Origin of the sequence: Micromonospora sp. NPDC047465 (assembly GCF_040643125.1) — a bacterium.
Taxonomy (GTDB): domain Bacteria; phylum Actinomycetota; class Actinomycetes; order Mycobacteriales; family Micromonosporaceae; genus Micromonospora.
In genome coordinates this window covers 1-50,512 of record NZ_JBEYTP010000045.1, presented here as the reverse complement: position 1 = coordinate 50,512, position 50,512 = coordinate 1, and the positions used below count along the sequence as shown (strand labels likewise).

At 70.2% G+C, this 50,512-nt stretch carries 52 protein-coding genes and 1 pseudogene; 33 read left to right on the top strand and 20 right to left on the bottom strand.

Annotated features, from left to right (window positions below; genetic code table 11):
- Positions 1-425: 425 nt before the first annotated feature.
- Positions 426-845, bottom strand: coding sequence for a hypothetical protein (locus ABZ793_RS29105; protein ID WP_357462704.1), 420 nt, complete (start codon positions 843-845; stop codon positions 426-428).
- 488 nt (positions 846-1,333) lie between these two features.
- Positions 1,334-3,085 carry a murein biosynthesis integral membrane protein MurJ gene (gene murJ, locus ABZ793_RS29100; protein ID WP_357462701.1) on the bottom strand — a complete coding sequence of 584 codons (1,752 nt, stop codon included), beginning with the start codon at positions 3,083-3,085 and terminating at the stop codon, positions 1,334-1,336.
- A gap of 275 nt (positions 3,086-3,360) precedes the next feature.
- Between murJ and ABZ793_RS29095 the strand changes: the two genes are divergently transcribed.
- Positions 3,361-3,858, top strand: coding sequence for a hypothetical protein (locus ABZ793_RS29095; RefSeq protein WP_357462698.1), 498 nt, complete (start codon positions 3,361-3,363; stop codon positions 3,856-3,858).
- Positions 3,859-3,923: 65 nt separating this feature from the next.
- Here ABZ793_RS29095 and ABZ793_RS29090 read toward each other — a convergent pair whose 3' ends face one another.
- The 5 genes from ABZ793_RS29090 to ABZ793_RS29070 all read right to left on the bottom strand — a co-directional run bounded on the left by ABZ793_RS29090 (position 3,924) and on the right by ABZ793_RS29070 (position 6,997).
- Positions 3,924-4,124, bottom strand: a complete 201-nt coding sequence (locus ABZ793_RS29090) for a hypothetical protein (protein ID WP_357462695.1) — start codon at positions 4,122-4,124, stop codon at positions 3,924-3,926.
- Positions 4,125-4,167: 43 nt separating this feature from the next.
- Positions 4,168-5,373, bottom strand: a complete 1,206-nt coding sequence (locus ABZ793_RS29085) for a sigma-70 family RNA polymerase sigma factor (RefSeq protein WP_357462692.1) — start codon at positions 5,371-5,373, stop codon at positions 4,168-4,170.
- A 256-nt stretch (positions 5,374-5,629) separates the two neighbouring features.
- Positions 5,630-5,944, bottom strand: coding sequence for a hypothetical protein (locus tag ABZ793_RS29080; RefSeq protein ID WP_357462689.1), 315 nt, complete (start codon positions 5,942-5,944; stop codon positions 5,630-5,632).
- Positions 5,941-6,225 carry a hypothetical protein gene (locus tag ABZ793_RS29075; protein WP_357462686.1) on the bottom strand — a complete coding sequence of 95 codons (285 nt, stop codon included), beginning with the start codon at positions 6,223-6,225 and terminating at the stop codon, positions 5,941-5,943. The genes ABZ793_RS29080 and ABZ793_RS29075 overlap by 4 nt, the downstream gene beginning before the upstream one ends.
- Before the next feature lie 277 nt (positions 6,226-6,502).
- Positions 6,503-6,997 carry a recombinase family protein gene (locus ABZ793_RS29070; protein WP_357462683.1) on the bottom strand — a complete coding sequence of 165 codons (495 nt, stop codon included), beginning with the start codon at positions 6,995-6,997 and terminating at the stop codon, positions 6,503-6,505.
- A 267-nt stretch (positions 6,998-7,264) separates the two neighbouring features.
- Here ABZ793_RS29070 and ABZ793_RS29065 point away from each other — a divergent pair, with 267 nt between their 5' ends.
- Positions 7,265-7,813, top strand: coding sequence for a sigma-70 family RNA polymerase sigma factor (locus ABZ793_RS29065; protein WP_357462680.1), 549 nt, complete (start codon positions 7,265-7,267; stop codon positions 7,811-7,813).
- A 1-nt stretch (position 7,814) separates the two neighbouring features.
- A complete protein-coding gene (locus tag ABZ793_RS29060; protein WP_357462677.1) occupies positions 7,815-8,846 on the top strand; it encodes a CU044_5270 family protein in 1,032 nt (343 codons plus the stop codon).
- Here ABZ793_RS29060 and ABZ793_RS29055 read toward each other — a convergent pair.
- The 3 genes from ABZ793_RS29055 to ABZ793_RS29045 form a co-directional block, all read right to left on the bottom strand.
- Positions 8,800-9,096, bottom strand: coding sequence for a hypothetical protein (locus ABZ793_RS29055; protein ID WP_357462674.1), 297 nt, complete (start codon positions 9,094-9,096; stop codon positions 8,800-8,802). The two genes, ABZ793_RS29060 and ABZ793_RS29055, sit on opposite strands and share 47 nt — an antisense overlap.
- A 215-nt stretch (positions 9,097-9,311) precedes the next feature.
- Positions 9,312-10,091 carry a hypothetical protein gene (locus tag ABZ793_RS29050; RefSeq protein WP_357462671.1) on the bottom strand — a complete coding sequence of 260 codons (780 nt, stop codon included), beginning with the start codon at positions 10,089-10,091 and terminating at the stop codon, positions 9,312-9,314.
- A complete protein-coding gene (locus ABZ793_RS29045) occupies positions 10,084-10,824 on the bottom strand; it encodes a hypothetical protein (RefSeq protein ID WP_357462668.1) in 741 nt (246 codons plus the stop codon). The genes ABZ793_RS29050 and ABZ793_RS29045 overlap by 8 nt, the downstream gene beginning before the upstream one ends.
- A gap of 394 nt (positions 10,825-11,218) precedes the next feature.
- Here ABZ793_RS29045 and ABZ793_RS29040 point away from each other — a divergent pair, with 394 nt between their 5' ends.
- On the top strand, positions 11,219-11,410 hold the full coding sequence (locus ABZ793_RS29040; RefSeq protein WP_357462665.1) for a hypothetical protein: 192 nt from the start codon (positions 11,219-11,221) through the stop codon (positions 11,408-11,410).
- A gap of 5 nt (positions 11,411-11,415) precedes the next feature.
- Here ABZ793_RS29040 and ABZ793_RS29035 read toward each other — a convergent pair whose 3' ends face one another.
- From ABZ793_RS29035 to ABZ793_RS29020, 4 genes are all read right to left on the bottom strand, one after another.
- The gene (locus ABZ793_RS29035) at positions 11,416-17,331 is read right to left on the bottom strand and encodes a helicase-related protein (RefSeq protein ID WP_357462662.1); all 5,916 of its coding nucleotides are present in this window, start codon (positions 17,329-17,331) and stop codon (positions 11,416-11,418) included.
- Positions 17,268-18,914 carry a hypothetical protein gene (locus ABZ793_RS29030; protein ID WP_357462659.1) on the bottom strand — a complete coding sequence of 549 codons (1,647 nt, stop codon included), beginning with the start codon at positions 18,912-18,914 and terminating at the stop codon, positions 17,268-17,270. The genes ABZ793_RS29035 and ABZ793_RS29030 overlap by 64 nt, the downstream gene beginning before the upstream one ends.
- Positions 18,914-19,090: a hypothetical protein gene (locus ABZ793_RS29025; protein ID WP_357462656.1), complete on the bottom strand. Its 177-nt coding sequence runs from the start codon at positions 19,088-19,090 to the stop codon at positions 18,914-18,916. Before ABZ793_RS29025 ends, ABZ793_RS29030 begins: the two co-directional genes overlap by 1 nt.
- Before the next feature lie 425 nt (positions 19,091-19,515).
- Positions 19,516-19,776 (bottom strand): recombinase family protein, encoded by a 261-nt coding sequence (locus ABZ793_RS29020; RefSeq protein WP_357462653.1) that lies wholly within the window; start codon positions 19,774-19,776, stop codon positions 19,516-19,518.
- Positions 19,777-19,933: 157 nt separating this feature from the next.
- Between ABZ793_RS29020 and ABZ793_RS29015 the strand changes: the two genes are divergently transcribed.
- From ABZ793_RS29015 to ABZ793_RS29000, 4 genes are all read left to right on the top strand, one after another.
- Positions 19,934-20,368 (top strand): hypothetical protein, encoded by a 435-nt coding sequence (locus tag ABZ793_RS29015; RefSeq protein ID WP_357462650.1) that lies wholly within the window; start codon positions 19,934-19,936, stop codon positions 20,366-20,368.
- 77 nt (positions 20,369-20,445) lie between these two features.
- Complete coding sequence (locus ABZ793_RS29010; RefSeq protein WP_357462647.1) at positions 20,446-21,279, top strand: hypothetical protein; 834 nt, start codon at positions 20,446-20,448, stop codon at positions 21,277-21,279.
- 76 nt (positions 21,280-21,355) lie between these two features.
- Positions 21,356-21,853 (top strand): hypothetical protein, encoded by a 498-nt coding sequence (locus tag ABZ793_RS29005; protein ID WP_357462644.1) that lies wholly within the window; start codon positions 21,356-21,358, stop codon positions 21,851-21,853.
- A 320-nt stretch (positions 21,854-22,173) separates the two neighbouring features.
- Entirely contained in the window at positions 22,174-22,656 is a 483-nt protein-coding gene (locus tag ABZ793_RS29000) for a DUF5956 family protein (RefSeq protein WP_357462641.1), read from the top strand.
- 180 nt (positions 22,657-22,836) lie between these two features.
- On the opposite strand, the gene ABZ793_RS28995 is transcribed toward ABZ793_RS29000, so the two are convergent.
- Both ABZ793_RS28995 and ABZ793_RS28990 read right to left on the bottom strand, forming a co-directional pair.
- A complete protein-coding gene (locus ABZ793_RS28995; protein WP_357462638.1) occupies positions 22,837-23,631 on the bottom strand; it encodes a protein phosphatase 2C domain-containing protein in 795 nt (264 codons plus the stop codon).
- Positions 23,632-23,639: 8 nt separating this feature from the next.
- A complete protein-coding gene (locus ABZ793_RS28990) occupies positions 23,640-24,410 on the bottom strand; it encodes a GntR family transcriptional regulator (protein WP_357462635.1) in 771 nt (256 codons plus the stop codon).
- A 260-nt stretch (positions 24,411-24,670) separates the two neighbouring features.
- Here ABZ793_RS28990 and ABZ793_RS28985 point away from each other — a divergent pair, with 260 nt between their 5' ends.
- The 19 genes from ABZ793_RS28985 to ABZ793_RS28895 all read left to right on the top strand — a co-directional run bounded on the left by ABZ793_RS28985 (position 24,671) and on the right by ABZ793_RS28895 (position 41,490).
- Positions 24,671-25,231: a sigma-70 family RNA polymerase sigma factor gene (locus ABZ793_RS28985; RefSeq protein ID WP_357462632.1), complete on the top strand. Its 561-nt coding sequence runs from the start codon at positions 24,671-24,673 to the stop codon at positions 25,229-25,231.
- A gap of 80 nt (positions 25,232-25,311) precedes the next feature.
- On the top strand, positions 25,312-25,806 hold the full coding sequence (locus ABZ793_RS28980; RefSeq protein WP_357462629.1) for a histone-like nucleoid-structuring protein Lsr2: 495 nt from the start codon (positions 25,312-25,314) through the stop codon (positions 25,804-25,806).
- On the top strand, positions 25,803-26,483 hold the full coding sequence (locus tag ABZ793_RS28975; protein WP_357462626.1) for a GGDEF domain-containing protein: 681 nt from the start codon (positions 25,803-25,805) through the stop codon (positions 26,481-26,483). Before ABZ793_RS28980 ends, ABZ793_RS28975 begins: the two co-directional genes overlap by 4 nt.
- Positions 26,480-26,971 carry a hypothetical protein gene (locus tag ABZ793_RS28970; RefSeq protein ID WP_357462623.1) on the top strand — a complete coding sequence of 164 codons (492 nt, stop codon included), beginning with the start codon at positions 26,480-26,482 and terminating at the stop codon, positions 26,969-26,971. The genes ABZ793_RS28975 and ABZ793_RS28970 overlap by 4 nt, the downstream gene beginning before the upstream one ends.
- On the top strand, positions 26,971-27,462 hold the full coding sequence (locus ABZ793_RS28965; protein ID WP_357462620.1) for a hypothetical protein: 492 nt from the start codon (positions 26,971-26,973) through the stop codon (positions 27,460-27,462). The genes ABZ793_RS28970 and ABZ793_RS28965 overlap by 1 nt, the downstream gene beginning before the upstream one ends.
- Positions 27,459-27,836, top strand: coding sequence for an RRQRL motif-containing zinc-binding protein (locus ABZ793_RS28960; RefSeq protein WP_357462617.1), 378 nt, complete (start codon positions 27,459-27,461; stop codon positions 27,834-27,836). The genes ABZ793_RS28965 and ABZ793_RS28960 overlap by 4 nt, the downstream gene beginning before the upstream one ends.
- Positions 27,833-29,194: a hypothetical protein gene (locus ABZ793_RS28955; RefSeq protein ID WP_357462614.1), complete on the top strand. Its 1,362-nt coding sequence runs from the start codon at positions 27,833-27,835 to the stop codon at positions 29,192-29,194. Before ABZ793_RS28960 ends, ABZ793_RS28955 begins: the two co-directional genes overlap by 4 nt.
- A gap of 106 nt (positions 29,195-29,300) precedes the next feature.
- On the top strand, positions 29,301-30,929 hold the full coding sequence (locus ABZ793_RS28950) for a hypothetical protein (RefSeq protein ID WP_357462611.1): 1,629 nt from the start codon (positions 29,301-29,303) through the stop codon (positions 30,927-30,929).
- Between the two features lie 96 nt (positions 30,930-31,025).
- Positions 31,026-33,248 carry a hypothetical protein gene (locus ABZ793_RS28945; RefSeq protein ID WP_357462608.1) on the top strand — a complete coding sequence of 741 codons (2,223 nt, stop codon included), beginning with the start codon at positions 31,026-31,028 and terminating at the stop codon, positions 33,246-33,248.
- Between the two features lie 120 nt (positions 33,249-33,368).
- Positions 33,369-34,025: a hypothetical protein gene (locus ABZ793_RS28940; RefSeq protein ID WP_357462605.1), complete on the top strand. Its 657-nt coding sequence runs from the start codon at positions 33,369-33,371 to the stop codon at positions 34,023-34,025.
- A complete protein-coding gene (locus ABZ793_RS28935) occupies positions 34,025-34,363 on the top strand; it encodes a hypothetical protein (RefSeq protein WP_357462602.1) in 339 nt (112 codons plus the stop codon). Before ABZ793_RS28940 ends, ABZ793_RS28935 begins: the two co-directional genes overlap by 1 nt.
- 85 nt (positions 34,364-34,448) lie before the next feature.
- Positions 34,449-34,880 (top strand): hypothetical protein, encoded by a 432-nt coding sequence (locus ABZ793_RS28930; RefSeq protein ID WP_357462599.1) that lies wholly within the window; start codon positions 34,449-34,451, stop codon positions 34,878-34,880.
- A gap of 88 nt (positions 34,881-34,968) precedes the next feature.
- Entirely contained in the window at positions 34,969-35,709 is a 741-nt protein-coding gene (locus ABZ793_RS28925; protein ID WP_357462596.1) for a Pycsar system effector family protein, read from the top strand.
- Positions 35,710-35,714: 5 nt separating this feature from the next.
- Positions 35,715-35,969 carry a hypothetical protein gene (locus ABZ793_RS28920; RefSeq protein WP_357462593.1) on the top strand — a complete coding sequence of 85 codons (255 nt, stop codon included), beginning with the start codon at positions 35,715-35,717 and terminating at the stop codon, positions 35,967-35,969.
- 457 nt (positions 35,970-36,426) lie between these two features.
- Entirely contained in the window at positions 36,427-38,430 is a 2,004-nt protein-coding gene (locus ABZ793_RS28915; RefSeq protein ID WP_357462591.1) for a hypothetical protein, read from the top strand.
- Positions 38,431-38,611: 181 nt separating this feature from the next.
- Complete coding sequence (locus ABZ793_RS28910) at positions 38,612-39,865, top strand: hypothetical protein (RefSeq protein WP_357462588.1); 1,254 nt, start codon at positions 38,612-38,614, stop codon at positions 39,863-39,865.
- A 124-nt stretch (positions 39,866-39,989) separates the two neighbouring features.
- Positions 39,990-40,289: a hypothetical protein gene (locus tag ABZ793_RS28905; protein ID WP_357462585.1), complete on the top strand. Its 300-nt coding sequence runs from the start codon at positions 39,990-39,992 to the stop codon at positions 40,287-40,289.
- Entirely contained in the window at positions 40,286-40,690 is a 405-nt protein-coding gene (locus ABZ793_RS28900) for a hypothetical protein (protein ID WP_357462583.1), read from the top strand. The genes ABZ793_RS28905 and ABZ793_RS28900 overlap by 4 nt, the downstream gene beginning before the upstream one ends.
- A gap of 128 nt (positions 40,691-40,818) precedes the next feature.
- Entirely contained in the window at positions 40,819-41,490 is a 672-nt protein-coding gene (locus ABZ793_RS28895; RefSeq protein ID WP_357462580.1) for a hypothetical protein, read from the top strand.
- A 207-nt stretch (positions 41,491-41,697) separates the two neighbouring features.
- On the opposite strand, the gene ABZ793_RS28890 is transcribed toward ABZ793_RS28895, so the two are convergent.
- Positions 41,698-42,609 carry a ParB/RepB/Spo0J family partition protein gene (locus ABZ793_RS28890; protein WP_357462577.1) on the bottom strand — a complete coding sequence of 304 codons (912 nt, stop codon included), beginning with the start codon at positions 42,607-42,609 and terminating at the stop codon, positions 41,698-41,700.
- Position 42,610: 1 nt separating this feature from the next.
- The gene (locus ABZ793_RS28885) at positions 42,611-43,354 is read right to left on the bottom strand and encodes a ParA family protein (protein ID WP_357462574.1); all 744 of its coding nucleotides are present in this window, start codon (positions 43,352-43,354) and stop codon (positions 42,611-42,613) included.
- 373 nt (positions 43,355-43,727) lie between these two features.
- Here ABZ793_RS28885 and ABZ793_RS28880 point away from each other — a divergent pair, with 373 nt between their 5' ends.
- The gene (locus tag ABZ793_RS28880) at positions 43,728-44,039 is read left to right on the top strand and encodes a hypothetical protein (RefSeq protein WP_357462571.1); all 312 of its coding nucleotides are present in this window, start codon (positions 43,728-43,730) and stop codon (positions 44,037-44,039) included.
- A 153-nt stretch (positions 44,040-44,192) separates the two neighbouring features.
- On the opposite strand, the gene ABZ793_RS28875 is transcribed toward ABZ793_RS28880, so the two are convergent.
- Positions 44,193-44,768 (bottom strand): hypothetical protein, encoded by a 576-nt coding sequence (locus ABZ793_RS28875; RefSeq protein ID WP_357462569.1) that lies wholly within the window; start codon positions 44,766-44,768, stop codon positions 44,193-44,195.
- 72 nt (positions 44,769-44,840) lie between these two features.
- Positions 44,841-45,647 carry a hypothetical protein gene (locus tag ABZ793_RS28870; RefSeq protein WP_357462566.1) on the bottom strand — a complete coding sequence of 269 codons (807 nt, stop codon included), beginning with the start codon at positions 45,645-45,647 and terminating at the stop codon, positions 44,841-44,843.
- A gap of 298 nt (positions 45,648-45,945) precedes the next feature.
- Here ABZ793_RS28870 and ABZ793_RS28865 point away from each other — a divergent pair, with 298 nt between their 5' ends.
- The 5 genes and pseudogenes from ABZ793_RS28865 to ABZ793_RS28845 all read left to right on the top strand — a co-directional run.
- Positions 45,946-47,148 carry a hypothetical protein gene (locus ABZ793_RS28865; protein WP_357462563.1) on the top strand — a complete coding sequence of 401 codons (1,203 nt, stop codon included), beginning with the start codon at positions 45,946-45,948 and terminating at the stop codon, positions 47,146-47,148.
- Between the two features lie 369 nt (positions 47,149-47,517).
- Positions 47,518-47,679, top strand: coding sequence for a hypothetical protein (locus ABZ793_RS28860; protein WP_357462560.1), 162 nt, complete (start codon positions 47,518-47,520; stop codon positions 47,677-47,679).
- Positions 47,680-47,684: 5 nt separating this feature from the next.
- On the top strand, positions 47,685-47,822 hold the full coding sequence (locus tag ABZ793_RS28855) for a hypothetical protein (RefSeq protein ID WP_357462557.1): 138 nt from the start codon (positions 47,685-47,687) through the stop codon (positions 47,820-47,822).
- 784 nt (positions 47,823-48,606) lie between these two features.
- A complete protein-coding gene (locus ABZ793_RS28850) occupies positions 48,607-50,202 on the top strand; it encodes a hypothetical protein (protein ID WP_357462554.1) in 1,596 nt (531 codons plus the stop codon).
- A gap of 69 nt (positions 50,203-50,271) precedes the next feature.
- Positions 50,272-50,361: pseudogene (locus ABZ793_RS28845) on the top strand (IS5/IS1182 family transposase); the annotation flags it as partial.
- Positions 50,362-50,512: the final 151 nt, after the last annotated feature.

The following is a 50,512-nucleotide window of genomic DNA, read 5'->3' as shown; positions in this document are numbered from 1 at the left end:
CAGGATGGGTGACCGGCGACGAGGTCTACGGCGCCGACCCCGGCCTACGCGATGACCTCGAGCTGCGCGGGATCGGCTACGTCCTGGCCGTCGGCCCAGGCATTCCCGCAGTCGACCGCCTCCGCTGTCACCGATGCCCTGTCGGCGGGCCGGCGGGCCGAGGCTGAGCAGGGGCCGGCGCGGTTCTCCTCACCGGGTGTTTCCGCTGAGGTGTCGGGCCGGTAGAAGCCATGTCAAAGCGGTCAGGAGCAGGCGCACACCGAACCGACACTCCACGAGATAACGGCGGCCGACCGGAACCGGTCAACCGCCGTTTAACACCAGCTATCTAGTGGCGTTTTGCCCTGAACACCTGTCGTGGTTGCCGGTCGAGAATTGCTCTGCAACAGCGGGGTGTCCTGGAACGCGACGCCACCAGGGCAGCCCTATTGCTCAAGACGGCCTTTAGCGCCGCAGAGGCCCGAAAGGTACAGGCGGTAGCGTCCGTACAACCCGTAAACTCTTTCGTTGTCCCAGAAAGACATGTAGCCTGACCTGATGGTAACGCCGGTGTCGATATCATAAAAGCGATAATAAACAGGGTTGGTCGTACACGTTGTGCCGGTGGGCCCTACGTAATAGTACAAGCTGTGGTCTGACGGATTGGCGTAGATGGCAACGGTTTGGCATTCATTTTCGAAGGGGTAATCAATCGTGCACGAAACCAGGGCCTGTGTTGATATATCCTGAGCGGCCGGGGGTGGGTCGGCGCTGGCAGGAGTAGCGCTGGCGGGGGCGGCAGGAGCCACCAGTGCCGTCGAGAGCGCCAATGCGGCGACGGCGCGACGGGCGAACGGCATTCTCATTTACTTTCCCTTCACCTCACCCGAGGGACTGTGGCATTCCTCGGCGAACAGGGAAAATCTATGTATGGATCTTGTAGCGCGTCAATGCATCAAGGTGAAGGTGGCCGCCTGCGGCCACCCCTTTATCGGCCTTAAGAGATCATTGCGTGTATCGAGGCTGGATGATACGCTGCTAACTTATCGCCCAGACTGGGTTAACTGTATTCGATTACGCACGGGGGTGCAGAGTGCGCCTGGCGGCAGACTACGCGCCGGATGAACTGTCAATTCGTTTACTGCGCGCCCTAATCCATGGAAAGAGCTATCGGGATATAGCCCTCATGGAGCATATGAGCGATAGGACTGTTCGTAGAATCATTCATGGTATGAAGCAGGAAGCGGGAGCGCCTTCGCTCGCGGCGTTAGGGTTTATCGCCGGATCAAAGGGATGGATTGGTTAATTTAAGTGGCGCAGTTGTGGCTGCAGAGTCATAGGGAGAGGCACTAACCTATTTACTAGCCTGGCCGAGGCGGCGGCGAACCATGTCGAGGACCTCGGTGATCTCCCGGATCCGTAACACCGCGGCCAGCCCGAGGTAGATCACGCCGATTGCCGCCCCGCCGATTACCAACTGGACGATCGCCTCCAGCCGGCTCGGCGTGTCGTCGCCGGGCAGGCGGCTAACTACGAGCATGCCGACCAGCGTGGCCCCGAGCGCGGCGATCGCCACCTTGGCCAGGGTGCGGGTGATTGTACCGAAACCGATCCGTCCGACCTTGGGACGCAGCAGCCAGGCCGAGACGATTGCGGCGGCCAGGTACGACACCGCATTGCCGATCATCATGCCGGCGGCGGCGAAGCTCGCCGAGAACGCCGCGAACAGCCAGACTTGCACGCCGATCCGCAGCACCACCACCGGGATGTTCACCAGCGCTGGAGTGCGGGTGTCCGGCAGCGCGTAGAAGGCGAACGTGAAGAGCTGGCTCACCGCGAACGGCACTAGCGCGATCGCGGCGACCAGGAGCACCAGCGAGGTGGCGGTGGCGTTCTCCTCGCTGAACGCGCCGTACCGGAACAGGGTTACCGCGAGCGGGTTGGCCAACACGGCGTAGCAGACGGCGATCGGGGCGAGCACGGCGCTGACCGTTCGGGTGCCCCGGGACAGGTCGGCGGCGAGGTCGGCGTACCGGCCGTCGGCGGCGGCGGCGCTCATCCGGGGCATCAGCGCCGTGATGATCGAAACGGCGATGATGCCGTGCGCCATCATCAGCAGCAGGAAGACGTTGTTGTAGATCAGCGGACCGGCCGCGTTCTCCTTACCGGCCCGGTTGAGCAGGTTGAACAGGACGATTAGGCCAATCTGGCTGACCGCCACGTAGCAGAACATCCACGCGCCGATCCGGCCCAGCTCGCGCAGGCCCAGCTTCCGGAAGTCGAAGCGGAACCTCCAGCGGAAGCCGACCTTGCGCAGCGCCGGCAGCAGGCCGGCGGCCTGGATGGCCACGCCGAGCAGGGTGCCGCCGCCGATCAGCAGAATTCGGCCAACGGTCATTTCCTTCGGCTCGAGAATCTCCGCTCCGAATATTACGATGTATGCCAGCGAGGTGCCGATCACCACGATGTTGTTGAGGATCGGTGCCCACATCGGGGCGGCGAAATGCCCCCGAGTGTTTAGCACCGCGCTGATCAGCGCACTAAGGCCGGTGAAGAAGATCATCGGTAGCATCAGGTACGACAGCCTGGTGACCAGCGCCTTGTAGGCGTCACTGGACTGGTCGCTGGAGTAGAGCCAGGTGAGCCACCGCGCACCGATCAGCGCCAGCAGCACGGCAACGGCAAGCGCGAGCACCGCCAGGGTGAGCAGCCGTTGCGCGTACGCCTGACCACCGTCGGCATCGGACTTTCGCCGCCGGACCAGCACCGGGATCAGGACACTGGTGAGGATGCCGCCAAGCAGGAACTCGTACACCATGCCGGGGAGGATCTGCGCGGTGGTGTACGCGTCACCGACCAGCGCGCCGCCTAGCGCGGCGGTCAACGCCAGGGTACGCAGGAAACCCGTACCCCGGCTGACCAGACTGCCAATCGCCATCACCGCGCTATTGGTCGCGGCGCTGGTTTCGGCAGCCTGTTCCTGCGGGGGGGCGATCGACTCTATGGCGGGCTGGTTTAACGGTTCGGCCGAGATGTAGGTTGCGCCGTCCGATCGGCGGTCGTCTCCCCACCCGGCGTTCGCGCTGCGGTAGAGCCCGCCGCTCATCGAGCCTCCCAAAGGATACGAGATGGCCGGGCCCGGGCCCGCATCAGGATGACCTTAGTCATTCCACCCTCAAGGGCCCATGGCGGACCCAATTCCCAGGGCCGACCGGCGCGGACCTGGATGGACGGTGGGCTACCAGCAGACCACGGTGGCGTCCGGCGGCACCCTCGGCTGATGCACGTCTTCTACGCCGTCGGCGGCTTCCTCACAACTACGGATGACGCCTGGTCGATGCCGGCCGTTTGCGTTCGGCAGCTGGTGTTTCCGGCTTACGTGTGGACGCCGACCTAGCGGAGCGGGTCATCGAGTCGGCGGCGTGGCCGGCGCTGGCGTACAAGCTCGACCAGTTGCAGCGCGCTGGGCACGATGTGTGGCTGCGGCAGGTGCCCTGCTTCGTCGACCGGGCCCGCACCCCCGCCGCGTACGCGTTCCGGGTGGTCGACGACTACGCCACGGACCAGAGCGCCGCCGCGGCGCGAGCCGACGCCCACGGCGGCGAGGACCGCCGCGCCGTCACCCTCGACGGTGAGTGGCGAGAGGCCGGCCGCGCCACCGAGGAAGGCACTCGCGACGGGCGCCCAGATGCCGACCAGACTTCGACCGGGTCGGGTGAACGTGATGTGCGGGGGGCTCGGCTCGCGGCCCAGGCGTTCCCCCAGTCGACCGAAGCCGCTGTCACCGAAGCCGCGACGGCGAGCCGGCCGACCGAGGCCACGCAGGCGCCGGCGCGGTACCCCTCGCCCGGTGCTACCGCTGAGGTGCCGGGCCGGTAGAAGCGCGGTGGAGCAAGTCGTCGAGCTAGGTCTTCGGGGACCAGATCGAGGGTTGGTTCCCTGCCTCACTGCGGCTCGCCGGTAGTGAACTGGACGGCAGTGAGGATGAGCAGAACAGTGCTGGCGAAGCCACCACCGCCGGTCAGTACGGCGGTGGGTGGGTTGAGGCCGCCAGCCCAAGCGAGCAGGCCAGCGGCGGTGCCGACGAGGCCGGCGGTTAGAGCGGCGATCGCGAGCCAGAGGCCGCGGACGGTCACGCTGGTCAACACAGAGCCTTTCGACGGTCGAGCTTGCTGGGCGGCCGTGAAGTCAGTTGAAGAAGCGAGCGGCCTGCTGCCGGATCTTGTCCAGGCGCTTCGAGACGGCGCTGTGGTTGCGGTACCCCATCAGGGCCGCGACCTCGGTCAGCTTGGTTACGCCGCTATTGAGCAGCACGACTACCGTGCGATCGCGCTCGTCGAGCAGCGCTAGAAAGTCGCCGCAGAGCATCTGACCCACGACCTCCGTCTCCGGCCCGTGCACCGGGATGGTGTCGGTCAGCTCAACGAACCGGACCTTGACCTTCGAGCGCTTGTTGTGCAGCTTCCGCTCGAAGTCCTCGCGGGCACCTGTCCACCGAGAGGAAAAGTCGTCTTCACAGCGATGCGAGCGCACAGCATCGAGAATGCCGCGCAGCCGGCCGTGAGCATCAGCAGCCTCGACCGTCTGGCGTACCACTTCCGCAGCCTCCTGCTCACCCTGCCAAATGGTCCCGCCTTTTCGCGGGTTCGCCGTCACGACCCCCTCCAGTAGAGAGCCGTCCTCTAACCGCACGGGCTGGGATGTGATCCCGTTGGGCACCTCTGGGAACCCACGGAGGACATCCTGGATCGCCGCGGTGACCGGCGGGATCCAGAAGTCAAGGTTTTGGGCGAGCACCCGGATCGGGTCGTTCTGGGTAAATCCGCTGATCGGAGACTGGTACTGCGGCATGAGGTGACGCCAAACGGTGCCGGCCCAGGCTCGCGACAGTCGCTCCTCGAAGTTGGTCGGGAGGTACGCGTCGGTATCAGCTAGCTGAGCCGAGAACGGCCAGATTCCGTGGCTCAGCAACGGAAGGCCATGCCGGGCAAGAGCGGCTCGTGGGAGCAGGTGGAACAGCGGAGCGTACTCGTAGTACCGCGAGCGGGTGCGCGGGACGAAGACGACGTTCAGGTCGCCACGGTCGGCCACCTTGTACAGGGGCGCCGGGAGGTCCTCCTCGCCGAAATACCGCCGGCGGAACTGCGCGGACTCCCACAGAAGGTTCCACTGAGTTACCGCGACACCGGGCCGTGGGTCTCCCGTCAAGCCGACGGAGAGCGGAACGGTCACGTACTCCGGCGGTGCCGGGTTCTGCGCCCGCATGACCGCGCGGTACATGAAGCCGGCCGAGATGTTTCCGATCCGTGGGTACATGTCCGGCTCCGCACGCTCGTCCGTCGGGTCGAGCAAGATGCCAAGTGGATCGTCGTGCTGGTCGAAGTCGTCGGTCATGGTCTCGTTCGTCGTTACGGTGCTGCTTGTCATGCCCCCCTCACGACAACCAGCCGTGATTCTGTTCCATGACGCCGCGTCGAAATTTTTACCTCTGCCTGTGCGGCCGGCGGCAGCCCATCAGTCGATGCGGCGGCGCCGGCGGACGGAGCCAGCGCCTCACTGAGCGGCATCCAGAGGTAGGCGCACTGGCGGACGTGGAGGAGGCATCTGCCTGCTGCATCGTGAGACCGTACGGTCAGCGGCCGACATCGCCCTACGCGGCGGCGGGACGCTCCCGCCGGGCAACCTGGGCTAGCGCGCGGACGACGTCGGCGGGCCGTACGGTGATCGGCTCGTCGCCGGCGGCGTCGAGCGTGGCGTAGTGCGCCTCCACGATCTCCCGCAGGATCGCCCCCGGCTTCACGCCCCGCGCCTCCGCGTCCTCCATCACCCGGCGAGCGATGTCGCTCGGGTACCGGGCGGACATGCTCACCTTCGTCGTCGGCGGGGTGTCGTCGACCACCGCGTCGGACCAGTCCTGGCTTTCCAGCGACTCCTGTGCCGCCCTGATGTCCTCTGCTCGGCTCATCGCCCGCCCCTTTCCATCAACTTGCGCAGCGGCTGCGCCTCGTCTTCATCGAGCCACCGCGCCCCGACCACCATGTACTCGTCGTCGGTCTCCTCGATGAGCGCCACCGCCAGCAGCCGCCCGTCCGGCACCGCGCCGACGACGTGCATCACCGCGCCGATGTGGCGCACGATCCGCGGCCGGGCCGCGGTGAGCACGTGCAGGGCCGCCTGCCAGCCGACGCCAGCGCGGTCGAGCGCCTCGTAGCTGGTGTACGAGAACCGGTACGGGTCTACCGACATGGGGAAAGTATACAAACGCATACGCCGTGCGGGGCGGCTTCCGACCGGGGCAGTCCCAGGTGGCCGGCCGACCGGGCACCGGGTGATCACGAAAATCTGCGTGCCCGTTCGCCTCTACCCGCTGACCGCACCAGGACCGCTACGGAACGTTGCGCAGTTCTGGTGCGGTCAGCGGGCACACGGTGTCCAAGATCGGCAACGAGACAACCCGCGCGGGAGCCGTCACTGTTGCACCTGGCGCTGCTGCTCGGCAGGCCGGAGAGGGGCCTCCTGTCCGTCATCGACCGTAGGAAGTTGGACGGCGGACGGGGAGCCCATACCGATCGGAGAATGACACATGCTTGGCCTCGATGACCAGCACGGGTGGGTCGCTGCCGTCCTGCTGGTCACCCTTCCCAATGTGCTGGTGTCGCTCGGCGTCGTCCTGGTGGCGGTCCTGGCACTGGCCGCCCGCCACCCGCGGACGCCCGCGCAGATCCCCGACGGTGGCGATGAGGTCTTGAAGCGAGCGGGAGAGCCGGTCCAGGGACGGCACGACCAGGGTGTCGCCGGGGTGCATGAAGTCCAGGCATGCGACGAGCTCGGGTCGGTCGGTGTCGCGGCCGGACTGCTTCTCGGCGAAGATGCGCCGGCAGCCGGCGGCGGTGAGCGCGTCGAGCTGGCGTTCGAGCTTCTGTCCGCCGGTGGAGACGCGGGCGTAGCCGATGCGGATGTTGGTGAGTACCGCCGGTTCGGCGGCGAGGAGTTCGGTGGGTTTCAGCGCACCCGTCATGACCGTGATTTCTCAGAAAACGGTCCTTGGGCTGTTGTTGAACGCGCTGGTTTTTGAAGGAGTTTTTGAAGGCAGATCAGGCGGTTTCGAGGCCGATCGGATGATCTTCAAGAAACGATGATTTGTTGACGATGTGAGACGAGGCGGCGGGTGGCGGCCGGCGGTCACCCAGGTCATCAGTCGGAGCATTTGATGCTCTTGGGTGATTTCTAGTTGCTGGTCGTGATGTCGCGGCTGATGCCGGACATAAGCACAGTAGGAGGTGCCATGGACGGCAGCGAAGACCGTTTCACCGAGTTGTACGAGCGTCACCACGGTGACGTGTGGCGGTATGTGGCTCGTCGGGTCGTCGAGTCTGACGTAGGTGATGTGGTTGCCGAGGTCTTCCTCGTCGCGTGGCGCCGCCTGCGTGATGTTCCTGCGGAGTCCGCCCTGCCATGGTTGTACGGGGTGGCGCGACTGGTGCTGGCCAACGAGGCCAGGGGCCGTCGACGGTGGCGGGAGTTGACGCTGCGCGTAGCGGCGGAGCCGAATCAGTCGGTGGTGATGGATCACGCGGACGAGGTGATCAGCCAGCGTGACGCCGCGGTCGCGTTTGATCAGGTCCCGGCGGCCGATCGGGAAGTCCTTCGGCTGGTCGCCTGGGAGCGCCTGACCGCCGCCGAGGCGGCGGTCGTTCTCGGGTGCTCGCGGGCGACGTTCGCGATGCGGCTGATGCGCGCCCGCCGCCGGCTTCGGGCGCAGCTGAATGTGGTCGGTGTCGAGGCGGGGCAGCCGCCGCGGACGGCGCCGTCGATGTCGAATTGGGGGCGATGAGATGAACGCTGTCGATGAAGTGCGTCAACTGTTGGGCGGCTTGGATCCCGCACGGGACAGCCGGCCCGACGACGAGGAGCGTCGCGCGCGCGACCTGGCGCGCATTCTCGCCTCCGACCGCACCGGCCGCCCGGCCAGACGGGCGGTGCCGCGACGTCGTCTCGTGCTGGCGGCCGGCGCAGTGGTCCTGGCGGTGGCTGCTGGTGGGGTAGCGCTCGAGACGGCCCGGGAGCCGCAGCCGGCGTACGCGGCCACCCCCGCGACCCTCACCTACGGTCCGCCGGCGAGTGCGGAAACGGCCCGAGCCCGGCTGCGGCGCCTGGCGGAGGTGGCGGCGGGGCAGCCGGCACCGCAGCGGCCGGCCGGCACGGTCGAGTACCTGGAGTCGGCGAACTGGTTCCTGAACTCCTCGATCACTGGCGGGCGAACGACGTCCGCTGTCGTACCGGAGCAGTGGCGCTCCTGGCGGACCGACGACGACGCCGGCCGGATGCTCAGGAAGGCACTGCCCCCGACGTTCCGCTCCGACGCGGAGCGCCGGGAGTGGAAGAGGCGCGGCGGCCGGACCGACTCGTCGGAGGAGACACGCGACTACGCGGCCGGCGAATTTCACAGCCGCTGGCGGGGCGAGGTTCCCACGGACGCCAACGCGCTCCGCGAGTGGCTCACCGCGGGCGCGTCCGCGCCGGAGGCCCCGGTGCAGTACCTGGAGGCTGTCGCCGAGCTCGCCGGCGTGCGGCTGCTGAACCCGGCGCAACGCGCGGCGGCACTCAGGCTTCTCGCCGACCTGCCGGGTATCACGGTGACCGGCACTGTCACCGACCGCGCCGGCCGGTCCGGGGAGGCGTTCTCGATCACCTCCGACGCTCACGGCCTACCCGCCCAGTACACCGTGATCGTCGACCCTGGGTCCGGCGTGTTGCTCGGCTACGAGGAGGTGTTGACCGAGAGGGCGGGCATGTTGAACGTAACAATCCCCGCAGTAATCACCTATCGGTCATATCTGGTCGCCGAGTACGCCGTGCGCCGCTGATGCGAGTTCGGTGGGTGGCGTCTCCCAGGACGCCACCCACCCACCCAACGATAGAGATGTCGGCTGGTCGCACCGTGATCGGCTCGTCGCTGGCGGCATCGAGCGTGGCGTAGTGCGCCTCCACGATCTTCCGCAGGATCACCCCGGGCTTCACGCCCCGCGCCTCCGCGTCGTCGATCACCCGCCAGGCGATGTCGCTCGGGTACCGGGCGGACATGCTCACCTTCGTCGTCGGCGGGGTGTCGACCACCCGCGTCGGACCAATCCTGGCTGTTCAACCGCGCCCACCGACTGACGACCCGGCAGGGGCTCGCGCCGGTGCGCGCAGGTCGGGACGTCACCGTGACTGAACGCGGGCAGCGACCACGGCACCCGGGAGCGCCAGGAGGTCATCCACGCCAGGGTCTCCGCTGAGCGGTGCCCTTGAGTGGCGCTGCCGGTGCAGGCGCCAGAGTGCCCGGCCCTCTACTCGCCTCCGAGGTGGGACGGAAGGTCTGCGGTGACCGGCGACTCATAGGTTCTGTGGTGAAGGACGGTGCGGAAGGACCATTCCGCCGAGGTGAAGCTGACGTCGAGATGGCGGCCAGGTTCTCTGCTTACCCACTTGCGCAGGCCGACGAGAACCGTCTTGACGGTGGAGGGAGAGACGGGAAGGAGCAGCACAAGTCTGGGCTGCTCGTCGGGTCCAGGGTGGTAGGGCGAATCTTTGGTTGTGATTGGCGCAGCGTCGACCTGCCGATGCAGTGCCAGGTACAGCATTAGCAGCTCATGCTGCCAGCGGGGATCGTCGTTGGGGAACCGGTCATTGGACGCCGCGAGAGTGAGTGTGGCCATCCCATCTCGATCTTCGTCGGGAATGTCGAAGAGTTGCTCCTGCTGAGGGCTGTCACCCTGTGAGCGCCGGCGCTTCCGAGGTTCGCGCAGTGCGGCCAGCGTTGTCATGCTCGCCGCGAAGTTGGCCATCGCGGCACCCTCACCGGCTGGAAAGGCGTCGTGCAGCAGATGGTCCGCCTGCCCGTGATAACCGAGGTCGGTCAGGTACTCGATCAACTCGATCGCCGCTGCTGTGCCGTCCTTCGGCGAAGAGGGGTGCACCATCCGGTTGCGCAGTTGGTAGATCCGACGCACCGCCTCGACATGGGCAGCAGGGGTCCGCTGGCGAAGCCGGCGGGCGCCGGGGGTGCCGAGAGAAGAACGCTGCAAGAGCTGCTCGAAGCGGTCCAGGTCGCCGTCGTGCTCAGTCACGGGACCCACCTCCCTGATGCGCTGTCTTCTCCTTCTTGCGCCACCGGTGCAGCACGCCCTCGATCGCTCGGACGGAGGTCTCGCCCAGCAGCTCGACCATCTCCTCCTGGCTGTAGCCGTCCAGGGTGAGTGCCACAACCGCGCGGGTCCGGGCGTCGGCTCTGGTGAGGTCGTCGCGGACCCGCTGATTTCCGACGGTGATGACCGCCGGGTCGTCGACGTTGCTCTCCACGGGCGTGATGAGCCTCGGGTCGCCACGGTCCTGCAGGTGCCACCGCCTGCGCTGTGCCCGGCGCGTACGCATCTGGTTGGGGAATTCGTACAGGCAGGCACCCATGAAGTAGGTGGCGAGGCTGGCGCCGCCCTCGAACCGCCAGCCGCCGCCCACGAGGGCGTTCTTGCGGAACCGGGGCAGTGCCAGTGCGACGGTCATGATGGCCAGCTCCTCCCGGGCGTCGGAGTCGCGGAACAGTTCCTCCAGCTCGGCCTCGCTGGGGTTGAGTGAGAACCCTCGCGTTGCGGTCAGGGTGAAGACGTAGCCGGAGTGCATCCAGCCGCGGAGCACTGCCATGCCGTAGGCGGCGAGCTCGTCCTCGAAGCGCCGGTACCGGGGGCCGGTGAAGTCCCCGGCGGCGAGGTCTGCCAGGAGGAGCCGGTCGGCCTCCCGGCGCTGCAAGTTCTCCTGCAACCGCCGGGTGTCGTCGGCGAAGAGCTTGTTCATGTTGGCGAGCACGTCCGGCAACGGAACGGGCTGCCCTAGGTTGAAATCGGCCCGGTCGGAAGGTTGTAGCGCAGCCGCGCGCGCCTCGCCCGCGGGCACCTCGCCCGCCGCGCCGCCGCCGCCAACCACCACATCGCCCTTTCGGTCGTCTCGCTTGTGCCGACCCCGGTGACGCATGGGGTCGGCTCCATCGCCGCCCGCGCCTGTGCACTCGCAGGCTCCCGCCCAGTCGCGACCGACGATGAAGACGACCCCTTGTAGGTGCGCCCGCGGGGGTCACCCCACGGACTTTCTCAAACTTTTTCTGTGAACCTTTTCCGCAGCTCACATGCCCTCAGAGCGTGGGGTGTCCCCCCGATGTGGACCTACAGCCGGGCGTCCTTCACCACCTGAATCGGAGGTTTCCGTGACACCGTCGCCCCCCGGTCCGCTGCTGACTGTCCGCGCCGCCGTCGTGCTGCTCCTCGCGCTCGTCGTCGGCGTGCTCGCCGGCAGCCTGTCGTACCTGACCGACCATTCTGTCCCATCGGCTGTGCTCTGGGGCGGCGGTGCTGCTGGGGGTGCGCTGATGCTGTTCCACACCATCGTCGGGCGGTGAATCCCTCAGCGGGCGTGGTCGTGGTCGGCGCCGCGGTGGGCGGTGACCGGGGCGGGCGAGATGGGCGCGGTGGCCGAGACGTTTGTCGACGCTGCGCGGGGTGCGGGGAGAAACGCCTTGGCGGCGACCGAGGCTGAGTCGACCGTTGCAGTGGGCACAGCTTGGCGCTCGGCTCGAAGGGGCGGCGTGAGCTTTTCCCAGACCAGGTTGGTCAGGCCAGTGCGGAACGCCTCATCGCCATGCAGCTCGGCAAGCCGCACCACGGCGTCGGGGTTGTCGACCTCACTGATCGCCGTGGTCATCGCGGAGGCGTACGCGGTGGCGAACGCGACCTGGTCGTGGGCGTGGATGGCCGCTTGGACGTCGTCGACGCGGAACGCCTGCTTGCTACAGGCATCCAGCAGCGCCCGGTCTTCCGGGGTGGTGGCGGCGACGATCTCGGCAGGTGTCAGTGGGTCGGCTGGCTGGTGCTGCTCGGCTGCGGCCGTGGGCGTCACGGTCGGCGCCGCTGACGGTGACGGTGGAGGCGGTGCGTCACGGACTGCCTGGTGAACGGCCTGCCCGGCAGCCGTGTAGAGGGCCCGGCGCCAGGCCGGATCGTCGCACTTGAGCATCACCGCGACGGCCATCTCCGTGTTGCCGGGGTCGGCCAGCGCGTGGCTGAGCGCGGTGTCGAACGTAGCGGCGAAGGTGGGCAGATCGGTAGTGCGGGCGGCCTGCTGGACGGCTCTGTCGCCGGCGACGATCTGTACCCGGCGGTCGAGCCAGCTCTGTTCGTCGGGGGTCAGGCCCTCGCGCAGGTCGGCCGGCATCCAGTCGGTGACGATGACCGGCACCGCGGGCGGTGCGGTCGGCGTGGGTGGTGGTGGGGCGGCCATCAGGTCGATGACGGCGTTGATGGCGCGTAGCCGGCGGCGGGTGTCCAGCAGTTCGGCGCGGCGGGGGAAGGGCTGGTCGAGTTGCTCGGTGGCTCGGTCGATCTCTTCTTGTTGCTGAGCGATGCGCGCCTGCACGGTGGCTCGGGCGCTGTCGAGGTCGGTGAGCTGGTTCTCCAGGCGGCGCACAAGGCCGGTCGGGTCACCCTCGACGGCGGCGGTGAGGCTGATGGTGGTGGAGGAGTCGGGGATCCCGTGGAATTTCAGCGCGACGAGCGTGCCGTCGCGGCCGGTCCAGAACACCGCGTCGACGCGGAAGCCGCCGAGCTCTGCCACGCCGTCGGCTTCGCGCTGGTCGGTGGAGGCGAGGCCCTGCGCATGGGCGGTCAGGGCGTGTTGCAGGGCCCGGCCGGCCTCGGCACGTTTGGTGAACCGGTGCCCGGCGACGGTGGCAGCGAACTTGTCGCCGCGGGTGTCCTGGCGGCGGATGATCGCGTCGTCGAGGACGTCGACGCGGCGGGTGTCCTTGACGATCCACGCCTTGAGGTCGCCGATCTGTCGGCGCAGCGCCGCCTGGGTGTTGTGGTGGGCGCGGTCGGCGCGGTCCAGGCGGGTGAGGTCCTGAGCGACCTGCTCGCGGTCCATCAGCAGCGGGTTGCCGGTGGCCATGGCCTTGATCTGGTGCGCCTGCAACGTCTCGTCGCTGACGTCCTCAATCTCGCGGGTAGAGGTGCCGCGCATGAGCTGGTCGATGAAGGTGCCCTTGCGGGCCACGGTCTGCCAGGAGAAGGCGTCGAAGCTGCCAGCGACGACGTAGCGGTAGATGCTGACCTCGGCGTTCTGGTTGCCCTGACGCAGGATGCGGCCCTCGCGCTGGGTCACGTCGGCGGGCCGCCACGGGCAGTCGAGGTGGTGCAGCGCGACCGCGCGGGCCTGGACGTTGGTGCCGACACCCATCTTGGCGGTGGAGCCGATGAGCACGGCGACGTCGCCGGATCGGCAGGCGTTGAACAGGCTGGCCTTCTTGGCATCGGTGTCGGCCTCGTGGATGTAGCGGATCTTCTCCCGGGGCATCCCCCGCTCGACGAGCAGGTCGCTGAGGGCGTCGTAGACGTTCCACTTCTCCGGGTTGGGTGTGGACTGGTCGCAGAACACGATCTGTAGGGCGCCCGGGGTGGGGTGCGGCACCGGCGTGGCGGCGTCGGGGTTGAGCAGGTAGACGGTGTCGCGGGTGTCGCGCCAGATCGCCGCGATCCGGTCGGCGGCGGCGTCGATCTTGCCGGGGCTGTTCTGCTCGCCGTCGATCAGGCGCATGTCCAGGGAGGCGGCGCGGGCCTCCCCGGAGACCTTGAGCATGTTGTCCTGCTCCGGCTCGACGCGGCGGTTGCGGATGTCGTCGACGCGCTCGTCGAGGCTGGAGATGAACTCTTCCAGCTCGGGTGACGGGTCGAGGGTCACGATGTGCGGGGCGCGTTCGCCGTCGTCCCGTTGGGTCAGCAGCGGCGTGGGCAGGGCCAGGTCCTCGGGCGTGCGGACGTCGCCGTAGGTGCGCATCATCAGCGACAGCTCGGGCACGTTGGTGTACTTGGCCAGCCGGGCGCGCATCTGGAAGCCCTGCCCGGTCGGCGACACCTCGATCGCGGTGACGACCTTGGCGAAGGTGGCCGCCCAGGTGTCGAAGTCGGTGGTGCCGGTGGCCGCCAGCAGGTCCGGGCGGAGTTGGCGGGTCACCACGTACAGCTCCCGCACGCTGTTGGCGATCGGGGTGGCGGTGGCGCCGCACACCACCCGCAGGCCCTGTTTGCGGCGCAGGTAGCTCAGCTTCATGCGGAAGTCGACCGCCCGGTCGGAGCCGTCGTGTCCGGCGTCGGGGATGGCGCTGGTGATGGTGTCGTTCTTCAGTTCGTGCAGCTCGTCGCGGTAGATGAAGTCGATGCCGGTCTGCTCGAACGTGACACCCGGGTCTCGGGCCTTGTCCAGCTTCTCCTTGATCCGTTCCTCTTTGCGCGCGAGGGTGTTCTGGAGCCGCTTGACGGTGCTGTTGCGCTTGGGGCTCTCGCCGTTGGCGATGGCCTGCTCACCGGCGCGGACGATCTTCTCGCGGAGTTCGGCCAGCTCTTCGTCGAGGAAGGCGCGCTGCTCGTCCGGGGACAGCGACAGCCGCTCGAAGAAGCTCGCGGCCATGATGATGGCGTCCCAGTCGCCGGTGGCGCAGCGGGCGACGAAGCGGCGGCGCCGCTGGGTGCTCATGTCGTCGCGGCCGGCGGCCAGCAGCCGGGCTCGGGGGTAGATCTGGAGGAACTCGCGGGTGAACTGCTCCAGCATGTGGTTGGGCACCACGATGGCCGGTTTGTTGACCAGGCCGAGGCGGCGCTGTTCCATCGCGGAGATGGCCATCACGGCGGTCTTGCCGGCGCCGACGGCGTGGAACAGGCCGACGGCAGGTTCGGCGACGATGCGGGCCACCGCCTCTACCTGGTGCGGGCGGGGCACGAAGCCCACCGCGATGCCCGGCAGTGACCGGGTCACTCCGACGTAGGAGCGCGGCACGGTGGCGTTGAACATCTCGTTGTAGGTGGTGGCGACCTCGGCGGCCCGGTCCGGGTCTTCCCACACCCAGGCGCCGAAGCGTTCCTCCAGCTCGATCGCCTTGGCCTGCGCCGCCGCGGTGGCCTCCACGTCGAGGGCCCGCTTGCCCTCTTCCACCTCCACGAAGACCCGGATCGGGGTCTTGGTCAGCAGCCGCTGCGCCAGGTCCGGCGCGGCCATACCCGCCGTGCCCCAGCTCGAGCGGGCCAGCACGCCGGCGCGCGAGCCGCGGACTCGCCAGTCGGATCCGCCGACGTGCTCCACCCGCAGCCCCGGGTCACGCAGCGTCTCCCGGAGGAACTGCTCGACGACGGCGGCGGGCAGGAACGGAGCGCCGAACGCCGCGTCGATCTCGCCCGGCCCGAGGTCGCGGGGCACGACACGGTGCAGCGCCCGCACGTTGGCCTCGAAACGCGGGTCTTCCTCGGCGGCGGCCTGGGCGGCGCGCAGCTTGACGCGCACGTTGCCCGACAGGTACTCCGGGGCCTCCACCAGCCGCCCCGTGTCGGGTTCGTCGTAGACCAGCTCGCCGAGCGCGGCGCGGGCCTCCGGCTCGCTGACACCCAGCAGCCGGGCCACCTCCGGCAGCCGCACCTCGCCGTGGGTGTCGACGCAGATCGCCAGGGCGTCCTGCGGGGTGTCGGCGCCGAGCTGCGGTGCGCGGGGCAGGATGACGCGCCGGGCGAAGATGTCGGCCTTGGTGGCGCGCTGGGTCGCTTCGTCGAAGTGTTCGAGGGCGAACACGGTGGCGGCGTGCGGGTCGGTCTGCCGGAACTTGCCCATTGGCGGGTTGATCCGGGCCATCTTCGGCTCGCCGGTTTCCGGGTCCGTGCGGCCGGTCGGACGCCGGGTGTACCGGTTGAGCGGCCCGTAGGCGGCCACGTAGGCGTCGTAGCGGTCGTTGAGCTGCGCGCGCAGCGCCGCTGGCGTGCCCTCGGCGGCCGGGCCTCCGTGCTCGTCACCGTCGTCGAGGGTGGCCGCCTCGGCGGACAGCAGGGCGGTCACGGTGTCACGCAGCCCGAGCAGCGCCCGCAGCTCGTCGGCCTGCGTGGCAGGCACCTGGTGGGGTACGACCTGACCATCAGCAACCGTGGTGAAGGTGCCGTCGTCCAGGGCCTCGATATGGCCCTCGGCGCGGTCGGTCGGTGCGAGCACCGCCAGCGGTTCGGCAGGCCGGTCGGCGTCGTCGCGGGGCGTCATGGCCAGCCCGTCGCGGCGGGCCTCGTCGACGACGTCGCGCAGTACCCGCGCCAGGTCCTCGGCCGTGTTGCCGCCCGCGCGCACGATCAGCTCGCCGTCGCGGTTCATGCCCCGCCCCAGCACCATCTCCCCGAGAACCCGCTCCGGCCGGTCGAGGAAGTAGCCGTTGACGTGCTCGGGCTGTTCGGCGTCCGTGTCGAGGTCCAGGGGGCGGGTCTGCTCCCAGGTCATCGGAGCAGGCTCACGGTCCGGCTCTCGGCGTCGCAGGATCAGCAGGTCGGTGATGGCCTGCGTTCCGGCGGTGGCCTGGTGTGCGCCCGAGGGCAGACGCACCGCGGCGACCAGGTCGGCCAGCGCGGCCATTTCCCGCCGGGCCGCCGGGTGCCGGGCGTCCATCGTGAAACGGGAGGTCAGCACCGCGACCAGCCCACCGGGCCGGGTTAAGTGCAGGCTTTTGATGATGAAGTGGTTGTGCAGCGAGTGCCGGCCCGGGTTGTGTCGCCGGTCGACCAGGGGCAGCCGCGCGAACGGCACGTTGCCCACCGCCAGGTCGAACGCGCCGGACGGTGCGCGGGTGTCGGCGAAGCTCTCGGTGCGGATCTCCGCGTGCGGGTACAGGGCGGCGGCGATACCGGCGGTCACCGGGTCCAGCTCCACGCCGACCATCCGCGCCTGCGGCGGGGCCAGACCGATGAAGTTGCCGGACCCGCAGCCCGGCTCCAGCACCGCGCCGCCGTCGAAGCCCAGCTCTCGCACCGCGTCCCAGATCGCCTGCACGTAGGCGACGTCGGTGTAGTGCGCGTTGAGGACGGTGCGTTCCGCCGCGGCGTACTCCGCCGGCGACAGCAGCTCCTGCAACTCGGCTCGCTGCTCGGCGAAGCGGGCGTAGTTGGGGTGGTTGGTGCGGGCCTCGAACACCCCCGCCACTGCGCCCCACCCGGACCAGCGGGCCAGCACGGTCTGCTCCTGGGTGGTCGCCGGCCGCCCGGCGGCCTGCACCTCCCGCAGGGTCCGCAGAGCGGCCAGGTTCGCGCGGAGCTTGGCCATCTCGCCGGCGGGCGCCAGGTCCTGCTGCCCGCGCGGCCGGAACGATTCCGTGTCATCAAACGCCGTGGCGGCGGGTGCCTGGTCGACGGCGGCGGCCGGCCTGGTGTCGCCGGGCCCGGCCGCGCCGCCGTCGTCGACCGGACCGGCTACCGGGTCGGCGTCACCGGGTCGTCGTTCTGGTCGTCCTCTTCCTCCGCGACCCGCTGCCACCACGGGTCGTTCGGTCCTCCACCAGCGGCGTCCACGTCGGGCTCGCCGGCGTCGTCGACGCGCTCGGCGTCTCGCTCGGCGTCTCGCTCGACGGGCCGTCCGTCGCCGGGTCGATCAGGATCAGCTCGGGCAGGATCTCCTCCTCCGCCATCTGCTGCGCCGAGTTCAGCCGGCCCAGCTTGCCGAGGTAGCCCTCGTTCGGCTGGTCCGGACCGGCCAGCTCCCGTGCCCGCTGCTCGATCGCCGTCGCTGCCTGCTCCCCCAAAGTCGAGAAGAAGCTGTTCGGGTCCTCGATGGTCGCGTACCGCTGGGGCAGGTACGTCTGCCAGTGCCTCTGGGCCTGAGCCCCGTACCGGTTCATCCCGCGTCTCCGTCTCTGCTCGCTGCTGCTCCGGTGCTGATGTGGGCTGCTGGTCACCAGGAGCGGACGGAGGGCCGTTCGTGGTGGCGGCGCCGCTGAGCATCACCGGTGCCGGCGCGTCAACGGCGGTGTCCGGGGTCGTGGTCGCAGGTGCTGGTGGCGTGGGCATGACTGGCACACCCAGCCGTTCAGCGGCGTACGAGGCCCACCGGTCGACGAGTTCGGCGGGCTGCCCGTCGAGCATGGCCCGGATGGAGTCAGCGGCGACCGCCCGCCCCGCCCGCGTGACGAAGCCCCGCACGGCCCGGGCAACCCGGCTGGTGACCGCAGCCTCTACCAGCGGGTGGGACTCCACCACGGCGCTGGCACCGGGGTAGGCGAACCCGAGCGGACCTGGCCTGCTCGGGTGCCGGGCCACGGCAGGGGCGAGCAGTTGGTAGGCCCGTTCGGCCTGCCGGTCGTGCTCGTTTTCGAGCACGACGGTGACGCCGGCCGCCGTGTCGGCGTACGCGGTGAGCGCGGCGACCTGCGATCCGGTCAGCGCGGGCCCGGCGGGCGCCACCACCAGCGGTGCGTCCTCACCCAGTTCGTCGGCGCGTTCGGCCAGAGCGATGGCCTCCAACGCGGTGCGGGCCACGACGGCCCGGCCGGCCCGTTCGGGCTGCTCTGCCAGCCCGATGAGGCAGTCAGCCGGCCGGTAGACCGCCGTGGTGGGGCTGTGCAGCGCCGGTGGCGCGTCGGTCGCCGCGCCGGGCGGGGCGTAGCCGACCCAGCCGACGACCGGTGCCCTGGCGGCACGGTGGTCGCGCACCCCGACCATCACCCGGTTGCGGAACCGGTCGACCAACTGCCCGCCGCGGCTGGTCGCGGCCAGGCCGCTGGCCACGATCTCGGCGTCGGTAAACCCGCGTCGCCGCAGCTCGTTGACGACCGTCGCCGGCCGGTCCGGGGCGTATCCCACCGTCCAGCGCCCGTCAGTTGGCACGCCCTGTGCGGTCAGCCACCGCGATGGCCCTGGCGCGTCGTCGAGCTGCTGGCGGTAGACCTCGGCGGCGACGGCCTGGGCAGCGAGCAGCCGCTGCCGGACAGACTGGTCCACGGGCGGCGCCGGGGCAGGGCCGGCTACGTGCGCTGCCAGGGACTGTGCCCGATGCGACAGGTCATCAGCCCGGTCGACCGACGCGACGATCCGCTCGACCGTCGTGTCACGAGGCGCAGCCATCACCGGTCCTGGCCCTCGCCACCACCATCGGGCAGCAGCCCCGCCGCACGCAGTGCCTCGAACACCCGCTGGTGATCGCCCAGCACCCGCACGATCGCGTCAATCTGGTCCTGCAACCCGGTCAACGCCGCGTCGACGTCCCGCTCTGGCGTGGCCTGGCTGTGCGGCTCGCTCACGATTCCCCCGCATGATCGTTTGAGCACATCAAGGTAGCCGGCCGGCGCATACGCCGCACCCCCGTTGCCGCGCCGCCGGTGGGCGCACCAGGGCAGCGCCCGCGCGTCGGTGCGGGTCAGTGCCCGCCGGTAGACCGGCGGTAGAACGACGCCTCCGGCGGAGCCTCTCTCGGAGATGCCCGGGGGCGACCGCCGGCGCCAGGTGGGTGAGTGGTCACCCAGGGGTGGGATCCCCTCGCGCCGGCCGCCCAGAGGGCTACCAGACCGGCTCCGGGACGGCCAGGCCAAGCCGCTTCGCGGTCGGCTACGCCGAGCCTGGCCGTCCCGGAGCCGGCCCGGTCGATCGGAGATCGGCCGACACGAGGAGATCCCACCCCACCCCCAGCACCGTGCGCGGGCAAGCCCGCAACCCCGCCCACCACGGCCTACGCCGCGTCGTGCCGGTCGAGTACGTACTTGACGCTGCTCTTGGCCCACTCGCCCTTACCGGACGGGGTCGGGACCTTCTCGGCGTTCAGCCGCGCGGCGATGGCGGCCAGCGACAGCCCCTCACCGCGCAGTTCCGCCGCCCGGGTGGCCGAGGGCGGCACCGGCGCCGGCGGCCGACCCAGCCGTACACCCCGGTCCCGGGCCGCCGCCATTCCCGCCGACACCTCGGGCCGGCGCATCTCCGATTCGCTGCTCATGCCCCACAGCGTACGGCAAAAAGGTACAGAAAAAGACCCCCTGGAGCAGCTTTTCCTGTACCTTTTCCTGTACGATAGAGAGGCAAGGAACGGTCCGGCCAGGTGAGGCAACACCCGGCCGGACCAGGAAGAACAGCCCTCTGCGAAAGGGAGTTCCATGACCCAGCGTACGACGATCCTCCGGGAGATCGACCACGACAACGAGTGCGTTGGCTGCGGCGCGCACTTCGCCAACCCGTGTTACCAGCTGTGCCCGTTCGAGACCGGCAAGTTCGGCCCGGCGGTCATCCTGCGGGCGGCCAACCGTCGAGTGCTCGACCACCCGGCCGGGGTCGGCTACGACATCGCCGGCGCCATCTTCGCCGCCGCCGTCGACCTGGCCGGCCGCGACCAGGCGCAGGCCCTCGCCGACGAGTCCCGGGAGGCGCTGGCCGACCACCTGGTCGGCCAGTGGGGGCCGAAGGCCCAGGCGATCCACAGCCAGGTGGTCTACCGCCACGGCCTCTTCGCTCACCCCGTCGAGATTGCGGCCTCGCTGTACGGCGCGGCCGACCAGGTCGACGGCAACGACCCCGACCCCAGCGACTGCTGACATCCGGCCGGGCCGGCCCACCGAGGGGCCGGCCCGGCTCCCACAAACCCAGTCAGCACATCGGAGGGATCGAGACCATGACCAGCACCATCCGCACCCGGCCCGCCCAGCTCGCACCGGTCCGCGTCGGCCGAGGCCGCGTCGTCCACCTCGGCAACCTGAGCAGCGTCACGGGCCCGGCCGGCGAGCCCCGCTACGTCCCCGGCTCGTGCGGGGCCGGCACCCGAGGCGACACCGTCACGGTCGGTGCCGCCGTCACCGCGCCGATTGACTGCCGCACCTGCACGCGCTCCAACCCGGTCCGCGTGGCCTGGATCAACGCCACGGTGATTGCGGCGACCAGCGAGCCGGTGACCCTGCCGCACACCGGACTGACCGTGCCGCACACCCAGCTCCGGGTCGACGGTCCCACCCAGCCCGGCCCCGGCCGCGCGGAGCAGTACCGGCTGTACCTCGGTGCCCGCTTCGTCGGCTGGATCACCACCCACCCGCACCGCAGTGCCACCTACCGGACGAACTCCCTCGGAGGCAGGGAACTCGACGAGTACGCCCAGCAGTGCCGGCTGTTCACCGGCGAGCCCCCCGCCGCCGTCGCGGACGTGCTGGCCGAGCTGGTCCGCGAGCACCTCACCGCGGCGGACGTCGCCGAGCGGCTGGCCGCCTCCCGCACCCCGGTCCGGCTCATGCAGCACATCCTCGACGGCGACAGCCAGCCCGCCGGGGCCCCACACCCGATCACCTACGCCAGCGCCAGCGCACCGCTGACCACCGACCCCGCCTGGCACCGCGCGGTAGCCCGCGCCCTGCACCGCGACTCCCCCGCCGGCCCCGGCCAGCACTGGCAGATCTGGACCCCCACCGGCTGGACCCGCCTGCCCGACGTCGTCGACGTCGACCAGGACCTCGGCTGACCATCCCCGCGCCCGGGCCGCCGCCGGCCCGGGCGCGGGGACGCCGCCCGACCAGCGACACGACGGGGAGACCACCATGACCACCAGCCACCGAGCCGACGCCCGCACCATTCTCGCCACCGCCACCCCGGCCACCCATCGCCCGCTGCTGGCCTGGGCCGTGGGGATCACCGCGTGCGGTCACGCCATCGATCCCCTGACCTACTGGCGTACCCGAGACGCCCGGCGACTCGCCCCGGAGGGCGCTGGGCAGACGCTGCCCGCTGGCCGGATGCTCCGGCTTGACCGGACACGGATCGAGATCACCGACGGAGACCTCTACCGGCCGCTGCGGTTGAACTGGACCGACCTGGGCGCCGTCCTTGACACCGGCCGGGTCACCGACGACCTGATCAGCCGCTGCGAGCAGGCCGTCATCGACTGGCGCGACCACCCAGGCGGATTCCGGGGCGCCGGCTGGACCGACGTCGTCGACGCCTGCTCCCGCGCCGGACAGGCCGTGTGGGCAGCGTGCCGGCCAGCCGACCCCGGCGAGCAGCTCGACCTGTTTTCCCTCGCCGGCATCGAGAGTTGAGGCCAGCACCAGACCGGTGAGCACCTGGACGCCACGATCCCCGGGCGCGGACCGGCCGGACCAGAGTCGGCCCCGCGCCCGGGCGGCCATCGGTATCTAGCCGGCCAAGTCTGATTCCGGCACCTCGAACCGGCACCACTTGGGCAGGTCCTTTGGGCGCCAGTGAGGTCGCGAAGGCGAGGAACTGCGAATTGCCGACCGACATGATCGGCACTTGGTTTGGGTGCCAGCCTGTTCGCCCTTGCCATCCTCGCAGCCGGCGACAATGGGCAGGGCTGGCCGAGCTCGACCAGCGCCAGCCGTAGCGGCGGGAGGTGACCATGAGCGGCCACGCGGAGGCGAGCGCAGAGAGCTGGGACGACGTCGAACTGTCGCCCGAGGTGCCGATCGTGCCAGCAAGCAATTGGCTCGAACTGCCCCAGAGCGGTTGGGGCGCCCTGGTCGGCTGGGTTGCCGGGTTGACCAGGCTAGTCCGCTGTCCCGACCGGCCGGACCAACACGTCACCACCATCACGACGAGCAGCCCGACCGGGACCCATTACCAGGTCCGGCCTCGGAGCGCGGCCGAACAGGCGGACCTCGACGCCGATATCGACGCCTACCTGCGAGACGCCGGAATCCCGGCCCGGCCGTCCGGATACCGCTGGTTCCTGCGCCTGCCCGCAGGCTACGGCGAGAATCGGTTCTGGAACGACGTGCACGAGTCGCTCAACCGCGAGCACGTAGCCGCTACGCACCCCGCTGATGTCGCCCGCTACGTCCGCAAGATCCTGCACAAGATCTACGGAACGACCGGCTGCTGACCGTTGAGGTCGTGCCTTCGGCCGAGGGGCCCGAAGAAAGGTGCCGATCTTGCAGGCTCGAAGTGGTTCCCAAAGAACCTAATGATCAGCCGGAATCGATCTGCCGAGCCGGCAGATGGTGCTGGAAGAAGTTGCCCGAGTGGTGCCCACTCAAGCTGCCGAACTCAGCCAAGTCCATGGTCACGCGCCTGTTACCCGCATGACGACCACGGTCGCATCGTCATGACGCTTGCCCCGCCAGCGCTGCGGATTCGGGTCGCTGTGCTCGCACTCTCGCACCGCACGGATGAGCGACTCGGGACCATCGGACTCGTGCAGTGCCATGACGGTCTGCCAACTCCATCCGTAGCGCTCTGTGAGACGGGAGATGCCGTCAGAGCAAAGAAGGACTCGGGTTGCAGCGTGTTGGGGCAGCGTGCCGACCAGGGCATGCTCAGCCGCAGCGGGCGACGACCCCAGCACCCAGAAGCCGCCCGGCTTGTTTCGGACGGTGGCGACATAGTCCGGTGAGTAGGTACGCACTTGGCCCTCGACGATCGGCGCATTAGGTAGGTGGTCAACCCGGTCGTCGATGACGGTCGTGTATTTGTCCTGCCCTTGGTCGATGACCACTGCGCAGTCTCCGACGACCAGCCAGTCGATCCGGTCTTCGCGGACCCGGACGATCGCCCCCGTTGCTCCCGGTGAGAGCGGGTCGCTGAGGTCGCAGGTTGAGCCGTGATCGGCCATGGTGGCCTCTACGGCAGACCGGACGATCGTGGTGAGTGGCTGCTCAGGCTGCTGGCTTAGGCAACTGCTGAGGTGGATGCCGAGTCGGGTGACGACCCAGGTGACCGGGTGGATGCAGCCGCCTGTCTCTCCGGGGTATCGGCCCGCGCCGTCCAAGACCAAGGCCCACCCGTCGCCGACGGCGAGGTGGTCTTCGTTGGTGCTGTTCGGCGCCGCTGTGGTGGCGGCGGTGTAGGTGATGTGCACGTGCCGCCTTAGTCGGGGATCTTGAACCGGTACGACATCTGGACCATATCGCCCGCGATGACGGCGAGCATGACTTCGAGGGGGCGGCCGGTGACGTCGTACGTGGTGCGGGTCAGGTCGACGACCGGAGTTCCCGCCGGCAGGCGCAGCGCAACGCTTTCTGGGCCGGTGGGCATGCGGACCGACCACTCCTCTGTGATCTCGTCCAGCTCGTAGCCCGCGTCCTCCAGCCGCGCGAAGCTGCCGCCAGGGCCGGTGTCTTCGTCCTGGATCTGCGTGCCCTTGACCACGCCTAGCTCGAAGTACGAGTCGGCGAGCTGATTGGGCCTGTCGTCAACGAGGGTGGTACGCCGCCTCACCCAGACCGGGGTGCCCGCCGGGATCTTGAAACGTTCGGCGACCGCCGCGGGTGCTGGCGTCTCAGCTAGTTCACGCAGCATTTGACCAGCGGTATGTCCTTGGGCTGTTGCCTCGGCAGTCAGGATCGCCTGCCCTGACCTCCAACGGCTCTTGGCGTACCTGTCGATGCCGTGCCGACGGGCAGACGGCCGCTCCCGGACGAAGGTGCCCTTGCCCTGAACCGTGATGACCAGCCCTTGCTGCTTCAGCAGGTCGATCGCCTTGCGTGCCACAGCAAGGCTGACGAGGTTGTCTGCCGCCAGCTCGTCAAGCGTGGGCAATCGGTCTCCCGGGCGGTGGACGCCCGTCTCGATCTTCAGCCGAATGTCGTCAGCGACGCGGACTTGTAGCGGTCGAGCGTCTGTGGGGCCCGTACTCATAGACACAGACTAGACCGTCTGAAGGTCTGCATACAGAAAAGCTTGACCTGTGACCGATGGGCGACTTACCGTTGTCCGCACGTTGATAGGTCTGCATACAGACCTCGGACCTTTCTTTGGGCCACTGCGGTGACCAAAGAAAAGGCCCCGGCGGGATTGGGCCCCGCCGAGGCTGCGGCATCACACCCAAGGAGGCTCAGATGCCAGCAATGAGGGTACGTGCTGCCCGGAGCAATCCGGAGCAGACCCTACCTCGATCGATGGCCGGTGACGTGTCTGTGCTGGTGGCACGGGCGCAGGCCGGTGACGTGGAGGCGTTCGGTCTGGTCTACGACCGGTACGTCGACCAGGTGTTTCGGTCGATCTACCGGCGGGTCTCGGACCGGCAGGTCGCCGAGGACCTGACCTCGGAGACGTTCCTTCGGGCGCTGCGTAACCTGGCCAGCTTTCGGCGGCCGGGCGGCGACTTCGGCGCCTGGGTGGCCACGATCGCCCGGAACCTGGTGACCAACTACCAGGCGTCGCACCAGCGACGCGAGCGGCCGGTGGCGGAGCTGCGCGACGCGGCTTCGGTCGACCAGGCCCCGAACCCGGAGGCCGCCGCGATGGCGAGCCTGACCCGGGAGACGGTCCTCGCGGGGATTGAGCAGCTCAACCCGGACCAGCGGCGGTGCATCGTCCTGCGCTACCTGCGGGAGATGTCGATCGAGGAAACTGCCCAGGCGCTGGGCAAGACCCCGGCGGCGGTCAAGGCGATGCAGCACAAGGCGCTGCGGGCGCTGCGCGGGTTGCTGCCGGCGACGGCGGTGATGCCGGCATGACCACGATGACGCCGCTGAACAGCACCGATCGGGCCGCTGCTGTGCGGGCTGCTCAGGGACAGTCCGCTTCCGCTCAGCGGATGCCGATGGGCATCCGAGTTCTCAAGAGCCCCACCGCGCCGGCCCTGACCGCCACGAAGACCACCTCGACCACGCCGGCGACCCCTCGGGGCGTGGAGGACGTGCTGCGCATCGCCGCAGGCAGCAGTGCCGCGCGGACCCGCCAGCTGGCCGAGCGGATCAACCGCCTGGTGCAGGAGTTGACCGGGCGGGTCGAGGCGGAGGAGGCGACGCGCCAGGAGCGCGAGGCCGCCGAGAAGCGACGCCGCGAGCTGGCCGAGGCTGCGGAGAAGCTGGCGAGCCAGCTCGCCGAGGTGCGCCAGGAGCTGCGGGCGACCGGCCGCCGCGATTCCGCGGACTCGCCGTCGCGTAACCGCCGCGAGGGCGCCGCCCAGCGGGTGGCAATGCGCCAGTGGGCCGTGGCCAACGGCTACAAGGTCAAGGAGCGGGGTCGGATCTCGCGCGAGATCTGCGAGGCGTACGCGGCGGCTACCGGGTCGGAGGTGACCCAGTGAAGGCGCGGACGATGCTGCTCCCGGCCGCTGCGGTGCTGTCGGTGGCTGGGCACGTGTGGGCTGTGCGGACGGTGCGGGCGAATCGGGCCCGGCTGGCTGAGGCCCGCCGGATGGCGAGCACCGACCCGCTGACCGGGCTGGCGAACCGTGCCGGGCTGGCGGCGGCGCTGGCCGATCTGGCCGGTGAGCCCTACGACGTGGCGATCGTGGACCTGGATGGGTTCAAGCAGGTCAACGACACGTTCGGGCACGACGCGGGTGACGCGGTGCTGGTCGAGGTCGCGGCCCGGCTGTCGGCCGCGATCGACGGGGTCGACGGTGCGGTGGTCGCGCGACTCGGGGGGGACGAGATTGTGCTGGTCTGCCCGTCGCCGGCGCCGATCGCGGGGCTGCTCGGCGGCGAGGTGGTGCGGGCCCTGGCCACGCCGGTGGTGCTGCCCGGTGGGCGGGAGCTGGTGGTGCGGGCCAGTGTCGGCGCGGTGTCGGCGATGGTCGGTGACGAGCCGTCGCGGGTGCTGCGCGCGGCGGACCTCGCGCTCTATCAGGCCAAGGCCGCAGGCGGCGACCAGGTCGCCGAGTACGACCGGGGGCTCGACCTGCCGGTGGTGGAGACGCGGCCGGTAGTGCGGCTGCGGGAGATGACCGAGACCGCCCGCGTGCTGGGGGGTGTGGCATGACGGCCCCGACCAAGGCGCTGGACCTGGCCGCCGCGCTGGCCAGCTACCGGACCAGCCTGCGCAAGGCGTCGGACGTCGAGTTGGAGCACCGGGCGGCGTCGGTCGCGGCGCTGCCGGGCTGGTTCGCCGGCGAGCTGCGCCAGGCGATCAACGACGAGCGTGAGTCCCGCCGGCTCGCGGACCGGCCGACGCCGGCGCGGACGCCGAAGGTCGCCGCCGGCGCGGCGGTCGCGGGAGCCCCGATCGCGGTGCTCGCGGGCCGGCTGCTGGCCGAGCACGCCGAGCAGGTGCCGCAGGTCCTGCTCTACTCCCCGGCCGTCGCGGTCGGCTTGGTCGGCGCGGTGGTCGGAGGCGGCCGGCTGGGGCGGTGGCTCGACGAGCGCCGTCATGGCCTGGCCGTGGACGTCGACGAGGCCGACCTCAACCCCTTGGGCAAGGAGCTACTCGCGCAGGTCCGGGCCCGCCGCGCGGCCGGTGGTGAGAGCTGATGCCGATGCTGCGTATCCCGACGCTGGCGGGTGTCAGCATCCGCGCGACTGGCCGGTCGAGCGTGATCAGTGACCGGCGCGGCACGGTGGTGTCGTACACCGGCCGTCTGATCCTCAACGGCCGTGAGGTGCTCTCGCCGGAGCAGGTGCGCGCCGATTGGGCCGCGCGGGGCGAGACGGCCCTGCGGGAGGCGGACCGGACCGAGCACAGCGACCCGGCCGGGCACGCCTGGGCCAAGGGCGTGTGCGCGGCCTACGCGACGGCGGTGCAGATCCTCGACGCATGGTTCGGCCAGTTCGCGGCGGAGGGGCTGCCGCTGAGCGACATCGTCGCGGGGCTGAAGGTGGCCCGGTCGGCGATGTTCGACCAGGCGCCAGCCGACGTCGACGACCTGGGGTGGCTGACCATCTCGGCGGCCACGTCGACGCTGCTCACGCTGGCCGAGAGCCTGGCCGTGACGGCCTCCTACGAGTGGGAGGTGTCGCGGTGAGCCGGATCCGTGCCGTGTTCTACGACCCGGAGGGCACCCGGTACGGCATCCCCACCTACTGGTGGCGGGGTGCGCCGGCCGGCTACGCCACGGCGCGTCAGCTGCGGGCGCAGGGCCTGCGCCCAGGCGGCCAGCCGATCGCGGCGCAGGTGATGTGGCGCGGGGTGGGCGGCGAGCGCGTGGCCTACCTCTACAAGGTCGACCAGGCGGCGGTGAAGCGCACGGCCACGACGGCGCAGCTCGCCGCGATCGGCAAGGCGCTGGCCGCCCGCCGCACCTGCCCGACCTGCCTGGTCATGCAGCCCTACTACATCCCGCGCTCCCTCGGGGAGTGCCTGGACTGCGCCGAGCCGCCGATGGGGGCAGCTCGATGAAAGAGAAGCTGCGCGACGCGGCGACGGTAGGGCCGTGGATCGCCATGGCCGCCGCGGTGATTCTCACGGCCAAGGGTGAGTTCGACTTGGCGGTGCTGGCCCACTTCCACGCGTCCATCGCGTGGATGTTCCCGGTGATGCTCGACGTGTACGTGATCACCGCGTTCCACCGTCGCCGGTGGAAGGACATGGTCGTTGGCATGCTGCTGATGATCTTCTGCCAGGTCGCGGTGCACCTCCTGCCGGTCTTCATCGACACCGAGGCCGGCGAGGAGGTGCCGTGGGGTCTGGTGGTGGCGGTCGCGTGCATCGCGCCGATCGTGGTCGTCCGCGTCAAGATCCTGACCGGCCGCACCGGAAAGGAGATCGAGGCCGAGCAGGAGGCGGCGCGACGGGCGGAAGAGGTCCGGGCGGCGCGGGCGGAAACGGCCGCCGCGCGAGCGGCGCAGGCGGAGGCCGAGGCGAAGGCGCGGGCGGAAACGGCGCGGGCTGAGGCGGAAACCGCCGCCCGGGCCAAGGCGGAAACTCGGGCGGCCGATGCGGAGACGCGGGCGCGCTCGGAGGCGGAAACGCGGGCGGAAATCCAGGCGGCGACGCAGGCGGAAATCGCCGAGCACGAGCAGGCCGCCGCCGAGGCTCGTGAGGCGGTGCGGGTGGCCGAGCAGCGGGCAGCCGCCGCGATCGAAGCGGCGCGGGTGGCGGAGGGCCGGCTGGCCGAGGCCCGCGACACCGCGGACCGCGCAGCTACCGCTCGGGCCCTGACCGAGCAGGCCACCGCCGAGCAGGTCCGGGTGCTCACCGAGGCCGCTGAGCAGGCCGAACGCGACTACCAGCACGCCCTGGCCGAGGCCCGCTACACCGGCCAGGCCGCCCAGGACCGAGCCGCCGAGCTGGACGAGACCGTGCGGGAGTTGCGGGCGCAGCTCGACCAGGCGCACCGCTTCGCCGAGAGCCAGGCGGTCGCGCGGGCTCGCGCCGAGCAGGAGAGCCAGGCGATCACCGAGGCCCGCGAGGGTCTGGTCAACGAGCTGGAACGCACCCGCCGGGCCCTCGCCAGGGCGCAGGAGAAGGCGGAAACGGGCTCGGCACGGCAGCCGGAAATCGGGCGGTCGGTGCCCCGGAAATCTCTGGCGTCGGTTCCGGCTCAGTTGCCGGCCAACCTGCCCGAGGTGGACAAGGTCCGACCGGAAACGGTGGCGCTGATCCTGGCCGCCCGGGCGGAAAACCGGAACGCCACCCAGAGCGCGCTGAAGGAAATCACCGGCATTTCCGAGCGCACGATCAGCCGGGTCCTCAACGCCGTGCCGGCGGAAATCGTCGACCAGGTCCTCGAACTCACCAGCGGTCGCGTCGCGTGACCGGGGGCCGACCCGGTCTTCGGGTCGGGTCGGCCCGTGCAGCGCCTCATAACAGCTCATAACCGTGGGGCGTGAGCAGCCAAAACGCTTGATGGGAGGTAACGCGATGCAGACGGAGACGACGGCCGTGGCCCCGACGATCGAGGGTGAGGCGACCGAGACGGCGATGCCGGCTCCGGACCTGTCGGTGCTGGCCGAGCAGCAGCCGCAGGTGGAACAGGGCAAGGACGACAAGGTCAAGCCGCAGGAGCTGACGGAGACGTCGCCGGCGTCGGTGGGCCTGGTGGTGGCGCTGGTGGTGGTGTCGATCGTCGTCGCCGTGGTGGTGGCGATGTGGATGGTGTCGCCGCTGATGGCGCTGCTGCTGGGTGCTGGGCTGATCGTGGTCGCGGTGCTGGCCGGCGCCGGCTGGCTGGCCTGGCGCAAGTACACCCGCCGGAGCAAGACCGGCAAGGACCGCTCGGGCAGGGACGGCGCCGGACGGGGCGACCGGCCCGGCAAGTCGCCCAACGGCCGTGGCAAGGGAGACAGCTGGTGGCCGTTCAGCCGCAGCAAGACCCCTGGTGGGGGCGGCAAAACCCCTGGTGGGGGCGGTAAAGCCCAGGGCGGGAAGGCCCCGGGCGGGAAGGCCCCCAAGGGCGGGACGGCCCCCGGCGGCGGTGGGAAGCCGGCGGGCGCCAAGTCCGGGAGCTGGTGGCCGTTCGGCCGTGACAAGACCCCGGGCGGAGGCGGCAAGACCCCTGGTGCCGGGAAGACCCCGAAGGCCCCCAAGGGCGGGACGACCCCCGGCGGCGGTGGAAAGCCGACCAGCGACGGCGCGAAGAAGCCCGGCGCCAAGACGGGACGGTGGCCGTTCGGCCGCACCAAGACCCCCGGCGACACCAAGACCCCTGGCGGCGGCGGCAAGCCTCCGACCAGCGGAAAGGCCCCCAACGGCGGCGCGAAGCCGACCAGCGACGGCGGCACGAAGCCGCGCAGCGACGCGGGACGCAAGGCCAAGACGGCGGGCGGGGCGGCGCTGCTGGGCCTGCTCGGGCTGGCCCGAGCGACGAAGAACAAGAGCAAGACCACGGACGACAAGGCGGCGGAGAGCGACAAGCCGGCCGACAAAGCCGAGCCGGCGGCGGCGACGGCCCAGGCGCGGCCGGCGCCGGGTGGACATCGGCCGGAGACGGTGATCGACGTCGACCTGGACGACATCACCGTGCCGGGCGGCCGTTCGAGCAGCTCGTCGAGCGGCCCGACGACGTCGGCTCACCGCACGGCACCGCGTACCGATCCGTTCTTTGACCCCGGTCCTACCGCTGGCAGCGAGTGGATGGACCGGCCTGCACCGATGCCGCTGCACAGCACCGCGCACCACCAGACCCCTGTAACCAACCACCTTGGAGGACCAGAAATGAGCACCACGACCAGCGGAGACATCGACCAGGACGCGATGCGCGTCGCCAACCGCTACGCCGGGCTGATCGAGAAGGCGCAGACGCTGCAGGAGCGGGGGCGGGCCTGCCGCGACGCCGCTGACCAGTACCGCCGTGACGCCCGCGCCAACCAGGAGTCGGCCGAGAACCACAAGATGGCCGCCCGCACCATCCGCGACGCCAACGTCGCCCACGAGCACGCCGTGGCGGCGCGTGACGCGGAGGCGGAGGCGGCGCGGGAGATCCTCGCGGCCCGCTACTACGAGGAGCAGGCCGAGGAGTACGAGGCGCAGGCCCGCGCCATCGGTTTCTGACCGATTCACCGCGGGGGCCGCGCCGCACCTGGTGCGGCCCCCACCCCCTCCGGAACCCGCAGGACCAGGCAAGACAGCAAGCGAAGGAGCAGCGTCGTGACGAAGCGGCGAGCAGCGGTAGGCATCGAGTGGAAGACGTTCTGGGCCGTGGTCGCGCCGTTCTTGTCGGCGGTGTGGGTGGCGGTGTGGCTGGTCACCGGCTCGCCGGTGTGGATCGCGGGGCTGGCCACGGCGCTGGTGGCGGCGGCAGCCGCGTTCGGTGCCCGCCTGCTGGTGCGGATCAGCCCGATGTTCGCCCAGCTCAGCTCGGCGTCGAAGTCCCGGGTGGTGGGCTGGCTGGTGGCGGCGGTGACCGTCTACGCCGCCTGGTCGACCCTGGCGGTGTCGGTGCCGGAGATGTGGCCGGTGTGGGCCCTGGTCCTGCCGGCGTTGGGCGGCATCACGTGGGTGATGGCGCGGGCGCACGAGTACCTGCTGCGGTACGCGCCGCCGCCGGCCGCCCCGGCGCAGACGGCGCTGACCGCCACCGCGCACGCCAACCTTGCCCTGACCAGCGAGGACCTGTCGGGCCCGCGTGAGGGTGAGCCGCACCTGGCGTGGCTGCTGCGCCTGGCGGTGCGCCGCGCCGGGCTGGAGTGGCTGCGCGTGTCCAACCCGCAGATGGTCGGCCCGGCCGATGCGCCGTTCGGCGCGAAGCTCGAAGCGTGGGCGCCCATCGAGCTGCGCCGCGTGGTCAACGGCAAGGTCCGCGTCGAGCAGGCCCCGCGACTCGACGACCACGACGCCCGCCGCATCGCCCTGGCCCTGCGCGACATCACCCGCCGCGACATCGCCCCCGACTGGGTGTCCATCAGCGAAGACCCGGGCCGCGTCGGCGTCTACACGATCCAGGCCAACACCGAGGACGTCATGAAGCGGATCCGCCCCTACCGCGAACGCGTCGACGAGCTGATCGACGCCGCCGGCCGGCCGATCTGGCGGCGCCTCGCCGATCCCTCGTACGCGCTGTGGGGCATGGACGGCATGCCGATCGGCGTCGACGTCGCCCGGCACGCCTGGATTCTCGGCGCGTCGACCGGCGGCAAGAGCGCCTTCATCCACCGCGAGTGGGCCGACGTGACCCGCTGCGAGGACGCCCTGATCTGGGTGGCCGGCACTCGCAAGCTCTACGACCTGGTCGGACAGTGGCTGGAGCCCTACCTCGGCACCGATGTACGCCCGCCGCTGGACTGGGTCCGTGCCGACGCCGAGGGCGTGCTGCAGATGCTCATCGCCGTGATGGAGATCGCCCGCTGGCGCCAGGACCAGCCCTTCTCCGCCCGCCACAACTTCAAGAAGATCATCGTCTACATCGACGAGGGCAGCTTCGCGCTGAACACCAAGAACAAGGTGCGCTACGACGGGGCGGAGGTCACCGCCGGCGACATGTACGCCGAGTGCACCAAGGCGGTTGCCTCTGCCGGGATCTACCTGGTCGTGGCCACGCAGCGCGGGGTGCACCACGCGTTTGGCGACGCCGGTGGCGACGCGTCGGCGAACATCGGCCGGGAGATCGTGCTGATGTCCGGCGACGAGCAGGAGGCCGGCCGGGTCACCGGCAACTACAAGCTGCCCCCGCTGCGGCACCGCGGCGAGTGCTACGCCCGCCTCGGCGACGGCGACCCGGTCCGCGCGAAGATCGAGTACGTCCAGACCTGCGACCCCAGCAAGCCGGTCCTGCACGACGGCCCGAAGGTCGACGAGATTTCGTGGAATCGCCGCTTCCACCAGCGTGAGCTGGACGCCGGATCGGCGCAGGCCGCCGGCCCGATCTACGCCGGCCGGCACCAGCTCGTCACCGACGACTACCTGACCGACCTGCGCAGCGCCCGCGCCCGCAGCAAGAAGACGCAGGCCAGCACCCCGGAGCGTGACGCCGCCCAGGCCATGTCCTCGGCCGTCGCCTCGATCTTCAGCAAGCTCGGCGGCAAGCCCCTCGCGCCGGCCGCCCCCGCGCCGGCCGCCAGCGAGGCCCCGGCCGCCGAGCCGGTGGAGCCGACGCCCCTCGCGGGGTACCGCACCCGCGCCGACCGGGTCGAGGCGGCGGTGCGCCTGATCTGGCGCACCAAGAGCACGCCGGCCACGCCGAAGGACATTCTCGCCGTGCTGGTGGAGGGCGGCGACGACACCGCCACCCCGCAGTTGGTGTCCAACGCGCTGACGCAGCTGGGCCAGCAGGGGCGGGTCGTGCGCCCGCAGAACCCGGACGGGCGGCCGGTGACGGGGCAGTACCTGCCGCCCGAGGCCGCCACCACCACCGTCACGGCCAGTAACGCATAACTCCTCATAACCGTGGGGCCCCTCCCCCCAGCGAGGGGCCCCTATGCAGGGGCCGACCCCCCTCCCCCACGCCTGTTATGAGCCCGCCTGTTAGGTCACCGTCCGTATAGGAGACACCTCATGTCCCGGGTCGCCGAACTGGAGTCCGAGATCCGCCGCCTGACGCGCCAGCGCGACGCGCAGCCGCCGGACACCCTCTACGCGCTGACCCACCAGCAGCGCATCGACGTGCTGTCGGTCGAGCTGATCGCATGGCAGCTCGACCCGGTGCGGATGCGCGCCGCCGAGGACGCCATCCGAGCCGCCGGCCGCCGCCGCCGCCGCGCCCACACCGGCCGCCGCCGCTGGCCGGCCGTCGCCGGCGCGAGCGGTCTGCTCGGCGGCGTGGCCACCGCCGGGCACCTCGCCGCCGACGCCGGCGGCCCGCCCCTGATCGGCGGGGTGCTGCTCACCGCGGCGGCGGCGGCGCTGGCGCTGACCGCCGCGGAGCGTGCCCACGACGCCCGCGAGGCTGCCGCCGCCGAGGCGGACATGCACGCCGCCCAGCACCAGTACGCCGCTGTCGTGGCCAGGCACGCCCGCGCGATTACCCCGGTCCGCCCCCTTGCCATCCACCACCAGGAGACGTCATGCGCCAGCCCGCAGCTCCCGGCAACGAGCCGGTCCACCGCCATCAGCACGACTCCGGCCTCTGGCCCCGCCGCTGCTGCGACCGCTGGCCGCCCGCCAACCGCGTCACGACCGTCGGCACCGTCCTCGCCGACCGCCGCCGCCTGATGCACACCGCCAGCTACACCGCCTGGCTCCTGCTCGCCCTGGCCGCCGTCGTCGCCGTGCACGCGCTGCTGCTGCCGGCCACCACCGCCTGGGCCGGCGCCCACGGCATCTGGGGCTGGGCGCTGTGGACGGGCTGGGCCGCCGGATCCCTCGCCGCCGTGGGCCAGGGCGTGCTCGCCCGCCGCCGCTCCCGCACCGCCCTGTACGTGCTGCACGCCGCCGCCGCAGCCGCCGTGCTGATGGGCATCGCCGCCCCCGGCGGATGGACCCAGGCGCTCACCGCGACCGCCGGCACCGCCGGCGCGTGGCTGGTCGCCATGCTCGCCGCCCGCCGCTGACCACTGTCCGTTCGAACCCACCGAAGGAGAACCGCCGCGCACCCTTTTCCGCCCGCCCGTCGATAGCACTCGCTGAGGAGGATTCATGACCACCACGACCACCGCCGCGCCGACCACCACCCCGGTGCGGCTGTACCTGAGCGACAACGACCCCGAGGTCCCCCGCATCGTCGCGCGGGTCGTGACCGGCTGGCCGATCGCGCCCGGCCTGGCCGTCAACGTCACCGTCGACGACGACGGACAGCGCCTCGACGGCCGCTACAGCCTGACCCACCTGCCCAGCGGCCAGGCCATCGCCCAGCGGCTGTGCGCCCGCCACGTCGACCAGGCCGCCGTCGCCGCGATCGCCACCGGCGTCGACTGGACCGACGACGCCGAGCGGATCGTCGCCGACGAGCGCACCGTCTCGCTGCGCCCCGGCCTCGCGGTCTGGGACTGGTGCGGCTACGACGCCTTCTGCCGGCCCGAGGCGTACCCGCGCCCCGACTCCCCCACCTACAACCCGACCAGCCGATAACGCCGCGCGGGCGGCCCCCCTGCCTACCAAGCCCGGGGCCGCCCGCCACCCCACCCAGCCCGCATCGAGCCAGAGGAGCACCCTTATCGTGCCTGATCCCGGAGAGCCGACGTACCTCGGCGTTGCGTACGCCAGCACCTACGAGCCGCGCAGCCCACACGGCCCGCGTCGCCACTTCTGCATCCCGACCGCCGGCGCGCACGCCGTGCTGGTGGAGATCTCCACCAGCCTCGCCAACAGCACCTCCCGCTGCACCGGCTGCGGCACCACCGACGCGGACTTCAGCGAGCTGGAGATTCTCGCCCGCGCTGGCGCGCACGCCTCCGCCTGCGGCCGGGGCACCGTTACCGCCGCCCTGGACGCCGAGATCGCCGCCGTGCGTGCCGAGCTGTACCGGGTCGACCCCAAGGCGTCGGGCTACCTGCAGATGGCCGGGGTGCTGCTCGGCGCCGGCCTCGCGGTGCTCGGCGGTGCCGGCGCCGGCGGCCACCTGCCCACCGCTGCCCTGGTTGCCGGCGCCGGCACCGCCGCCGTGGTGCTGACCGCCGTGGTGCTGCTGCTGATGGCCTCCCGCCCGCGTCTCGGCGGTGAGTTCGGCTTTCCCGTCTACGCCGACGCCGACGACGCCCAGGACGTGCTCGCCCGCCTCGCCGGCGGCGACGCCGAGCAGGCCGCGCAGATGACCCCACTGAGCCGCGCCCGCGAGCTGTGGTGGCTCTCGCGCACCGTCTGCGCCAAGTACCGGGCCATCAGTAGGGCGGTGCCGCTGTTGCTCGCCGGGTACGCCGGCGCCGCCGTCACCGCCGCCCTGGCGATCTGGGCCCGGTGAGCGCCATGCCCCACCGCCCGTTCGAGCTGCTTGTGCTCGGCACCACCGACGAGTACCGCCTCGACGTCGTTACCGACCCCGAGCCCGACACCCCGCAGTTCGTCACCTTCTTCACCGCCGTCGACCTCGACGCCGCGTGCCGCCAGGCGCAGCGGCTGCTCGACGCGGTCGACGGCCCGGCCGACCGCTACGGCGAGCTGTACGCCCACGACGGCGATGGCACCGCCGTCTACTGCGACACCATTCACCGGCCCGAGTGACCATTCAAAGGACCCGAATGGGCGGCCCAATTGACCGGGCCGCCCATTCGGCTGCATGTATTCAGATTTTCTTGGTCACAAATTCCGCCCGGCTCGTGATGATATGTCCAGATTTTCCCGGGGGGTCCACACAGGATCCTCGGGGACGCCTGGTTTCGGCGCGTGTTGGGCCCCCTGCACGGCCGAAAGCCGCCGTAAGATCCACGGGTTATAACCACGATCTGATCTTGAGGGAGCGCCCGCGCTCAACCCCTAACTCCACAAAAAAACAGAGCCCCAAACCCCTCTCGTTTGGCCGCGGTGAGGGTTTGAGGCTCTTCACAAGCTCGGAGGACACCATAGCACCCACCTCCGGGCTGGGTGCACTCTTGTCTCTCGACACCTTTTCGGCGTGTCGCGGCGACGCCTATGCGCGCCCAGTCCCCTCGCATGATGCTTCCGCGATCGCGGTGCCGCGATGATCACGGCACCGAACTTGAGCACGCTGTCGGCCGACCGGGTGGCCGCGACCGGGCACTGCCCGGTCTGCGCCGCTGTCGGTCGGGCGGTGCTGGCTGCTCCTGGCCGGGAGCGGTGCACGGTGCATATGGCCCGCCCGGCGGTGTGGGTGGAGACGACTCGTACCGGGCAGACCCGGCTGGCTGCTCCGGCGGGTGCTCGGGTGCGGGTGGTGCATCCGACGGGTGTGCAGACGCCGTGTGTGTCGTGTGCGGCTGCTGGCCGGGACACGCAGGGCCTGCCGCGTGACGGTGACGAGTCGGATCCGCTGTGCATTCCATGCTGGCGTAGTCGTGGTGAGCGGGAGCAGCGCCGCCAGGCGGCCGAGCTGCGCGCCGCCGTGGACGTCGTCGACGACGTCGATCCGGCCTGCGCGGCGTGCGGTGAGCCGGATCCGTCGCCGACGTGCTGGCTCTGTGGCTACTCGTGGCTGGCCGCCGCCCGCGCCGCGTTCGAACGGGACCAGGCCGCCGAGGCCGCCGCCATCGAGCAGCGGTTCGTGCTCCTGGCCGAGCGTGCCGGGGCCGACGACCGGGTGGCCGAGTTGGCCGCGTGGGTGGATCGGCTGCGTACCACGGTGGAGTCGTACGCCGCCGGTGGCGGTCGCGGTCGTGCGGTGGAGCTGCTTGCGGACCTTCTTGCTCGGGACGCGGCGGCGCGGGTGTCCAGGCGTGGCCGCCCCTCGATGCTGCCCAGGGTCGCCGGCGTGCTGGCCGTTGACGCCGATTACCGTTCCGGCCGTCGTGCCCTGCCTGGCCGCGCCCGTTCGGCGGAGCTGGCTGACTGCACGCCCCGCGCGGTCACCGCGGCGTGGGCCCGGTGTGAGGCTCTCGGGTGGGCGGTGCGGACCCGGCAGGGCCGCCGGCTGTCCCTGGCCCAGCGCACTGAGTTGGGCCGGTACAACGACCGCGCCGAGTTCGACCTCGCGCCGGTGCATCGTGACCCGGCCGCCCGCGCCCCCTACGTGCCCCTCGCTCTGCTGGTGCTCGACGAGCTGCTGCAGCACGCCCTGGCGCTTCTGGCTGCCGCGCAGGACGACGTCGACGCGCTCGTCGCCCGTACCGCCGGCGTGGTCGACCACGCCGCGCTCGCCCGCCGCGTCCAGCTACGCCAGGCCGCCGAGCGAGCCCGCGAGGTGCTCCTGACCGACGTCGAGTCCATCGCCGCCGCCCAGATCGAGACCGGGAATTTCTTCCCCCCCCGCTTGGCGTCTCAAGGTGAGTACTTAAGTTCCTGTTTGTCTCGGGGTTTTGCTCAGCCTCCATCGATTGCTCACTCCACGCCGAGGGAACCGAGTCGGGGGAAGATTGGCGCTTCGCGCTCACCAGCAGAACGAGCGCCACGATCCGTACGGCGTCCTAGGCCGATCGAGAGGGCGTGTACGCCGTCACGACAGTCTCGGCCTGCTCCGCAGTGGGCCGGATGGGCATACGACTTGGCACGGGCCGCTCAGCGGGCGTGGGAGTGGTTGCAGGCGGCGCCCACGCCCCGGGTTGCGGCAACCCTGGGGTCTCGGCTTGGTCCGGGCTGGAGGATGCCGGATCTGGTCGACTGGATCCGGCAGAGCCGTGGCGGCCGGGAGTTGCTTGACGCGCCGAACCGGCCGCTGGGCTACCTGCGGTCGCTGCTCGACGAGTCGCTGACCGGCGACGTCGAGCCGCCGCACCCGGCCCGCCGCTACGAGGCGCACCGCGACCAGGTGGCCGTCGCGCGTCGGCGCGACGTCGTCGACCAGGCCGCCGCGGTGGCCACCGCCCGAGAGGCGGCCCGCGCCGAGTGGCACAGCCGCGAGCAGGCCCGCCAGGCCGAGCGCGCCGGGCCCGGCGCCGGCCGCCACGCCGCCCTGGCCGCCGCCCGCGCCGCCGCGCGTGGCGACCACGCCGCCGCGCGCGCCATCGCGGCCGCCGACGCGCAGGACTGGCCGGCGGTCGCCCAGCCGGGCGCCGGAACCCCTCGACTCTGAACCACTAACCCCGCACCGCCCCTGGTACTGCAGCACGGCTTGGCCCCTGAAATCGCCTCTGCGGCGATCTCAGGGGCACGTTCCTGTGATCATGACATAACAAGATCAGATAGTATCGACTTTCTAAAATCAAATAATCATTACTCCTTCCTAGGAATAGAAAATCGGGTAGGATGGGTGCATGACGGAAACGAGTGCGGCAGTGGGCCCCCGGGGCGTGCAGCCGACCTGCAAGTACGACCAGCGGCCCCTGGCCTACGCGGGCAAGGGCCGCCCGCCGGAGTTCTGCCCCGACGACGACCGGCACCACCCGGGCGGGAAGTCCTGTCGACAGATGTACGCCGAGCAGCGGCAGGCGGAGCTGGCCGCCGGCCTGGACAAGCCCCTCGCGGCGTACCGGGAGGCGACGGCGCGGGTGTTGCCGGCCGTGCAGGCTCTCGCCGGCGAGCTGAGCGCCGTGGTGGACGCGATGCGCGACCTGGACGGCTCGGCGGTGGCCCGGGTGGAGCAGGCCGAGGTCGCCGCCGTGGCTGCGGTGCAGCGCGCCCAGAGCGCCGAGGATGACCGCGACAAGGCCCTGCGCGACGCCCGGTCCGCCCGCGCGGAGGCGGCCACCGCGGTGGAGGCCCGCAAGGTCGCCGAGCGGCGGGCCCGTGACGCCGAGGCCGAGGCCGAACGCGTCCAGCGCGACGCCTGGCGGCAGGTCGCCGACGCCCGCGAGGCCCAGGGCCGCGCCGAGGCCGCCGCCGGCGAACGCGCCCAGGCCGTCATCACCGAGACCGGCCGCCGCGAGGCCGCCGAGCAGCGCGCCGCCGACCTCACCGACCAGCTCAAGACCCTGCGCCGCGAACTCACCGACGCCCAGGCCGAGGCCCGCAAGACTGACAAGGCCCTGCGGGCGGAGGTCACCCGCGCCGAGCGGGCCGAGGCCACCGCCGCGGCGGTCACCGCTGAGCGCGATGCCGCTCGCGCCGATGTCGCCCGCCTCACCGCCGAGGTGAACACCGTGCGCGCCGAGCTCGCCGACGCCCGTACCGCCAGCGAGCAACTGCGCGTGGACCTGACCGCCGCGACCCGCCGTGCCGAGACCGCCGAGGCCCGCGCCAAGCAGGCCGCGGCCACCGCCGCAGCCGTCACCGCCGAACGCGACACCGCCCGCACCGAGCGGGCCGACGCCGAGAACGCCCGCCGCGACCTCGACGCCGAGCTGCGCGCCGAACGGGCCACCCTCGCCGAGGTCCGCCGCCAAGTCGAGCACCTGTACGCCGAGCGCCGCGCCGCCGAGCAGGCCGCCCAAGACGCCCGCGACGACGCCATCCGACACGAGACCACCGCGACGGCCGCCACCGACCGCGCGCAGGCCGCCGAAGCCCGCGCCGAGCGGCTCCAGGCCCAGCTCAACCAGGCCCGCACCAAGCCGGGCAACCAGCCGTGACGCCGGGCGATACGTCGGCCAACAGCCCCCGGATTCCGGTCTCGGACCGCACACCCGGCCCGAAATCCCTCGGAGTTCGTGACGTCGCTGTACGTGATGGTATGACAGGAGTAGCCTGATCAGTATGACAAAGCGTCGAGTGACTGTCTCCGTGCCCGAGGACGTGGCCGAGACCCTGGAGCAGCAGCCCAACGCCTCCGCGTACGTCGCCCAGGCCGTCCGCGACCGCAGGCGAATGGACGAGTTCCGTACGCTGATGGCCGATGCCGGGGTGCAGCTCACCGAGCAAGGCATGGCCGAGGCCCGCGCCCGCCGGCTACAGGTGCAGGCCCAATGGCCCCACGAGCGCTACGACGCCGTACGCGACCGGGTGCGCCAACACATGCAGGATGAGGCGGACGACGCCAGCCGGCCAGCCGCGTGAACACCGAGGACGAGCAGCGCCCCGTCGCGCTGGTGCTGGACCGCTCAGCGCTGCTGGCCTACCCGTACTCGATCCACGTCGGGGAACCCATCGGTGAGGTCATCACCGACGGCCAGCGCTTCGGCGTCACCGCCGTTACTGCCGCTGAGGCCCTAGAGCTGGCCGTCGACGCCAAGCACCGAAAGCACCTGTACCGGCTGCTCAGCCACGACTCCTGTGCACGACTGCCCACCCGGGGCGAGTCGTGGCAGGAACTGTCCTACTGGCGTGGGCTCACCGGCCGCGTCGACCTGGCCGCCACGGTGATGGCCGCCCTGGAGCACCGAGCATCGATCCTGACCAGCGAGGGCAACCGGTACGGGCCCGAGGGGTACCTGCCGGTCATCCACATGCCCGCGTAACCGGCCCAGCCGACTGGCAGGCTCATGTAATTCAACCGTCTGGTATTCGGACTGGTTGGTTGGGGGAGTTGACGCTTCGTGGTGACCGCTGGGGTGCGGGCGGAGCGGGAGGTGCGTCGAGGTTAGATGTGCCGGTGACCGTTCATGACGTGGTCCGTGCCTTGCCGGGCATCCAGGTGCTTCGCGAGCGGTGTCGCGCGTTGGCGATGCTGGACGCGATCATGAGTCCGGAGTGGGAGTTGCGGTACTACTCGTTTGATTCGCGCTGGGCGCCGGATGAGCAGATGGCGTCCATGCGAAATGGGTCCGGCGACGCGTGGTCGATCGTGTTCTCGCCGGCCGGTGCGTTCATCCGTGGCTTCGATCACGAGTCGCCGATGAGCTCGGCAGGCAACGATGACGAGCTGTGGCCCGGGCTGGTCGACACCGTGCCGGAGGTCTTCTCCGCCTATGTTGACGAACCGGCGTTCAGCTGCGAGGGCACGCTGGAAGCGACGGTCTGTCTGTGGCGGCAGCACAGTGAGGACCAGTGGCATGCCGGAGAGATCGACTTCCCTGAGGGTGATGACCCGGACGGTGCCAACCGTCTGTTCAAGGTGCTGGTAGAGGGCACTCCGGCGGCGTACCAGCGCTTCGCCGAGGACTATTACGAGACGGCTGTCGATCTGGAGGCAGTCGGCGAGATTTTTGCGCTGCGCCCGCTGACCGACGCGCTGGTGCGCCGCTTGAATGCTGATCTCGTGGTGGCCGATCTTGCCGGGGATCTCGCTGAGATTGGCTACCCGTCCCGGCCGGTGTAGCGGTTCCAGGTGCCACCGGCAGAGGCGTAGTGGCGTTGCGTGGTGGTGTGGTGGAAGTCGAGGGCTTGGGCGACGACCGGTGCCGGGGCTTTGGAGTATGAGTTGGCGCAGGGCGGCGAGGCGGCCGGGGACGGTCGGGACGCCGGGGTGCAAGAGCAGCGGCCCCCGGAAGACTGCATCCCCGGGGGCCGCTGGTATGCCCAACGCCTACTGCGTCGCTTCCTGGCTGTCCGATGCCTCCAGGAGGAGGTTTGCCAGGGTTCGAAGATCCTCGGGCGTCATCTCCGCCCGTAGTGAATCCGCGACCTTCTCAGGGGTACCGCCGAGGCGCCTGATGGCAGAGGCTGCTGCCGATTTCCGTGGGCGCTCACTCTTCTCGCTGTTGCCCTCATGGCTCGCAGAGGCGGCAGTCCCGTTAACCGCGGTTAATTTTGGCGCGACCGCGGGCTGCTGTCGCTGACGCAGTTCGTCAAGCTGATCTGCGAGGGGAACTTGGTGGAGGTCCCGGACATCTCGGAGAGGTACCGCGCCGGACCTCAGCATCGCTTGCAGCTCTGGCGCGAGCTTTAGCAGATTGAGTCGTTGAGTCACCCAAGCCGGGGTGCGGGACAGTCGTTCGGCGGCGGCCTTGCCCGTCCCGCATTCCTGCACCAAGAGCTGAACCGCACGGGCCTCCTCGATCGGGTCCAGGTTCTCCCGATCGAGGTTCTCGGCCGCAGTGGCACTGACCCATGCCTCCCGGCTCTCGGCCAAGCTGTTCTTGACGACGATGTCCAGCGTCGGCTGGTTCGCCAAGAGCGCGGCGGCGCGGCGCCTACCGCCGGTGACCTGAACCCAGGTCGCCCTGCCGATGACAGCCTCGTACTCCGGGTAGATACGCAGGAAGGCTTCCCGGGATACCACCGCACACGGCTGGAGCTGACCGTGCGTGCGCATCGAATCCGCAATGCTCTCGATTCTCGCGTGGTCAGCGTCAAGATCTCGGGTGTTCAGGGGGTTGGCCGCGACCTGCTGCACGCGAGCCGTGCGTGGCGCCGACTCGGCAAAGGCCGGAACCCGTGCCTCAGGAAGCGCTGGCTCGGTGGCGAGGTCCGACAGGTTGACTCGCTTCCCTGCCACGTCAGACCTCCTGGAGGTTTGGCGCGCCGGCCTGTGACGGGATTGACGCCGCCCCGCCGTAGCCCATCTCCAGCGCCAAGCGGAAGAAGTCCTCGCGCGCTTCCATCGCCACGCGGTTCCGTGGGTACTGCGTCACCACCATGCCCTCGGCGGACGCTCGGGAGTGCAGCTTGTACCGGCGGATGACTGTGTTGCACATGGGCCAGCCCTTGCGCTGGATGAACTGTGCGGTCTGCTGCAGGTCGGGGAGTCCGTCACGCGGGTCCCAGCTGTTGACGACCACCCGGTACGGAATCCCGCGCGGCGCGATAACCGCTTCGATGGTTCTGGTGGTCGGGTCGTAGCAGAGCGGCTCCGGCACCATTGGCACGAGAACGTCATCGCACTCATCGAGCGCTACCTGGAGGATGCGCTCATCCTCGAGCGAGCCCGGCGTGTCAACGAAGATGTGCTCGTAGTGCAGGTTCCGCAGCTTGCGCAGGTCGCGCGGGTCGTCGACCTGGGCGAAGTCGAACGGCAGCCCTCCCTGCTGCTCCACACGCCGTGACCACCAAACTGACGAGGCTTGGGGGTCCGTGGACGCAACCATCACCGGGCTCTCCGGATCGCCGATTGCCTCGGCGGTCGATTGGAGGATCGGCTCGGGGTTGACCAAGACGTCGTAGGTCACCGCTGCCAAGTTGACGGCGAGGGTGGTTTTACCAACGCCGCCCTTCTGGTTGGCGATGACATGTACCTGAGTCATGACGGGCTCCGTTCCGTTTGCTTCCCCCGGGCCGTTGCGGCCGGGGTACTTCGGATGTCCGCCATGCTAAGGCGAACTCCGGCCTGCTCAGAAGCCTGGTCCCGTCGGGGAGTGTCTTGGTTAACCGCGGTTAATCGCGTCCCTAGCTCCAGTCCATAGTGGGGCCTGGTGATAGCGGGTAGTTCGGTGCGTCCTCGAGAGGGAAGTGAGCGGCTGTCGCCTTGGATCGCGCTCGTTGCCACCGCAGTCGAAGCCCTCACCTGTCATAGCACCGTTCGGGCATTCCCGGGCGAACCGAACTTGTACTGCAGAAGCGGAAGACCTCGGCTGTTGAGAGCTGGTGGTCAGCGGCGTGACGTCGTACGGTGCGGGCGTGACCAAGTCGCGTTCGAAGAAGGGCAAGACGTCCGGCGACACCGGCCGTCGTCGTGGCACGTCGTCTCCGCTGCCAGTCTCACCCAATGCCGGCGTCGCGGCCCGGTTCGCCGGCACCTGCGTTACCTGTAGACGGGGCTATCCAGTGAACGCCCCGCTGGGGAAGGTCGAGGACGGTTGGGCGCACGCGGCCTGCGCCGAGGCAGTCCGCGAACGCGGCCGGATCCTGCGCGGAGAGACCTTCGCCGGGCAGAAGCCGTCGGACTGGCGGCTGGGTAAGGGCCCGTCATCGACGCGGATCACCCGCTAGCTCGTCAGGCTCGGCACAGTTCAGTGCCCCAGCACGAGCTCGACGACCTCTGGCCGCCCACGGTGGCGACGCCGCCGACATCAAGGCCGGGAACGCGTGTCGTCTGCCAGTTGATGCGAGGCGCTGCCATGAGGGATTCAGCAGCCGTCTCTGTCAGCGGTGCCGATCAGCGCCGGGTTGGTCGCCGACATGGTTGCCTGCGGCGTAGAGCTGCCGCAGCGCGTATTGCACGGCCGACAGCGCCATCTCGGCCATCTCCAGCTCGGAGTGAGTGAGACCGCCGCTGAACGAGGCGTGTTCGATCGCGTTCTCCAACTGCTCTTGCGCCATGTACCCGCGCCGAACCGTGGCCGCCAGCTCGCTGCGGAACGTGCGGCTGAACTCGGCGGCCGCACGGAGTCTGGCTTGCACATCCTCGCGCCGTTCGGCGTTGGTGAGGTCGTAGTACGGGTCGTCCTCCCACGACGTGGCTTGCGAGGGCATGACCGCCTCGTCGTGGCTGCGGACGCGCTGCGTTTGGCCATGCAGCGGGCACGCCTTCTGGCTCAGACCTGTTCCGTCATTGGTCTGCTGTGGGCAGGTGCAGCCGAATGCCATATGGACACTGCGCTGCACTAGGTGATCAAGCGTGGCAGCGGACGGTGGATCCGTCATGCCGGCGATCATGCCGCGCAGCGCTACGCGAGCGCGGTCGGCGATTAGGTCCGGAAAGGAAGCATCCGTGGTCATGCCCGCGAACCTAGACAACGCGCGCGGCCGTGCATACCCCGATCGCTGACGGAGGAAGGAACACGTTCTCCGTCAGCGGTCGCTTGAGAGGTGGGCTGGGTCAGTGAGCTGTGACAGCTTTTGCAGAGCGTCCTGCGTTGCTCGCCGTGCTTGGGTGGCGGCTTGGGCGGTCGCTTCCTGGCTACGCCGCTCGCCCTCGGCGCGTATTTGCCGCGCACGGGCGGCGGCGCCGACGGCGATCCGGCGTGCGGCCTGGCGGGCACTCGCCGAGGCGGCCTGACGGGCAGCTGCCTCCTGCTCGTGCCAGATCGCGTCGCGCGCCTGAGCGTGTTCCTCCTGGCGGCGTGCGACGGCTCCCATCGCTTTGCGCATCTCGGTCCAGCCGCCCGGCATGATGTCGTCACCGTCTTCACGTTCGGCCCACCGCCACTCCCTCAACCGTCGCCGGACCCGGTAGAGCAGTTGCTTGCGCGGTAGCCGGTCGTTCCAACCGGTGTCTGGGTGCGGGGCGCCGTTGGGCAGCTGATTAAGGGCGTGCCTCACGTCTCGCACGCACCAGCCGGCGTCAAAGTAGGGCCGAAGCACCTCGTAGAGGTCGTTCGGATCCAGCGGGCCTTCCTGTGCGTTGCGCAGGCCGATCACCAGTAGCTGCAGCACCCGCGCGGCCGCCGTGCCCTGCTCCCGACCAGATGGCACCCGCCGGGGGTCGAATTCGTAGCTCTCGTCCTCGGCGCTGGTCAGGCACCGCTTGCACTGCCAGACCCTGCCCTGCGGCGTGGTGACAGCCTGCCGGGGCGTGTACGCGTGGCATACCAGGCACGGAGCGTCCGGCGGCGGCGTACTCATCAGCCCGTCGTCAGCGGCGTAACGTGGCTGCATATCGTCACCTCACCAACACGTTCTCATCTGGCGGCCTGTTACCCCAGCAGAGTAGTCAAGCCGGTTGCCGCTCGGGAAAGCCTCTGGGCTTGGGTGACCTTGGCGCCGCTGCTGTGCGAGAGGCGGCGTCCCGGTTATCTGCGCTACCGGCGCGGCGGTGGGTGGTGTTGCGGATGTTGCACGGTGTCGCGGCGTTTTCGACCACCGTGATCTGGGCCGCCGGTCACGCTCGGACGGTGGATCCCCGTCGGTACCGCCCCTCATCATGGTGGGTGGGGCGAGTGGGAGGAGGACCTGCGTGGCCGAAGCTGTGCGGCACATGCGGCTCGGGATCGACCTGAACCTGAGCCGAGCGGATCTGGGGCATCCGGACCGGCCGGGACTGTGGCAGGAGCTGCGGTCGCGGACGATCCACGCGGGTGAGCTGCGGTGCATGGGGGCGTGCTACAGGAATGACCCAGACTGTCCGGAGTGGATGTACCTGAAGGGCAACCCGGACGGGACGGGCCTGCGCCAGGCCGTGCACCTCAACAAGTCGGCGGCGAAGAACCACCCGGACGCTGTCGAGTCCGACAAGCACAAGGCGCTCAAGGACCGCGTCGCGACCGTCTCCCAACGGGCCGGCTTCTCCGTCGAGGTTGAGGCCCGTTCGTCCAGCGGCAAGCGGGTCACGGACGTGCTGGTGCGCGGCGAGGGCGGCCTCGTGCTCGGGCACGAGCTCCAGGTGTCGAAGCTGTCGGTCCCGACGATCAGGAAGCGCATCCGGATCGCTCGGCAGGACGGGGTGATGCCGATGTGGACCACCGACAACCCGGCCGTGCAGGTTGAGCACCGCGCCCCTTGGGCTACGATCCCGCCGACGAACGCCGGCTGGGTTCGCACCGGCAACGAACTGCTCGTCTCCGGTGGCGCCCGGTCGACCGAGATTGAGCGGTGTGGCCGGCGTGGCCTGTACTGCCCGGTGAGCCGGGGGCGCCCGTGCGGCCAACTGCACGTCTACCTGGAGGCCGCCCGAGGCCTCAACCTGGATGACCTGGTCGTCGGGGCGGCGTCCGGTGCGTGGCGGTCGCTCGAGCAGGCTGACTCCCGCGGTCGGGCGCTGTACTACTGGGTTACCACCGACGACATGGAGCGGTACCTGAACGACCGCGCCGGGCGGCAGCCGGTCACCAACATCGAGCTGGATCCGGGCCCGGGCGGTGCCGTGGCGATGACGCCCCGGGAGCTGGACCTGAACTGCAACTACGGCGTCGACACCGGCTACCGGCGGCCGCCGGCGGCGCCCCGGGATCCGCGCGGCGCGGTCGTGGTCGACCTAGGCGGCTCCTTCGCCAAGAAGCACGGGATCGCCTTCGACTGGTCCAAGCACCTGACCGGTGACCGTCTGCCGTGCCGAATCTGCGGCGTTGGCGCGTTCATGCGGGACGACGACGGGAAGCCCTGCCACAAGGTGTGCGCCGAAGACGAGGCGGCGGAGCGCGCAGCTAGGCAAGGCAGCTGATCGTGTAGTTGCGGAAGGCCCCGGGGGCTTCCCTAACAACGTCATGAACATCGGCTGGTACGACAACCGCACGCTGCCGATCCGGTTGACGATCCACCACCGGCCGGGCCGATGGCGCCCGGTCACCAACGAGCAGCAGACCCCCGGCGACTCGTCGTTGGCCTACGTCGCGCCGGACCTGAACCCGACCGAGGCCGAAACCGCCGCGCAGCACCTCGACGACCTCGCCGCCATGGCTGAGTTTGGCTATCGGCCGCCAAAGCCCACGCGCTACGGACGGGCGGCCCAGCGGCTGCAACACCTCGTCGACATCGACACCGACCTCGCCAAGGTGAAGGTGGCCATCGGCGACGACGAGCTGCCCCTGACATGCGAGACCTACTCACGCTGCTACGCAAGCAGGACCAGGGCGTGGACCCCGCTGCCCGCCGCCACCACGTCACCGCCCGAGCGTCCGAGGCCGCTGGCGGCGACGGCGGCGCGGTGTGGATGCGGCTGGTCGACGTTCGGGGCACGGCCGCATCGCGGTGACCGCCGTGGAGGGCACCGACGACCCCGACGACGACTACTGGAAGCCGCACACCGCCCAGCACACCCCCGCCCAGGCCCGGGAGCTGGCCGGCAAGCTGCGCACCTTCGCCCGCGCCGCCGCCGACCCGAGCGACACCCGATAGCCCGCCAACCTGACGCGGCCGGGGTCGTGCTGGAACACGACCCGGCCACTACCTCCCGAGCAGAGACGCGAGCAGCAACCCGAGACGGTGGACAGGGCTGCGGCGTCAGTCACACGGTGCTGGTCGGGCACCCCCACAGGCCACCAGGCGCTTGTAATCGGTTGGGTCAGGTTCGCGTGGGCCAGGTTCGCGTGGACCAGGCTCGCTCGCTTCAGCCCGTGTAGGTCAGGTGGCGGCCCCCGGAGCTGATCCCCGAGGGCCCGCACGGTGCGTCAGCGAGAAAGGCGCCGGCGCTTGCTGCTGACGCATCGGCAACGGCTGAGCGGCAGCAGGAGGTTCAGCCCTCCTGCCGCCGCCAGGCCGACCTGCACGCCTGTGACCCATCCGTCGGCCCATCCCGCCGCGTATCCGACGATGGCGGCGCCGACCAGGATCACGATCTGTCGCGCGGTCCGCGTCCGGTGGCTCGTGTGGGCCTTGCGGCCTACGCTCGTCATTGCCGTTCTCCGTTCCAGCTGCCCAGCTGCTATCTGATGAGCGGCAGTCGACCCACGCCCTGCATGGCGTGGGTCGACCCATTTGCGCTCGTGAGCCGCACTTCTGGCGGCTCACAACAATCAGATAAGCGCTGGGCAGTGCCCGGTAACAACAAAACGGACGAGCCCGGATGAGTTCAGCAGACGGGCACCCGCCGTCGGACACTGTGGACGGAGTCAGCTACCGTCGGATTCCGTCGGATCCCGTCGGACAGCTTCGGACGCCCTCTTCGAAGGGAACTCGCGCGGTGCCAGAGACCGCCTCCTCGGGCCTGGAGTCCAATCCCGAATCGGTTACCAGTCTACCCGGGCTGGCTCGTGAACTTGCCCGCCTGCGCCTGTGGCACGGCAACCCGTCGTTTCGAGACCTTGCACAACGGTCCAAGGGGAAACTGCCGCGCGCCACAGCCGGTGACCTCACCAAGGGCCGGCACCTGCCTCGCATGGACTCGGTCCTCGCCTTCGTCCAAGCCTGCGGGGAGTCCGATCCCCTGCAGATCGAGGCGTGGAAGATGGCCTGGCGGCGCGCTGCGGCGCGTACCCGCTTGACACCGATCGCGCCGGAACCACCCGCCGAGGACACACCCCCCGTAGGGATGTCGCACCCTTACGGCCAGGTGACGCACATCAACAACACGTTTATGCAGCCGCCACTCTCCGCTCAACGGCTGGCGGCCATGCCTGTCCGACAAGCTGCGGAAACGCTGACGAACATGGACCGAGACGACGCGGTCGGGATCCTCGCAGAGATGGATCCCACGACCGCTGGCCGCCGACTCGCCATCATGAACCCAGACCGCGCGGCTGAACTGCTGGCACACATGGACGAACAGTTGGCAGCACAGCGACTCACCGCGATACCACCCAAACTAGCTGCGGCCGTACTTTCCTCGATCCCCCCACAACAAGCAAACGAACTCCTGCCAGAGATGCCGCTGGAGTCTGTGGTGGAGGTGGTGTCGGGGCTGCCGTCGGGCCATGCGGTCAAGGTGGTGTCCGAGATGTCGTTGGGCCATGCGGTACAGGTGGTGTCGCGGCTGCCGTCGGGCCATGCGGCGGAGGTGGTGTCGGGGCTGCCGTCGGGCCGCGCGGTCAAGGTGGTGTCGGGGATGTCGCCGGACCTTGCGGTCAAGGTGGTGTCGGGGATGTCGCCGGACCTTGCGGTCAAGGTGGTGTCGGGGATGTCGCCGGACCGTGCGGTCAAGGTGGTGTCAGGGATGTCGCCGGGCCTTGCGGTGGAGGTGGTGTCGAGGATGTCGCCGGGCCGTGCGGTACAGGTGGTGTTGGGGATGTCGCCGGACCTTGCGGCGGAGGTGGTGTCGGGGCTGCCGTCGGGCGTTGTGGTGGAGGTGGTGTCGAGGCTGCCGTCGGACGTTGCGGTGGAGGCAGCGTCGAGGCTGCCGCCGGACCGTGTAGTACAGCTGGTGTTGGGGATGTCGCCGGGCGTTGCGGCGAAGTTGGTGTCGGGGCTGCCGCCGTACCTTGCGGCTCAGGTGGTGTCACGGCTGCCGCCGTACCGTGCGGCACAGATGGTGTTGGGGATGTCGCCGGACCTTGCGGTCAAGGTGGTGTCGGGGCTGCCGTCGGACCTTGCGGTCAAGGTGGTGTCGGGGCTGCCGTCGGGCCGTGCGGTCAAGGTGGTGTCGGGGCTGCCGCCGGACCGTGCGGTCAAGGTGGTGTCGGGGCTGCCGCCGGACCGTGCGGTGGAGGTGGTGTCGGGGCTGCCGCCGGACCGTGCGGTGGAGGTGATGGGGGGGCTGCCGCCGGGCCTTGCGATGGAGGTGATGGGGGGGCTGCCGCAGGGCAGCGCGAATGCTCCTGGTGAGCTTAAGAGGGGCATCTGATCCGTGTAGTGGCTGATTCATGTTCGGCCGTAGCGGTGGTGGGGTTGGTTCGTTGATCGCGGCGTGGGCGTGCAGCGGCGTGGATATCGGTCGGACTTGTCGGATGAGCGGTGGGCGCTGATCGAGCCGGTCCTGACAGCGTGGCGGGCAGCGCGGGTGGGCTTGGGGATCAGCCGGCCGGTGCATGATCTCCGGGAGATCGTCAACGCGATCCTGTGAGCCCTTTTCATCGTGGGTTTCGGCTGGTCTGGACGTGGTGTAGGGCGAGGATGGCCTGGATGATCGCGGTGGCGCGTCGGGGGCAGCAGCG

Bases quoted from the DNA above. Each gene is read 5' to 3' on its own strand.
- ABZ793_RS29105 (WP_357462704.1), bottom strand. From the start codon at position 845: ATGAGAATGCCGTTCGCCCGTCGCGCCGTCGCCGCATTGGCGCTCTCG.
- murJ (WP_357462701.1), bottom strand. From the start codon at position 3,085: ATGAGCGGCGGGCTCTACCGCAGCGCGAACGCCGGGTGGGGAGACGAC.
- ABZ793_RS29085 (WP_357462692.1), bottom strand. From the start codon at position 5,373: ATGACCGACGACTTCGACCAGCACGACGATCCACTTGGCATCTTGCTC.
- ABZ793_RS29080 (WP_357462689.1), bottom strand. From the start codon at position 5,944: ATGAGCCGAGCAGAGGACATCAGGGCGGCACAGGAGTCGCTGGAAAGC.
- ABZ793_RS29075 (WP_357462686.1), bottom strand. From the start codon at position 6,225: ATGTCGGTAGACCCGTACCGGTTCTCGTACACCAGCTACGAGGCGCTC.
- ABZ793_RS29070 (WP_357462683.1), bottom strand. From the start codon at position 6,997: ATGACGGGTGCGCTGAAACCCACCGAACTCCTCGCCGCCGAACCGGCG.
- ABZ793_RS29065 (WP_357462680.1), top strand. From the start codon at position 7,265: ATGGACGGCAGCGAAGACCGTTTCACCGAGTTGTACGAGCGTCACCAC.
- ABZ793_RS29060 (WP_357462677.1), top strand. From the start codon at position 7,815: ATGAACGCTGTCGATGAAGTGCGTCAACTGTTGGGCGGCTTGGATCCC.
- ABZ793_RS29030 (WP_357462659.1), bottom strand. From the start codon at position 18,914: ATGGCTGCGCCTCGTGACACGACGGTCGAGCGGATCGTCGCGTCGGTC.
- ABZ793_RS29020 (WP_357462653.1), bottom strand. From the start codon at position 19,776: ATGAGCAGCGAATCGGAGATGCGCCGGCCCGAGGTGTCGGCGGGAATG.
- ABZ793_RS29015 (WP_357462650.1), top strand. From the start codon at position 19,934: ATGACCCAGCGTACGACGATCCTCCGGGAGATCGACCACGACAACGAG.
- ABZ793_RS29010 (WP_357462647.1), top strand. From the start codon at position 20,446: ATGACCAGCACCATCCGCACCCGGCCCGCCCAGCTCGCACCGGTCCGC.
- ABZ793_RS29005 (WP_357462644.1), top strand. From the start codon at position 21,356: ATGACCACCAGCCACCGAGCCGACGCCCGCACCATTCTCGCCACCGCC.
- ABZ793_RS29000 (WP_357462641.1), top strand. From the start codon at position 22,174: ATGAGCGGCCACGCGGAGGCGAGCGCAGAGAGCTGGGACGACGTCGAA.
- ABZ793_RS28990 (WP_357462635.1), bottom strand. From the start codon at position 24,410: ATGAGTACGGGCCCCACAGACGCTCGACCGCTACAAGTCCGCGTCGCT.
- ABZ793_RS28985 (WP_357462632.1), top strand. From the start codon at position 24,671: ATGGCCGGTGACGTGTCTGTGCTGGTGGCACGGGCGCAGGCCGGTGAC.
- ABZ793_RS28980 (WP_357462629.1), top strand. From the start codon at position 25,312: ATGCCGATGGGCATCCGAGTTCTCAAGAGCCCCACCGCGCCGGCCCTG.
- ABZ793_RS28970 (WP_357462623.1), top strand. From the start codon at position 26,480: ATGACGGCCCCGACCAAGGCGCTGGACCTGGCCGCCGCGCTGGCCAGC.
- ABZ793_RS28965 (WP_357462620.1), top strand. From the start codon at position 26,971: ATGCCGATGCTGCGTATCCCGACGCTGGCGGGTGTCAGCATCCGCGCG.
- ABZ793_RS28955 (WP_357462614.1), top strand. From the start codon at position 27,833: ATGAAAGAGAAGCTGCGCGACGCGGCGACGGTAGGGCCGTGGATCGCC.
- ABZ793_RS28950 (WP_357462611.1), top strand. From the start codon at position 29,301: ATGCAGACGGAGACGACGGCCGTGGCCCCGACGATCGAGGGTGAGGCG.
- ABZ793_RS28940 (WP_357462605.1), top strand. From the start codon at position 33,369: ATGTCCCGGGTCGCCGAACTGGAGTCCGAGATCCGCCGCCTGACGCGC.
- ABZ793_RS28935 (WP_357462602.1), top strand. From the start codon at position 34,025: ATGCACACCGCCAGCTACACCGCCTGGCTCCTGCTCGCCCTGGCCGCC.
- ABZ793_RS28930 (WP_357462599.1), top strand. From the start codon at position 34,449: ATGACCACCACGACCACCGCCGCGCCGACCACCACCCCGGTGCGGCTG.
- ABZ793_RS28920 (WP_357462593.1), top strand. From the start codon at position 35,715: ATGCCCCACCGCCCGTTCGAGCTGCTTGTGCTCGGCACCACCGACGAG.
- ABZ793_RS28915 (WP_357462591.1), top strand. From the start codon at position 36,427: ATGATCACGGCACCGAACTTGAGCACGCTGTCGGCCGACCGGGTGGCC.
- ABZ793_RS28910 (WP_357462588.1), top strand. From the start codon at position 38,612: ATGACGGAAACGAGTGCGGCAGTGGGCCCCCGGGGCGTGCAGCCGACC.
- ABZ793_RS28905 (WP_357462585.1), top strand. From the start codon at position 39,990: ATGACAAAGCGTCGAGTGACTGTCTCCGTGCCCGAGGACGTGGCCGAG.
- ABZ793_RS28885 (WP_357462574.1), bottom strand. From the start codon at position 43,354: ATGACTCAGGTACATGTCATCGCCAACCAGAAGGGCGGCGTTGGTAAA.
- ABZ793_RS28875 (WP_357462569.1), bottom strand. From the start codon at position 44,768: ATGACCACGGATGCTTCCTTTCCGGACCTAATCGCCGACCGCGCTCGC.
- ABZ793_RS28870 (WP_357462566.1), bottom strand. From the start codon at position 45,647: ATGCAGCCACGTTACGCCGCTGACGACGGGCTGATGAGTACGCCGCCG.
- ABZ793_RS28860 (WP_357462560.1), top strand. From the start codon at position 47,518: ATGCGAGACCTACTCACGCTGCTACGCAAGCAGGACCAGGGCGTGGAC.